Below are 57,671 nucleotides of genomic sequence, written 5' to 3'. Positions count from 1 at the left end.
GTACAGTCAGAGGACGCTAACAGAGCATTTGCAAATATGCGTAGGCAGATGGAAGCAGCCCAGAGAAGGGCAGCGGAAATTGACGCACAGTACGCAAGACAGTTCGGAAATCTGAGAAATCCAGAGACCGGACAGCCAATCAGAGGCGCACAGGACTACTTTGACGCACTGGCAGCACAGGAAAGAATGGCTGCTAGAGAACAGTTAAAGCAGAACAATGTGGATCCTTCTTTGATTGACAAAATGATTGCCAATTCGCCCGTTATGAGACAGGCACAGGCAGCAACAGCCGAGCTAAACAATATTAAATCACAGCAGCTAATTGAAGATGATGTTAAAGAGGTTATGAGGATAGATCCCACACTTTCCAGTAGGGAAGACTTCTTTAAGGATCCTTCAGTTATAGAAGCTGTGAATTACATTCAGGGGCACCCTGGAATGAGGCTTAGCGAGGCATACAAAATTGTTAATTTTGACCGGCTTTCAAGTTCCAAAACAGCTGCAGCTAAACAGGCCGTAATCAATCAGGTTAAAGGCCAGAGTCATTTAGCAAACGGCAACGGATTGAATGTTCAGGACACTTCAGAGGATATTCCAGCAAATATGTTGGATTCCTTCAAAGATATGTTCCCGGACAAGTCCATGAAGGAATTGAAAGTCCTCTATAACAAGACACTACAATCCAGGAGGTAAATAATTATGTCAGTTGTAATCAGAGCAAGCGAAGGCTTGAAGAATAACAGAATGTGGGATGAGTGGGCTACACTCCTTGATGCGTGCATTTATGATTCAGACGCGCAGCAGAATAACTACGATCAGATCGTAAAGGCTCTTGCACTTGAAAAGAAGTCTAAGAGATGGGGCGAGAAGTCAATCACAATGGGCGGCCTTGGAAACTTCCAGTCTAAGACTGAGGGCCAGGACGCTACACAGGATCAGTGGGAACAGGGCTTTGAGAAGTTCGTTCAGCACGCTTCATTCGGTCTTGAAGTTCAGATTTCTAAGGAGCTGAAGGACGATAATATGCTTGATGATGCAAAGTCAAAGGTTATCAACCTTGTTCAGGCATATAAGAGAACCAGAGCGCAGCTTGCTACAGACGCTATCACAAAGGCTGTAACAGGAACAACTTCCATTTCCTTTAATGGAGCTACAATCGACGTTACTTGCGGCGACGAAAAGCCACTCTTCAATGAGGAGCATCTTTTCAAGACAGCTTCCGGAAATACACAGTCTAACTACTACAGTGATGTATTTGATTCTCACGCAGTAGTTCTTAACAAGGCTGCTAACAAGATGAGAAACTTCAAGGATGATAGAGGTAACGTACTTGGCTTCACAGCCGACACAATCGTTATCCCTGGTAACGATCCTGAGTACGAAGATTACATCAAGAAGGTAATCGGATCTGACGGTGAAGTTGGAACAAACTACAACGATATCAATACACAGAGAGGCAGATGGAAACTGGTTGTAGATCCTCTTTGGACTCCTACAATTTCTGCATCTAACCACCCTGTAATCATCATGTCTTCTGAGGCTCTTAAGGCCCTTCAGGGAACAAAGTTCTACGACAGAACAAATCTCGATATCGAGACAGACGTAGACGTTCACAGCAGAAACCTTACATACAACGGCTTTGCTAGAATGTCTATCACATTCCCTAACTGGAGACACGTAATGATGATTGGTGCTTCTGCTTCAACAGCTACACTTGATCGTGCTGTTTCCTTCTAAAAGTTTTTAGGTTTCGGGGGCCGGGGGCAATACTCCGGTCCTCTTTTTAAAGGAGAGTTTATGGTAGTAGGAGAAAAAATCACACGCGACGGAAAAACTTATGTGATTACTGATGTTTGGGGAAACAATTTCGGTATGAGAGAAGTTAAAGAAGAGGAGAATGTCCCGGTATTTGAGGAAACCCCCGTTGAGGAAGTTAAAGAAGAGACTCCTAAAAAGAAAGTTGTAAGAAGAAAGAAGGCTTAAGATGGCTATTACCTGGAAGGATATAAAGTTCACAACATTACAGAAAATGTTTTCCATTACCGGATCAGCTACAACTATCCCTAATGATAGTGCCACAATGGAATACGTTAATGCTATGCCAGCAGCTTGTAATGAGGCACTTCAGCTTCTTTCTACTGCCGGAAAATTCATAATCAAAGAATATCAGTATGCTAATTATCCTTTCGATAATCTCTTAGGAAAAGATACTTTCAAGTTATATTCTGCAGTAAATGACTCCCTTTCATTTGCAGTGGAAGGGGCATTATCTTATTACTTCAAGATTCAGGGAAGACCAACATCATGCAAGTTGTATGTTGGCACACATGAAGTCAAAGACTTTTACCCTGAAGACAATGAGATCAATTCTAAACAGTTCACCACCTTTAAAGGGAATATCACTTATCCAACATTGGAAGAAGGCGAGGACGCTACTGTTAGTCTTCAGATTGAAGCATGGACTCCTATAAATGTTCAGAATGTATGCTTTTATGCTGCAGCTTTTGAAGAGGACAGTGACGTTCCACCTTTTGAAGAGTATATCCGTATAAAGATGGATGAAGTTGTAGAAGACTTTTACCAGCTTGCCCCGGCAGAGTTATACGATCTTGGCAAGACTGGAAATAATTATATAGTTGCGAATGACTATTTTCAGGAAGCAGATAAGACACTTGTTATTCCTAGAAATAAGCCTGGTATTTACATCATTCATTACCGGGCATATCCGCAGCAAATGACATTGGAAACAGAGGATGAAACAGAGCTTGCACTTGATCCTGAAGTTGCTGTTTTGATTCCTTTATATATGGCTTCTCAGATATATAAGGATGATGATTTGTCTATTGCGACTCAGCTGAGAAATGAGTTCGAGGTAGGAAGAGAAGCATTGTCACAAGAAGCGCTAGTACCTAAAAAGGAGAAGTTTGTTACTTCTAGTGGGTGGGCATAATGGCAGTTAATTTTAAGATTCCTAGTAGTCCTAAAAAGCTAGTATATGAGTCAAGCAACTTCCTTGGTGCGGACTTTACTTCTGAAGCTTCTACGGTTGATGATACAAAGTCACCTAACGTAGAAAACATGATAAGGTCCGTTCCTGGAAAGATCCGTAAGAGGATGGGCTATAAGCTGTTTGCTGATTACGGGGAGACAATTTACGGAGTACACCACCTTTCAACTACGGACGTATGGCTTATTCATGCCGGAAATAAACTGTATAACCTTACAGCTCCTAAAGGTTCAAAGTGGATAGATCATGTAAATAACTTCATTGTGGACCATGAGGCAGAGCCTAACAATATTCTGTTTCAGACAGGAGACGTAAGCATAACTCTTATTTATACCGGAATGGCGCGGCATAGATCAGTAAGCTTTCAGCTTAACCAGAAGCTTATTATCCTTGACGGTACAAAGCTGAGAGTATATGACGGTTCAACAGTACAGCCGGTAGAGAATATAGCTTATATTCCTACATTGTCTATTGCAAAGGATTATACCGGAGGCGGCACAGATTACGAGCCTTTAAATCTTTTACAGCCAGGATTCATTGAGCAGTTTTATGTAAAAGAGGATCAGGCAAGCGTTACAACCTTCCAGCTTACTTTTGGTAACTTGGACGCTACAACGGTTAAGGCGTGGCTGCTAAATAGCAGTGGTGCATGGATAGAAAAGACAGAAGGAACACACTTCACAGTCAATAGAAGTACCGGAGTGGTTACTTTCACATCAGCCCCCGGTCCTAGCCCTATAGCCGGTGAAGACAACGTAAAGATTCAGGCATATAGGACAGTTGCCGGATATGCTGACAGAATAAATCATTGTACTATTGGCGCTATGTTTGGTGTTAATGGTGCTGGTGATAGATTGTTTGTTTCAGGTAATCCGGATCAGGGCTATGACGGTGACGGCAATCTGTTCACATATATAAATTGTGACTGGTTTTCACAGCAGTATGACCCAACTTACTTTGCTGATACATGGTATTCAAAGCTTGGTTCTGATACTTCAGCAATCATGGGTTATTCAATCATCAATAACTACCTGGCAGCGCATAAGGATTATAACGAGTTGTCGCAGTCAATTCTTATCCGTGAAGGTGACTTGGTAGATGATGAGCCAGTATTCAAGCTGATAAACACTCTTCAGGGTGCCGGCGCTATTTCAAGATATTGCTTTAGTTATTTAGCAACAGAGCCGGTATTCTTAACACGTTTAGGAATATTTGCAGTTACAGCACAGGATATCACGGGTGAGAAGTACGCACAGGATCGTAGTTATTATCTTGAAGGTAAGCTCTTAAAAGAGGATCATTTGGAGAACGCTATAGCCTTTACCTGGAAGGATTATTACCTACTTGGTATTAACGATCATGTATATATTCTTGATGGCTTGCAGCCAATCAGGACTGATAGATCAAGGCCCTACGCTACTAGACAGTACGTGGGGTATTATTTTACGAACGTTCCGGCAACGGTCTTCTTTGAGATCAATGGTGAATTGTTCTTTGGATCCACGGACGGAAAAGTATTTAAGTGGTACACGGATGATAAAGCTTTGGAGTCCTATAACGACAATGGAGAAGCTATCAACGCTGTATGGGAGACAGCAGATATCTCAGAGAAGCTTTTCTACAAGAAGAAAACATACAGATATCTTGCTATTAGGTGTATGCCTGAAATTGCTTCATCTATCCAGGTATGGGCGCAGAAGCAAGGCCAGTGGGTAGAGCTTAAGGACGATACAAGTACACTTAAGTATTTCTCCTTTGAGAATTTCATCTACTCAAAAATGACCTACTCATGTAACAAGACACAGAGGATATCAGCCACAAAGATAAGGCTTAAGAAGTTGGATCATGTGAGATTCAAATTTGTGAATGATGATCTTAATGAGCCTCTTGGAATAAATGACTTTGCGGTTGAATACACTCAGGCCGGTAATGTTAAGTAAGGAGGAATTATGGCATTTAATAAAGTTACGCCACAAGACAGGGCGAATAAAGGAAATGTGGGTCTTCCGGACACTCCGAACATGACCGCGAATGAGCTACAAGAAAGAATGGATTCATTACCTAACCTTGGCATTGATAAGCTTAACGAGCTGATAGATGCACTCAACGCAATTACAGCAGCCGGAAATGTGGGTATGACTATTCCTAGTGGAGTTAGTACTACACAGGCTACAGTGCAAGGCGTAGTAAATGCTATGGTGCTGGATTGGTCTTTAAACACAACAAATAGACATAACCATTCTAATAAGGCTGTTCTGGATGGTATTACTCAGGACGCATTAAACAGTTACAGTGCATTGGTTACGCTTCTTACTGGAATAGCAAGCATATCCAATACAATTACAAATAACTCGGCGGCACTCCCTACTGATAAGGCAGTACATGACTATGTAGAAGGCTTTGATATTCGGTCTAAGGTTCTTGCAGCTGCTTATCCGGTAGGTTGTGTTTATTCCACTAAAGGAGCAGCGCCGACAGCTATTTTCGGAGGTACTTGGTCCCTGATCGACACAGACGCACAGGGCGTTAATAGATATCTCCGTACAGCATAAGGAGGTAGAAAATGGCTAATATTCCTATAAGTTCCTTGCCAGTGATTACAGCCGTTACAGATGGTATGTGGATCCCGGTAGATGATGGTTCTACTTCCAGTAAAATTACGGTAAAAAAGTTTAATGAAACCGGAACAGCTTCCGCACAGGCAGCGGCTACAGCGGCAGCTAATTCCGCTACAGCAGCAGCTACAAGCGCAAGTCAGGCCCTTACTTATAAGAATGCAGTAGACTCAGCACTTAATAATGCAGCAACGATAGTTTCAAACGCTCAGACCTATGCGAACAATGCACAGAATAGTGCTAATGCTGCTAGTGCTTCAGCAATTCAGGCCGCTAATAAAGCTTCTCAGGCTGCCAATAGTGCTACTCAGGCTTCAACCTATGTAAGTAGTACGCAGTCTTATGCAAATGAGGCTAGAACAGCAGCCAGCAATTCACAGGCTTATGCTAATACAGCACATAATTACTCAATCAATGCCGCTGATAGTGCTACACAGTCAGTAACCAAAGCGAATGAAGCTGCTAATCATGCAAAAACTTCTGAGTCGTGGGCGATTGGAAATACTGGAACAAGGACAGGAGAGAATACAGATAATTCAAAGTATTATGCTTCACAGTCAGGTAGTTTTGCTGCAAACGCAAGCGGCTATGCAGATAACGCAGAAGCTTCAGCGACAACAGCACAGTCGGCTGCTACAAGTGCTAGTAATTCAAGACAGGCAGCACAGGACGCGGCAACAGCAGCACAAAGCGCTGTAGGTGATGCACAGAATGCAGCTTCACAGGCTAGTGACGCTTTGGATGATATTAGAGCTTTAATAGCTGATCCCGAGTTTACAGTAGATTTCACAACAGGACTTCTAATGTATAGCTCAGATTCATACGCATTCCAGATAAACACATCAACAGGTAACTTAGAATGGGAGGTAGCTTAAGATGGTAAGTGCCGGAAGAGTTTTGATTATGCCTAAAGGGGCATGGAACAGCACAGATACATATTCTTTGCTTGATCTTGTGTCCTATAACGGCAGCTCTTATGTTGCAAAGACTTCTGTTCCAGCTAATACACTGCCAACGAATACATCATACTGGCAGTTATCCGCTTATGGTGGAAGTGCTTCTAATGTTGACGGAAACTTTGCATTAACAGAAACAACAGATTACGCTTCAAGAAATTATACAGTTGGGGATTTCCTGGTAACTAAGGACTCCGTATTTTGTAAGGTAAAAGCTCCTATTACAACAGGCGATCAGCTTGTAATGGACACCAACATTGAGGCTACTAGCGTAGCAGCTTTGTATGATGCAGCGATTGACTATGCTGACGAATTGGACGCAAAGAACGTTAAGCTTCAGGGCCAGACAGCTATTACAACGCAGACAGACTTAAATGATCTTACTACTGTAGGTAACTACTACAAGTCTAGTACAAGTGTATATGTAACTAATGCGCCTACTGGTATTGCTTCAGAGCTTACAGCAATCTTCAGACTGACAGTAGAGAACGGATCTGACACTACAGACAAAGTAGTTCAGACTTTGTTTACTAATGATGGTAAGACCTACAAGCGTGGTTACAATGGAAGTACATGGAGTACATGGGATGAGCTTGCGAGCGCCGCTTCAGTATCTACAGTTAGAGACGCAGTAACAGACGTTGAAGAGACAATCGCACCGGTTGAGGCTTCAACTACTTTTGCAGCTGCTCACTCTATTGGAGATCAGTTCTACCAGAGTGATGTTCTGTATGAAGCAATAGCGCCTATTGATATCGGTGATACTCTTACAGTCGGTACAAATGCTAAAGTAGCCGATACGGTTACAGAACAGATTGCGACGGTAAAGAGCGATTTAACGAATGAAGTAACAACAAGGGCAACACTTGGGGCGCATAACTTATTAGCATTGACAATAGCTAACTTGAAAACTCTTAATACTCATGGTAGTTGGGTAGGAAATGTTTTTACTCATGATGGAGTTGCCTACACTGTCGATGTAGCAGACAGTGGATATGTTAAGAGTATTACTGCAAGCGGAACAGCAGGAACATACTCTTATATGTATTTATCAAGAACTGCTATTCCGCTTTATTTCAATAAGGGTAACTATATTTTAACAGGTTGTCCTAGTGGTGGAAGTCCAACAACCTATATGATTGCTAATAGCTATTACTACAATGGTACTTATGTTGATGGTGATAGAGATACAGGAAACGGCGATTCGGCATCTATTGTTAATGATGGCAGTAATTTCACAGGCTCTATTTCAATTTACGCAGCAGCAGGAAATGTAAATCTTGTATTTAAGCCAATGATTCGTGATGCAAAAGACACCGACCCAACATATCAGCCATACGCTAAGACTAATAGGGAGTTGACGGATTTATTAACTGTTATAGACTATTCCGCTGATGTTACTGCTGTTGCAGAAGAAGTAACCTATAATCAGTGGTCAAGCCAAGTCCTCAAAATGGGGAATTTAGTACAAGTGAATTTAGTATTTTCTACTAGCGGTGCTATTGCGCAATATGATACGTTGTTTACACTGCCAAGCGCATTATTTTCATCAAGAAATAGCAGTTATAGAGTTTTAGCAACAACGGATTTTGGCAAGGGAGTAGCAGTTAATCCTATTACTGGAGTTGTTTCATTAAGTGAAGCAACAACAGCCGCTATTGCAAATGCAAGAATTTGTTGCACTTATATTATCTAATAACAATCGTACCGCAAGAGGTACAGTAAATTAAGAAAGCGAGGGAAATGTTATGTTTGCAGTAATTCAGTATGCTAATGGAGCGTTCACAGTAGTAGCAGAGGGATTCACAGATTTAGATTCAGCAAAAGTTAGTTTTTGGGGACAGTGCAGAGCACTTGTAAATGACAAGGCTACACTTCTTGCAAATGTGGCGATTGTCAATGACAAGATGCAGATTGTAGGTGGCTACACAGAGCAGATTATTCACACAGTAGAGCCGCAGGAACAGGGCGAGTAATCTATGAGCAATTACGAAGATTTGAGAGAGCGAGAGCACGAATATATTAGGATTGGAGATATTCTTGAAAGATTCAAGAGGATTGATGAAGAATATAAACATGAGCCTTGGACATTAGAGCAGATATTTTCAAATCTTAATATGCTCAGTTCAAAAGAATGATATAATCTTTATGCTTTTATGGGGAATAATTTGAAAGTGGCAACGTTCAGATTACACTCCCCATAAAGGCATATTTAAAACTATCTAATATAAGTTTTAAAGCCAAAATGTATAAAAAAATTTTGGATTTTAGTCTTAAAAACTCTTTTTTGAGGTTTTGAATGAGTAATGATTATTATGACGGAATGTTGAAATATGAGCAAATTTGCGAAGAAATTCTTGTATCTTTAAACATTTCAGAGGATGCAAAGACCTTTATTCAAATTAAACTCTTGGATGAAGCTCAGAGGAAATTTGAATCTACTTTGGAAAAGGAGTCATAAGGTAATCAATGAAAGAAATTGCATTTTTGATTTGTGAGTTATGTATATTCCTGACATTTCTTAGTGTGGCAGATATTACACATGGATTTAGAAATATAATTTAGTTCGTAAAAGAGAAATTTCACGCATGAGAAAAGCTTACGAGTCACGGATAATTAATCTGTGATAGGGGGTGGCTTTTCGGAGTCACCCATTTACTCGCCAAAAATTTTGACGAGCTTTATCGAGTTATTTTCGAGTTAGATACGAATTAAAAACGAATTAAACTTTTTAAGCCAAAAAAGTAGCATTCATTTTTAGTTAAACGTTTGAAACAGGGTCTAAGTAAAACGAATTTAACTTACCAAACGAACGCACAAAATGAATTTAGCGAATGTGGTGGCGATAAGCCTTAAATGACATTCATACTATAAATGTGAATGTCGGCCACGACCAAAAAGAGAAATTAAACAAATGATCTATGGGGCAATTACCTGAAAGATGGTAGTTGCCTTTTTCTATGGGAGATTTACTATGAGAAATTCAACGATATTTTCAGGCATTATTGGACTTGTTGGAGCAGTGTTTACGACCATATTTGGGGGATGGACAGCCGGTATGACTACTCTAGTGTTGTTTATGGGGATCGATTATATGTCTGGGCTTGTTGTTGCTGGTGTGTTCCAGAACAGTAAGAAGAGCGAAACAGGGGCTTTAGAGTCTAAGGCTGGATGGAAGGGCCTTGCTAGAAAGTGCATGACTCTGTTTTTTGTCCTTATAGCATATCGCTTGGATCTTCTCTTGAATACAAATTATATCCGTGATGCAGTTGTAATCGGATTCTGTATGAATGAGTTAATTTCCATAGTAGAGAATGCCGGACTTATGGGACTGCCTCTTCCGGCAGTAATGACTAAAGCATTGGAAGTATTGAAGAGTAAAGCTGAATTTGAGGAAGATGCCAATGAGTGAAGTTTTAGGAATTGATGTAAGTCATTATCAGAAAACAATTGACTGGGCTAAAGTTGCAGCCTCCGGAAAACGGTTTGCTATCTTGAAGGCTATGTATGAAGCGCAGTCACATAGGAAGGATGAAACCTTCGAGGCTAACTACAAGGGCGCTGGGAATTATGGGATAGACAGGGGTGTGTATATCTTTATTGCTTCTGCTTCTATAGCTGATCCGGTAAAGGACGCTAAAGCTCTTTTGCAGCACCTTGATGGTAGAAAGCTTGAATATGGTATCTGGTTAGATTTAGAGTCAGATGTACTCAGGGCAAAGGGAAAAGAGTTTATTCGTAACCTTTGCTATATTTATGCTTATCATTTTACTATGGCTGGTTACTTTGTTGGTATCTATTGTAACCGTGACTGGTATCTAAATGTGATACATGATGATCTTAAAGCAGACTTTGACTTTTGGATTGCCAGATATCCGGCTGGTGATAATGGATCCTATAACCCGGCGTCAACATTAAAACCTTCAGACTCCTATGCGGTAGCTTGGCAGTATTCCTCTAAAGGTAGTGTTCCAGGTATTCCAACAAAGTGTGACCTTGATGTGGACTATGACGGAATAACTAAGTTGGACTATAGGACTTCTTACAAGAAAAACATTAGTAAGATTGCCCTGGAAGTAATAGAGGATAAGTGGGGCGATAAGAACAGTGTACCAACAAGAAAAGAACGGCTAGAAGCTGCCGGATATGATTATTCAGAAGTACAAAACAAAGTAAACGAGATACTTGCCAACAATTAAATACAGGAGATCATAAGTGAAACATTACCTAGAAGATATATCGCGCTCAGAGATAGAGCAAGCTATTGACGAGTGGATATTGAACAAAAGGGATAGGGAAATGTTAAAAAGGCGTCTTGTAGATGGCATAACCTATGAGGCGCTTTCTTATGAATTTGATTTATCTGTAAGGCATACAAAAACAATAGTCTATAAATGTGAAGAAAGACTATTCACGAAAATTGCACATAAATAGCACCTTTGCATCATTTTAGTGTGTATTGGATATTGAGATAATTGTTATAAGGAGGACAGCTTATGTACCCTTATAACACCAATCAAAATCAACTATCTCAGTTATTACTCCAACAGGCAATACAACCACAGACAGCGCAGCAAATAATTGAAGTGACCGGAAGAAACGGAGCCAATGCTATAAGTTTGGGACCTAATTCCAGTGTGCTTGCATTAGACAATACAGCGCCGCTTGTGTGGCTTGTTAAGACGGATGGAGCCGGTTATAAAACGTTGGTGGCCTATGATATTAAGCCCCACGAAGAAGAGAAGCCGGTGGACCATTACAAAGACCTGGAAGATCGTATAAGCAAGTTGGAGGAAACAGTCAATGCTAAACAATCCAATACTACAAATGCTAGGCGGAAGTCAGAATCCGCAGAGTAACATAATGATGCAAGCTGTAGGAGCCATGTTAAGAGGTGAAACGCCTCAGTCCTTCTTACAGAATCTTGCAAAGTCAAATCCAGAGCTTCAGAGCTTGGATTTAAGTAACCCTAGTCAGGCAGCGGAAAAACTCTATGCCGACAAAGGACAGGACATAAACAGCGCTAAATCTTCCATTATGGATAGAGTAAGCGCATTTATGAAAAAGTAAATCATACTTGCAAGGTGATTAAATAAAAATCTAAAGAAGGAGGACAATACAATGTCAGAAGGCGGATCATTCATGAGTTCAGATTGGCTTGGTGCTTTTCTAATCATTGCTATTCTGTTTGGTGGTGGTTTTGGCGGTTTTGGCGGTGGTAATGCTGCCGCACTTGCTGGATATGCCACTGTTCAGGACGTAAACCAGGCAGTAGACAATCAGGCAACTCAGACAGGACTTAGAGACGTTCTTTTAAGTTCTGCTAATAACAACTATGAGACAGCAAGGCTTGTTAGCGAACAGACAATGGGCCTGATGAACCAGAACAACACAAATCTGATTAACGCTATTCAGGGATTTAATAGCGTATCTCAGCAGATAGCAAATCAGACTAATGTTCTTGGATCAAAACTCGATCAGCTTGGTTTCCAGATGGAGTCATGTTGCTGCAGTATTAAGACTCTCATTAAGGATAACCAGATTGCAGACCTTACGAACCAGCTTAACAATGCTAACAATGTTGCGGTTAATTCTGCACAGAGTCAGTACTTGCTTTCACAGATGGGTAAGTGGGTTGCAAATGCTCCGGCGGCTACAACCTGAAAGGGGATAGCTTATGGAAATCATAAAGCAAATATCAGAAAAGATCGACGAAGAATTACACGACGCTGAAAAGTATATCAAATGCGCTTATAAGGTTGACGAACAATACCCCCAATTAGCAGATGTGTACTACAAGCTTTCATTGGAAGAAATGAACCACGTAACAATGCTACATGATGCAGTTGTCAGGATCATAGATGAGTATAAGCAGCGTAACGAGGTCCCAAGAGAAATGCAAATCTTGTATGACTATCTGCATGATCGTCAAATCAAGTGGGCGGCAAAGATAAAAAGTAAGCAAGAACAATTCAAATAAGGTAACTAGGGCGGTACTTGAAGGTATCGTCCTTTTTATATGCAAAAAAGGAGGAAATGAAAATGCCTAACCCTAATATTATGTTTGAAAGCGCAGACACAGGAGGAAGAACAAGCGGAACGAAAGCTGCTGGCTCCAAGTCTAAAGGTGGAAAGAAAACAGTAGACCTTCAGAGACAGTATGCTGGAATAAACCTTTATCCGGAGTCAACCGGCAATTCTGGTGGCGGCTATAGTGATGATGGCGGCTATAGTGGTGGCTATGATGGTGGGGATGATGGAGATTATGGTGGAGATTCCGGATCTTCTTTTGACTGGGCTGCTTATTATGCAGAGCTTCAGAGACAGGCACAGGAAAGGGCTAATGCAGCGTATGAAAGAAATATGCAGCGTATTGCAGACGCTTATGGATCCGCTGCTGGTAGTCTAAGTGGTAACTACAATTCAACAGTAAGCCGTCTCAATGCCGCTAGAGATAAATCTATGGGTGACGTTAATACGGACGCTGAGAAATCTTTACAGCAAGCTTACATCAACAATATGCTGACAAGAAAGAACCTCAATCAGAGACTTTCTGCTATGGGATATAACGGTGGTGCTACTGAGACAACAATGGCGCAGCTTGAAAACAACTATGGCAATTCAAGGACCGGAATAAACGAGACCCTTAACAAGAACATTTCCGATCTAAATATGTCCTATGGTGATAACCTGGCTGCGGCAGAACAGAGTTATAACAATGCAAAGGCTAATCTGGATCTTCAGAGAATGCAGCTTGAAATGCAAGCAGAGAATCAGAGGAATAACGCTATTGATAGTGCAATTTCAGCAAACATGAGTATAGATAGTGGTTATGCTTCAGCTCTTCAGGCAGCATTAGCAAAACAGGCTAGTTATACGTATGATCCTACAGTGGCTACAAATGACTTTGTTCCAGGACAGGCACAACAGGCAGAAGGCGCAGCACAGGGCGGCAACTATGCTAAATGGCTTGCACAGGCTCAGTTACAGGCTTCACAGGGCGCTAGTGCTAGTACAATTCAAAACAATCTTTTCAATGCTGTAAGAAACGGACAGCTTGATATCGACTCACTTTACAATATTCTTTCACAGTTAAGGTCAGCTTAAACGCTGGCCTTTTCTTTTTAGGGGGTCAAAATGGCTAAACAGTCAATGAAACAGCAGATATACCAGTCAATAGCAAATAGTCAGGTAAAACAGGTAATGGCTCAGAAGCGTGAACAGGAGATTGCACAGCTTCAGGCTCAGTTTAATGCCTGGAATAAGCAACAGGACGAGAAGGCCGCTTTACAAGCAGCTTATGATGAGTGGAACGCTACTAATCCTATAGAACAGCCTACAGTAAATCAGATTAAAGCTGAGAACACAACTGCGCAGAGAATCCCTTCTTTAGCTGACTCACAGCCTAAGAAGCGTGAACAGACTGAAATGGAGAAGCATATTGCTGAAGTAACTAAACAGGCAAAGGAAAAGAGGCTCCGTGAAAGAGAGCAGAAGTTACAGCAACTTGAACAGATAGAGGCTTCTAAGAAGTCAGGAAAAACAGAAAAGAAGGCTGATCTTGAAGGTTACTTTAGACAGCAACAGGAAGAGAATATCCTTGCTAGTCCTAAGAAGGTTACTAACAATGCTGAGAAGTGGTTATCGCCAGACTATAAGCTTACTGACGAAGATAAGAAGGCCGCTAAAGCGTATGCACAGGCTGAACTACAGAAGCTTGATTATGACTCTAACAAGAAGCCTATCCTTAAGACTCCTGAAGAGAGACAGCATTATGCTGATATGGTAAATCTTCTGAATAAGACTAATGCTTTTACTAATGCTATGGAAGGGGTTATAAAACAGCCGGCAGCATTAGGAAGAGCAGTAAGGGACGCTGGAAGGAATGTCACAAATCAGATTACCGGACTTGGCGCTGCCCTTGGAGATAAGTTTGGTCTTACTGAAGGTGCTACAAAGAGGCACAATGATAAGGTTGCAGAGAGAGACGCATTCTACAAGCAGAATGATGAGGCTATGAGACAGGCCCTTGCTAATGCTAAGACTCAGAATCCGCTTGCTACAACAGCCGGTGAAATCGGGGGACAAGTTGGTATGTATATGCTGACTAATCCGGCATTTGACGCTTTAGGTGCTACTGCTGGACTTGGTAAGGCTGGAAGCTTTGCACTCAATCAGGTAGGACAGAACGCCCAGGATCTTGCACTTGATACCATCCCTATGTTGAATGACTATCTGGAAGGTGGTGTAACCAATGAAGAGCGCAAAGAGCTGTTAAAGAATATCGGACTTAACGCTGCTGGAAACCTTGCTATGGGTGCTGCTGGTGAAGGTATTAGCGCACTTGCAAAGAACCAGACTGCAAAGAAGGCCGCCAATGAAGCTTTCAGGGCTAATGCTTTGGAAGGTGCTGATAAGTTAGCTAAGCTTGCAAATATGGAAGACGTTGATAACGTTGTGAGAAATGCAACAAAACAGGCTGAAGAGGCAGCACAGAACATTGAAAATCTGTCTAAACAGTATCCAGTAAGTGAAATCGCTTCTTTCGAAAATGCGGATAATAACTTCTATAAGATACCAGATGATATAAAAAATATAGCTGCCAATAATATGTCTGATGTAAAAAACATGGACTCGGTAGCCACAGTAAAAGGACAACTCTTTAAAGGTGAAGGATCCTTAATAGATAAAGTATCTGCTTTCTTTAATTCAAGGGGTGGTAAAGCTCATAACGATTTACTGGGAGACGTTGATTTAACAAGAAGAGGAGTTAAAGACAGCATTAGTCACAATAAGCTGACTAGACGAAAAGTAGATGCGTTTGCGGCAGTTCCGGACGTAATTGAAAAAGGCAAGGTTGTGGCTTATGAGCCAAACTGGAAGGGGCGTAATTATGATACAGCATTGATTGTAGCGCCTACAAAAGTTGAAAATCCGGATGGAAGTGTAGAGGATTTTATCACAGGAGTAATTGTTCGTAGAGATAAAGGAACACAGAGATTTTATACACATGATGCGGTTTCCATAAATAGAAAAGAGCTATCATTGGAGACCGGTACTCCATCACAAGGACAGAACACTCGGGGCGATAGCTCTTTTTCTGTCTATAGCATACTACGGAAGTTAGCCGACGACAAGGCTTCTATCCCTGAAAATGCTAAAATTTCTGTTAATCCTTTGGAAAATATCTCGGAGGAGGCAGCAAAGACAATAGAAAATGCTGCAAAATCGCAGCCAAATTATGATCCAGAAGTACAAGAAAAGTTGTTATCTGACTTTGAAGAGATTTATAACGGCATGGATAATATGAATAGGGCTGCAATAAATTCCGGAGACGCAAAGGCTATAGAGAAGTTTGAAAAGCTTCAGAAGGCAGTATTTGATTATGAAAATACAATCTGGAAGAACGGAGATCCTAGCGATATAAACAAAGCTAAGAAGGCTGCAGATGCAGCTAGACAAGGCTTTATCCGCCAGATGAAAAAGATTGATCCTAGTTATACCGGAGATTTAACAGGCACAAAGCTTGGTAATGCTGAATATAGGATCCCTAAAGGCGTTTCAGATGCAGAAGCGGAAGAGTTGGTTAATGATTGGGTAAAACAGGATATTGATAACCCTAACCGTTTTGTCGAGGACGTAAGCAAGCGTAATAAGGGTAACACAAAGAAGGTAGAAGGTGCTAATCCTTTACAGTTTTTTGCTGAAGAAGCAAAGCCAGATATCAATGAGACTATTCGCCAGGCAAACAAAAACATTCTTAACGGTCAACTTCAGGCTAATGCTGAAATGCAGCGACTTCTTAAAGACGAAGATTTCTTAGCACAAGCTACAGAAAATGCAAGACAGTCTGGACAACGTTTAATGAATCCGGAAGACGATATAAGGCGATTGTCCGGAGAAAGAGCTTATTATGAAAAAAGGCTTGATGCAAACAAAACAGCCGGAGAAAAAGAAGACGAAGCTTTAGACGCACTTACTAATTATGTAAACAGCCAGCGTAACGGTGGTGGAAGCAATACTCCACCTAGAAGGCCAGTAAGTGAAACGCCTACTGAGGACATAACTCCTACGCAGCCTAGAAGTGGCGGACCTACTCCGCCAAGCGGTGGAAATGGTGAAATTCCTCCTGAAAGATGGGCAACTTCTAAGTTTAGAACGAACACTGCTGAAAAACTTGGCTATGCCGATAATATGCCTTTAAGGAATTATGCTTACAGAGTTTACAGTGAGGCAGAACAGAAAGCAGATGCAATAGCACGTTATCAGGACAGTTTGGACGTTGCACAGGATCTTCTTAATAAAGGCTATGATGATTTTGACGAAGTAGATATTAAAGCAGCCTTTAGTAAGATGCAAGAATTACAAGACGCTGGGGATAGAGCTTCACTAAGAATGCTTGATAGACTGGGACAGAAAACTGCTGCAGTACAGAGGCAGAGTGGACGAGTTGTTCAGGCTTCAGCTGAGTTTACAAGAAATACCCTTGGCGGCGCTTTAGAAGATGCACACAGGGCACAGGACGATCTTATACTTGAACCTTGGAGATCCAGAAATGTAAAGGCAAGGGAAGGTAATAGTCGTATTGCTAAAGCCTTGGCTGATATGGGACATAAACCAAACTCAAAAATCAGACCAGAGCTTACGCACGATCAAATTAAAAATGGTGTCATAGCAGAGCTTAACCGGGAAGTGGGAAGTGTAGAAAAATATTTCAATGATAATGACATTGAGTTTCTTACACAGCTTGCAGAAGATAAGTCTATCCCAGTCTGGCAGATTACAAGTGAGATTGAGCATAAGCTTAATACTGGTAATTGGTATACTTTGGATGAGAGTATTGACATTCCAAAACCAACTAACAGAAAGCTTCAGAATGCCTTAAATTCACTTGTTACTGAGCAGATAAGGGCAGAGAAGCCAGCGCCTACACTTAAGCAGATTATTGATGAAGTTAGGAGCACTTTAGGTAAAGAGTCTGCAGATTTTGACGGACAATTTGATGATAATGATATAGAGTATCTTGCTAATCTTATCAACAATGGTGCCACAAAGGAAGAACTTGCACAGGCCCTTGACCTTAAGATGGCTACTGGAAGTTTTGGAATATCTGACGAGACACTTCAAGAAGTTAATAATATTTTCAAGCAGATATCTAACTACGATTCTAACAGTAAGCAATTTGTAGAAGGACAGGCAGAGGCGTATAGGCTGTTGGCAAATGAGATTGTCCCAGACGCTACACCTTTAGAAAAGTTTGAAGCTTGGCGTTACCTGGCTATGCTTGGAAATCCTAAGACAATGCTACGCAACTTTGTTGGAAACCAGACTTTTGGTGCAGTCACAGGAATATCTAACAATGTGGCTGCTATAGCTGAAGCTGGAATAGACAAGGCAAGTAAAGCACTTGGCGGAAATGGCATACAGAGGACAAAGAGCGTACTTAATCCTATTAGTGATAGTGGCCTTATTAAAGCTGCTGCTGAAGATGCAGACGCAAGTAGATACAGACAGATTATAGGATCTAAGTATGAAAAGATGGATAAGGACGCACTGAGGCAATCTAGAAGTGTATTCAAATCTAAACTTGCACAGCTTTATGAAAAAGTTACTGACGCTGGAATTAGTGATTACCAGGCTGTTAAGAATAAGTTTTCAACTTCCCTTGCTGGATATTTGAAGGCTAATGGATATGATACAAATATCTTTAAAGCAGAGGAAGAGTTAGCAAGACTTAAAGGTTTGCGTGAGACAAGGCTGTTGTCAGATGCAGAAAACCAGGCAATCAAGGATCTTACTAAAGACGTAGAAGCACTGGAAAAGGCTAGAGATTATGCTTTGAAACAGGCTGAATATGCAACCTTCCATGAGGACAATGACGTTGCAAAGCTTCTTACAAAATGGTCCAGAGATGCAAGAAATAGTGATAATAAGGCTGCAAAAGCTTTAGGGTACATTATTGAAGGAACTGTACCATTCAAGAAGACACCGGCAAACGTACTTAAAAGTGGCTTAGAGTATTCGCCTTTAGGAGCTATTGACAGCATAAAACAGACAGGAAAGTTGATCTATGAGAATACCGGTAAAAGAGCTGGCAATCTTGCAGACACCTATCTGAATAGTAGGGGTAAAGAAGTAACTAAGACCTTGGCTTCTGATGTTATAGATAGCTGGGCTAAAACTCTTACTGGAACTGGACTTACAGCTTTAGGATTCTATCTGTATAACAAGGGCATACTTCATTCAAGTGATCCCGACACAAAATATCAAGACCAGTTAGAAGGACACCAGAATTATGCCATAGAAATTAACGGAAAGTCTTATACTATTGACTGGGCCGCACCTACTGTAATGCCTTTGATGGTCGGTGCTGAAATTGCTAAGTTGTGGGATTCTACCGGAAAGGGTGATGAAGACTTCTTAAATAATATTGATGATTACGTTGCGGCAGCTAATAGGATTGCTGATCCGTTAGTTGAAACTTCTATGTTGTCAGGCGTAAAAGATACGCTGGAAACAGCCGCTAACGCAGCACAGTATAACGAGAACCTAAATATCCCGGCCTTGGTAGCGTACAATGCCCTTACTGGATATGCAACACAGGGCGTACCCACAATAGCCGGACAAGTAGCTAGGACTATTGATCCTACAAGAAGATCTACATATACGGACAAGGAAGGCGTTGCCGGAGTGCTTGATAAGCAGCTCAAAAAGCAAATGAACAAGATCCCTGGATTGTCTATGCTTAATCAGCCTTATGTTGATACTTACGGTAGAGAGCAACAGAACAGTCCATTTAATAATGCTGCTGGCAATCTGGCTTATCAAATGTTTAGTCCCGGCTATTTATCAGATATCAATGAGACAGAGGCCGACAGGATAAGCCGTGAAGCTTATGAGATTGGAAAGTCTGAAAGTACACTTCCGGAATGGCAGTCAAAGTTTAAGGACGCTGAAGGAAATAGAGTATCACCAGAGGAATATACAAAAGCAGCTAGAGCTTATGGTGAGGCGGAATACTCTATTAGAGAAGCACTTGCTAATGACGAATGGTTTAATGGCCTTGAAGATCCAGCAAAGGAAGAGATAGTTAAAGAAATCAATACTATTTCTAAACACGTTGGTAATGCTGCCATTGATCCGGAATATAGTAAGGATTCAGCTGCTTATAACGCCTATAAAGATGGTGGCATTGATGGACTTCTAGATTACTACAAAGGCAAACAAGCCAAGTCAGTCGCAAAGGAAAGCGGTTTTAGTTCAACTTCTAATGCTTCAAAATCTATTCAAGCTGATGTTGAAGCCGGTAATATGGACGCTGCACAGGAGAAGATAGATGCAGCTACATACTTACAAAATAATGGATTAACTAAGCCGGGTCCTTCATACACTTACTACAATGCACAAGAGAAGATCCCAAGCCTTACACCTGAAGAGTTTACAAAAACCTACAAGGCTATTGATTCAAATGGCAATCAGGGTATAACTCAGGACGAGCTTATCAACTACTTGGATAAAAGTAAGGTAAGTGAGACAGAAGGTAAGAAGCTTTGGAGTGCTTATGGTAGTAGTAAATGGAAGGCAATTCCAAAACTTGAAAATGGCACTTGGAAAAAGGGCAAGTAACAAAGAAGAGGTAGGGGAGCAATCCTCTACCTCTATTTTCATTTCATGATTCATTTCATGAAAATGATATGGGGTAGCCGAAAAGGTGCATAAATAGGCATTTTACTTTTGTGCTTGAACACAATGGAAATATTGACAAACATAGATAAATACTGGGTTTGTATCAATTCTGCTACGGGTTCGACTCCCGCCTAATCCACTCTAGGTAACGGCTCAGATGAGCCGTTATTTTTATACTTATTTTAGAGAATTGTGTGACGAAAAATAGTATCATATTATATGGAGGATTATGCGTATGTATTATGCCAGCTTTGGAATATTTGCGGTCATACTGCATTTAATAATAAATCAGGAAATACTTAGAAAAGGCGGTGCAACCTCAAAGGATAGCCCTTATTATAAATACAGGCTGTTCATTATTGCTATTTTGATTTTTTACATAGCGGATATTTTGTGGGGATTTCTTGAAGAATCAAAGATATTTATTGCAGCCTATATAGATACGGTTCTGTTCTTTTCCATGATGGCAGTATCAGTTCTTTTGTGGACCATTTTTGTGGCAGCATTTCTTGGAAGGAAAAATGTTGGAACTACTATTATGTTGGTGGCAGGATGGGGAATCTTTGGTTTTGTAATCCTTCTTCTGATCATAAATGTTTTCAATCCAGTCATTTTTATGTTTACCGAAGAAATGGAATATATTCCTGGATCAGGCAGGCATTTTTTGCTGGGAGCCCAGCTGATCCTGTATCTGGCGATCTCGCTTTATTCGCTGTTTGTTTCCAGAACAGTTCCCGGAAGTGCAAAAATACGCTATAGAGTAATAGGTCTTTCAGGAGCAGTAATGGCGCTGTTTATTGTTCTACAGGTCAGAGATGCTTTTGCACCTTTTTACACAATCGGTTGTCTTATTGCCAACTGTCTTGTTCATGTATTTGTTGAGGAGTACGAGAAGGAGAGACTTGTAAGGATATCTAAGCAGGTGACAGAGAATAAGACTACATTTTCACAGATTGCAGAGAGTCTGGCATCTCACTATGATGTAATTTATTATGTCAATCTACAGAATGATAAATATGTTGGATATACATCTAAAAATATCTATGGAGACCTGAAGATTGAGGAGTCAGGAGATGACTTTTTTATAGCTGTAAGACAGGATGCTCCTCAGATTGTCCATCCTCAGGACTGCGAGATGATTGAAGATGCTCTGGATAAAGATGTTATACTGACAGCTCTTGAAGATAGGAAATATTATGTTTTGGAATATCGCCTTATTGTTGAGACAAAAGTGCAGTATACAAGATTAACTATAAGGAAGACCAGTGAAGGTTCCCATCTGATCATCTGTGTGGAGAACATTGATGATGAAGTGAAAAGAGAGCGTGAAATTGCCCAGGCTATCAATACAGAAAAAGAGATGGCAAGACGCGATGAACTCACTGGTGTCAAAAACAAGAATGCCTTTACAGAACTTGAACTGTCTATTCAAAAGAACATTGATAATGGAGTGGATTATCTGCCCTTTGCTTTTGTTGTCTGCGACATAAATTATCTTAAGCATGTAAATGATACCGAGGGACACAAGGCTGGTGACGAACTCATTAAAAATTCAGCTAAACTGCTTTGTGATATCTTTTCTCACAGTCCGGTATTCAGGATAGGTGGAGACGAATTTGCCATATTCCTTAGCGGCAATGACTTTGCGATAAAAGAACAACTTATGGATAAGCTTCAAAGTCAGGTCCTTCTAAATCAACAAAGAAAAGATGGCCCTGTCATTGCAGCAGGAATCTCCGAGTTTAATATCGGATCCGACCACAGTGCAACGGCTGTCTTTGAGAGAGCTGATAGCCAGATGTATGAGAATAAGCGCATTTTGAAACAGCAACAATAGAGGAATTATTATGCTGGGGCTTGAAAAGTACAAGAAATCATCTGTCATCATAGCCATATTAGTTGGGACTGTGACGGTTATCATGCTGGCACTGTGCTGTATTTATTCGGCTGTCTATGGTGCAAATATGCATATCTCCACTGGAGGAGTGGTGATCATCACTTTTTTTATTTTGCCGTATCTTATCCTTGGTGGCCTTTATGGTTATCTGATCTCTTTGATTGTCTTTTTTATTTCCTTTATCTGCGCACTGATCTTTAATGCGTCTGATGCGTATAAGATGTCAATTTACCTTGTGGCAACTTTGTCTTTTTCTCTGTTTGGTCAGTATTTCTGGTTTGCAACCAAAAAGAAAACCGCGATTGTTGCGCTTGTTACCTTGGTTGCAACTTCTTTTACAGAGCTTCTATGTATTTCTGTGATCGAGTCCAATGAATATGCTCTATATCAGATGAAGAATGTTGGTACGTACTTTGTTAGAGATGTATTGGTCATATTTATTGCTGCATTCCTGTTTCATATTTACTATACAAAAGCACCAGATTCCTGGAAGTATCCCTTTCCTATTGCAGTAGCATATACTGGTTATTACCAGAATGACAAAGAGCTTTCAAGACAACTGCGTAAAACAAAGGTAAGCTACAAGATCACAGCTATCATCATAGGGATGGAACTTCTTCTTGGTATATTTGTAGGAATATTCATGGTAGTTCTTTTCCCGGATATAAAGGATATTTTTGTTGCAGGAATAAATCCTCTAGCCAGCTCTGGATCAGAGGTGAGCGTAGAAGAAATGAGGCAGCATATCGAAAGGATGAATTACATCTTCAGTGGAAATGCCATAAGTTATGATATAAAAATGGTCCTTCTTATAATGTGCGTGGGTGTTCCCGTGGCAGCAATCGCGAATTTCTACACCAAAACAACCATTGGGGCGCCTCTGGGAAATATGTCTGACTTCATGCTTGAATATGCACAGGCGGATGATGAGAAAAAGCTTGAAGTGGGCAAAAAGGTAGATGATATCTGTATTAAGACCCATGACGAGATACAAGTGGTTCATGAGTCTATTCAGGCAACAGTACATGCCATAGAGGAATATATTGCTCATATAAACGAGGAGCACGAACTGGAAAAAGAGCTTGAGGTGGCTCAAAAGGCTTCTGAGGCAAAATCATCGTTTCTGTCGAATATGTCCCATGAGATCAGGACGCCTATAAATGCGGTTCTTGGTCTTAATGAGATGATCATAAGGGAAAGTCACGAAGAGCAGATATTGGAGTATGCAACTAGTGTTAAAAGCGCCGGCAATTCCCTTCTTGGTATAGTCAATGATATTTTGGATTTTTCCAAGATTGAAGCCGGCAAGATGGATATTCTGCCTGTGGAATATAATATCAGCTCAACTATCAATGATCTTTTAAACCTTGTGGCTGTAAAGGCTGAGGATAAGGGGCTTGCGCTGAATTTCAACATTGATGAGACTATTCCACAGAAGCTTATAGGCGATGAGGTAAGGATAAAACAGTGCGTGACCAATATCCTTACAAATGCAGTAAAGTACACGGAAAAAGGCGGCGTTGATCTTAATGTTTCCTGTAGAAAGGCTGATGAAGACAGTATTTATCTGAGGTTCGAAGTTATTGATACGGGAATTGGAATAAAGGAAGAAGATATTGAAAAGCTTTATTCCCCTTTTGAAAGGATTGAAGAAATCCGCAACCGTTCTATTGAAGGCACCGGCCTTGGAATGAGTATTGTAAAAAAACTTTTGGCCCTTATGGACACAAGGCTTGAGGTTAAGAGCGTTTACGGTGAAGGCTCCAATTTTTCTTTTGAAGTAAAACAGCAGGTTGCAAGTTGGGAAGAACTTGGGGACTTCAGGGAGAGGTATAAGGAATTTCTGGGAAGTCAAAAGAAATATTCCGAGAGTTTTGTTGCGCCTGACGCTCTGATACTTATTGTAGATGATACGCCAATTAACCTGACGGTGGTAAAAGGTCTTTTAAAGAAGACTAAGATCCAGGTTGATACTGCTGAGAGCGGTTTTGAAACTCTGGAGCTGGTCAAGAAAAAGAGATATGACGCGATTTTCATAGACCATAGGATGCCTGAAATGGATGGCATACAGACTCTGAAAGCCCTTAAGGAAATGGAGGATAATCTTTCCAAGGATGCTCCATGTATAGCACTTACGGCTAACGCAGGCGCAGGGGCTAGAGAAGAGTATATCGCTGAAGGCTTTAATGATTATCTGTCTAAACCGGTTAATGGAGAGCTTCTTGAACAGATGTTAAAAGAGTATCTTCCGAAGGAAAAGGTTCTTGAGGTTGATACAGCAGAGCTTGAGTCAGAGGTTGCAGATGGCGATGGAGTGGAAACACCTGATAATGGGCAGGAAGATGTTCTAAGGCACCTTCAAGGGATTGACCTTCATGAAGCAGAAAAGAACTGTGGAAGCCGGGAAGTTCTTAAAAATGTGGTAAAAGAGTTTTTGACTACAATTGACACTAAGGCCGATCAGATAGAAAAGTTTGTTTCGGAAGGAGACTGGCGAAACTATACAGTGACGGTGCATGCCCTTAAGAGCAGCGCAAGACTTATCGGAGCCATGGAATTGTCAGGAATGGCTGCTCATCTTGAGGACTGTGGCAATAAGGAAGACGAAAAGGAAATACGTGAGAAGACTCCTGAGCTCCTGGAACTCTTTAGAAGCTATAATGAAAAGCTCTCGGCAATAAATGGTAATGTGTGCGAAGATGAGCTTCCGGAAATAGGACCTGACGAGCTGGAGAGCGCTTTTGGCGATATGAAAGAGCTTCTTGAGGCTTACGATTTTGATACTGCAGATGGGATCATGGATATGTTATCTGGATATCGGATCCCGGAAGAGTATAAAGAGAAATATGAAAAAGTAAAGACCCTGATGTCTGCAGTAGACAGGGATGAACTGTTAAAGATACTTTGAAATGCATGCGAGGACGAAGATGGATAAGAGAGTACTTCTTATAGGCGGCGGAAAAAGCTTTATGGTCACATCTATTTCCAAGGAACTTAAGGAACAGGGCTTTGAAGTGGTTCAGGCTGCTCCTGATGTTACTGAGATTGAGCATATAGAGAACAGGCCAAATGTCTATCTTATTTACGTGGACGATGTTGATGAGATGATGGAGTTTTTTGTGTATCTCAGGGATAAGTCTGTGGAGACAGACATTTCAATAAGCGTCATAGGTTCTCCCGACGAGATAGAAAAGATCTATACAAAGACTTCCAAAGACAAGATAGCTGCGGCTTTTGAGCGCCCTGTTAATGTGAAAGAGCTTGGCAGAGCAATGCTAAAGGTCGTTGAAGCTGAGGAAGTAAGACTCCAGAAAAAGAGAATTCTTGTGGTTGATGATGATGGAACAATGCTCCGGACCATAAAAGAGTGGCTCTCTGAAAAATACCAGGTATTCATGGTCAACTCCGGAATGGCAGCCATAACCTTTTTGGCCAAAAACGAAGTAGACCTTATTCTCCTTGATTACGAAATGCCCGTAACCACCGGCCCCAAAGTCCTTGAAATGCTCAGAAGTGAGCCTGCCACCAGTGACATCCCCGTAATGTTCCTCACCGTAAAGAGCGACAAAGAGAGCGTCATGCAGGTGTTATCCTTAAAGCCTGAGAAATATCTTTTAAAGACCATGCCCCCGGCAGAGCTTATCGCCAACATCGATGAATTCTTCGAAAACCAGAAGATCAAGAAATACATGTGACAAATTTCGGACATCGCTAATGATAGAAGGAAGGTGCTGGGACATGATGCTACAGGATATTAATCCAAGAAAATTACACAATGAATATAGGCCGAACTACACACCACAGTCTGGGGACTATGTGCTTTCATTTAAGGATGGAGAGCTTTTGATGGGGATTTCTGAGGAGAAGGTGTGCTTTCCGAAGGTGGAGGAGCTGGACGGGGAGGCACGAAAAGAACTGGTATATCTCTTTTCAGTAGATGACGAAGTCTTTTTGCTGGCGAGAAATGGGTCTATTGAAGTAGCGGGATATGGCTACGAGAAATTAAAGGCTCTCAGGGACAAGTACTATCTGCCAAAAGAGTATGTCTTTGCTGCCTTTACGGCCTATCAGCTAGATGAATGGTACAGTGTTACAAAGTTCTGCGGTAAGTGCGGTAGTAAGAACGAAGATCACAGTAAGGAACGTGCAAGAATCTGTCCTGTGTGTGGCAATGTGATATACCCGAGGATCTATCCTGCAGTAATTATCGGTGTTACGGATAAGGAAACTAACAGAATTATCCTCGCCAAATATCGAACCGGCTTCGGACATAATGCTCTGGTTGCAGGCTTTACTGAGATTGGAGAGACGCTGGAAGAAACCGTAGAGCGTGAAGTGATGGAAGAAGTGGGGCTTAAAGTCACCAATATACGCTACTATAAATCTCAGCCCTGGGGCATTGCCAGCGATATCCTCGCAGGGTTCTTCTGCGACGTTGAGGGAGATCCAACAATTAAGATGGATGAATCTGAGCTTAAATATGCTGAATGGGTAAAGCCTGAAGATATAGTTCTTCAGCCTTTGGAATACAGTATGACCAATGAAATGATGAAGCTCTTTAAAGAAAAGGGCTATGAAGGAACGCTTAAATAAAAGAGATGTCTTGCTATATTTTTTATTTCGTCATATTATTTAATACATTAAAACTTTAAAGAATAAAGGCGATAGAAATGACACTCAGTAAGAAGAGAATTGTAGTTAAGGTAGGAACTTCCACAATCACCAATGACGAGGGAAACGTAGATATCAGATCACTGGATCATCTATGCAGAGCTCTGGCTGGAGTTGAGAATCTTGGATATGACCTGGTGCTGGTTTCATCAGGAGCCATTGCTGTTGGTGCAAACAAGATGAGGCTTGCTCAAAAGCCTAAAGAGATCAGGATGAAACAGGCTGCAGCTGCTGTAGGTCAGACAGAGCTCATGCACCTGTATGATAAGTTCTTTAGTGAATATGGGAGAATGGTAGGCCAGATCCTTCTTGACAACGGAGATATCACAGATCCTGTAAGAAGCGAAAACCTTAAGAATACATTTGATGCACTTTTGGAGAATCACATTATTCCAATCGTCAACGAGAATGACTCTGTCAGCCATGCAGAGATTGAATCAGAGAAAAAGCTCTTTTCTGATAATGATATGCTTTCAGCCGTGGTTGCAGTTTTCTGTAAGGCTAGCAAACTGATAATCTTCTCAGACATCGATGGCCTTTACGACGGAAACCCCAAGACTGATCCAAATGCCAAGGTCATAAGCAGGGTAGAAGAGATCACAGAAGAACTCAAGAACGTAGCATCCGGCTCTGGCTCAAACCGAGGAACCGGCGGAATGATCACCAAACTTGAAGCCGCAGAACTTGCAACCTCTCATGGAATTGACGTCCTTGTTACTAACGGCAAGAACCCTGAGATGTTGTATGACATAATTGAAAAGAAGAAGGTTGGCACCTTGTTCGTTGCCAAGAAGAATAAGTAAACAAAAAAGCTGTCACATTAAGTGACAGCTTTTTAAAATATCATGGATTCTCGTGGTACTTGTCGTAGATCTCGGTAAGGTAGGTCTTCACAATCTGGATGTTGGACATCTTGCGAAGATCTGCATTGCCCATAAGTACTGCAATCTCGTCTGCAAGAAGCAGCATATTGAAGATCTGGAGCTTGAACTGATCTCTGGTGAGCTGGTCGATGTTGACCTCCATAAGAGGTGAACCAAGCTTCATGGTTACGTTGTCATCTGCGATACCGGTCTGAACAAGCCTTGTATCAGGATCAAAGTTAACGTAGAGGATGAGCTGTTCTTTCTCGTGCTTCTTTAAAGTAGTAGGGTTCTGGTGTGAAATCTCCATCCACTCGTAAAGATCAGCCTCGTCGGGATTCATAAGATACTTAGTAAGCTCTTCCTTGTGCTTCTCTACATACTGCATGTACTTGCTGGCATTTGGGCCTGTGTAAGCAAGCTCAACCTTGACGCCGTTATCTGTCTTAACAAGACGGCATTTCTCAGCAACTTCTTTTATCTTGAGAGATGTTTCTGTGTTACCGATCATCTTAAAGGTGCCGGTTTCTAATTCCTGTCTAAATTCCATCCTTGTCTCCTTTGTATTATATCGAACACAACTTAAATCAGTTGTTAGTATAGCATAAAGGGTTGAAAAATGATATACTATCTAGAGTCTGTTTTTGGGAAAGACAGACCACTATTTATAGAAGAAAGTTTTGTACGGGTAAGAAATGGCAACTAATCAAAGGGGAAATAGAACCGGGAAGAGTTCTGGAAACAGATCTTCCAGGTCTAAAAGTGCATCAGCAGGTAACAGGAGGATCCAGGAAGAGGAGTTTGACTATTCTCTAAGGAGTGAACTTGTGGTCATCGGAATGGTGGCCCTGACTGTGTTTCTGTTCCTTTGTAATTTTGGCATATGCGGAGCATTTGGAAATGCTGTGAGCAGCATTTTATTTGGTCTGTTTGGAATTACTGCCTATATTGCACCTTTGGTTGCTTTGGGTGCAGTTGCTATTGGCGTCGCCAACTTCGGCTCCAGCGCATCTAAGCGCAAGATCGTGGCCGGTATTGTTCTTTTCTTTATCATTGGTATGGTGGCTGACCTTCTTGTGGGCAGACCACAGTCTTTGAATTCCTACGACATTAAGACAATATATACGGAAAGTTCCGGAGGCAGGAACGGAGGCGGGTTCTTTGCCGGTTCTCTTGCATATCTTTCCTATAAGTATCTGTCCCTGGCTGGGACAGCTCTTTTGCTGCTGCTAGTGGGCATTGCGGCTGTTGTGGTATTTACTCAGCATTCCTTCGTTGGAGGTCTTAAAAAGGGCGGTAGAAAGCTTATTGATAAGACCAGGGAAGAGGCTGACAACTACCGTGATTACGCTGAAAAGCGCCGTGTTAAGATGGAACAGCGCCGGGCTGAAATCGAAGAGGAGAAGCGCCTTGCCATAGAGCAGAAGGAGGATGAAAAGATCCTTCGCATGGAGAAAAAAGCTATTGGCGTTACCATCGACACCGACCTGACCAAAGGGGAGGATGGCGACGATCTTGGCGAGATAAGCCTTCACAATGAATCTACTGATAAGCCCAAGAACTTGTTCATCCCTGATGAAGATGAGTTCCACGATGATATTCATGAGATTATTCTCAATCACGATAAGCATGAGATAGAGACTGATATAGAGCCTGATGGCCAGCGTGTAATGCGCATGGAACCGGCTATTCACGGTATGGGCTATGATGACCCCACAGATGATGCTGAGGAAGCCATCGAAGAGATCACTGCCGCAGCAAAAGAGCCATTGGAGGCCCCAAAGAAACTGGTTGCAAGGGCGAGTGCTGAGCCCGATGAGGATGAGGATATCCTTCCTGATGTTCCGGTACATGCTGAGCACCTTGGAAATGGCATGAATGGAGACTATGTGATCCACGCTCAGGATCATATATCCAGAAATCCTAAGGCAGACAGCAGTATAAATGGAGCAGCGCCTTCTTCGGCTGCTAATCTTGGCCCGGGACCACATACCACAAGTCCTGGCCTTGAGCAGGAAATCGAGAAGAAAAAGCGCGAGATTCCAAAGAAATATGTATTCCCTCCTTTGAATCTTTTGGAGAAGGGCGTTAAGAACAAGAATACAGATTCTGCTAGGCAGCTTAAGGAGACAGCAGTTAAACTTCAGGAGACCCTTAAGACCTTCGGAGTTAACGTTACAGTTACAGATATCAGCCAGGGACCGGCAGTTACCAGATTTGAGCTTCAGCCGGAAGCAGGAGTAAGAGTCAATAAGATCGTTGGACTTGCTGATGATATCAAGATGAATCTGGCTGCCAGTGACATCAGAATTGAAGCGCCTATCCCCGGAAAGGCTGCTGTAGGTATCGAGGTTCCCAATAAGGAGAATCAGGCTGTTGCACTTAGAGACCTGTTTGAATCTCCGGAGTTCAAGAACTTCTCATCCAAACTTGCCTTTGCAGTAGGTAAGGATATTGCAGGTCAGACAGTAGTAACTGATATTGCCAAGATGCCACATCTTCTTATTGCTGGAGCAACAGGTTCCGGTAAGTCGGTGTGTATCAATACCATCATCATGAGCCTTATTTACAAGGCTAAGCCTGAAGAGGTCCAGATGATCATGATCGACCCTAAGATCGTTGAGCTTTCTGTTTATAATGGAATCCCTCATCTTATGATCCCTGTTGTGACAGATCCTAAGAAGGCTGCAGCAGCGCTTAACTGGGCTGTTGCTGAGATGACCAACAGATATAAGAAGTTTGCTGATGCAGGAGTAAGGGACCTTAAGGGCTACAATAAACTGGCCCAGGACAGCGATGATCCTGATATGACAGTACTTCCTCAGCTGGTTGTTATTGTCGACGAGCTTGCAGACCTTATGATGGTATCAGCCAATGAGGTTGAGGATGCCATCTGCAGACTGACACAGCTAGCAAGAGCTGCAGGAATTCACCTTATTATTGCAACTCAGAGACCTTCAGTAGATGTCATCACAGGACTTATCAAAGCGAACATGCCAAGCCGTGTTGCTTTTGCCGTGTCCAGTGGTGTTGATTCCAGGACAATCCTTGATATCAACGGCGCGGAGAAACTCCTTGGAAAGGGCGACATGCTCTTTTACCCACAAGGTTATACCAAACCCGCCAGAGTTCAGGGGGCCTTTGTATCAGATAAAGAAGTTCAGGCAGTCACTGATTTCCTTAGAAATCAAAAGATTGATTCCTCTTACAGCGAGGAGATAGAGCAGCAGATCCAGAACATGCAGATGTCAGGTGGTGGAGGCCAGGGGGCTTCCGGTGGCATGGGCGATTCCGGATCGGGACGAGATGAGTACTTTGTTCAGGCAGGGAACATTATCATAGAAAAAGAAAAAGCGTCAATCGGTATGCTCCAGCGTGTGTTCAAGATCGGCTTTAACAGAGCGGCGAGAATCATGGACCAGCTTTGCGAGGCCGGTGTGGTAGGTGATGAAGAAGGTACCAAGCCAAGAAAAGTACTTATGACTAAGCAGGAATTTGAGGCTTACGTCAACGAGGGTCCAAACTAAGGCTCAGCCCGAATCACTTGCTGATGAGGGCGTGCGAAAATGATGCAGATGTGAGCATGCCCTTCACCGAAGGTGACTTTAATGGCATGCGAATTGTTTTGCATCGAAGATGCAAAAAAAGGAGGAGTAGAGTAATGGCAGTAAAGAGTGACATTGAGATCGCACAGGAAGCAAAGATGCTTCATATCAGAGATGTAGCGCAGAAGCTTCAGATCACTGAGGACGACCTTGAGTATTATGGCAAATACAAGGCTAAGCTGTCCGAAGATTATCTGAAGAAGGTTCAGGGAAACAAGAAGGGCAAGCTTATTCTTGTTACCGCCATCAACCCCACACCGGCAGGTGAAGGAAAAACCACAACCAGCGTAGGCCTTGGAGATGCACTTAACAGACTTGGATATAAGACTGTTATAGCACTTCGTGAACCATCCCTTGGTCCCTGCTTTGGAATTAAGGGTGGAGCAGCAGGAGGTGGATACGCACAGGTTGTACCTATGGAGGATCTTAACCTTCATTTCACCGGCGACTTCCATGCTATTACTTCTGCTAACAACCTCCTTGCAGCACTTTTAGATAATCATATCCAGCAGGGCAACGAGCTGGGTATCGATACCAGACAGGTAATATGGAAAAGAGCTGAGGACATGAATGACAGAGCCCTCAGAAATATCGTAGTTGGTCTTGGAGCCAAGGCAGACGGTGTTCCAAGAGAAGATCACTTCGTTATCACAGTTGCATCAGAGATCATGGCTATCCTTTGCCTTGCAAGCGACATGGATGACCTTAAGGCAAGACTTTCAAGAATCATCGTTGCTTATACAAGAGACGGACAGCCTGTAACAGCAAAGGATCTTAATGCTGTTGGCGCAATGGCAGCTCTTTTGAAGGATGCCATCAAGCCTAACCTGGTTCAGACCTTAGAGCATACACCTGTAATTGTCCACGGCGGACCATTCGCTAATATCGCTCATGGCTGTAACTCAGTAAGAGCAACAAAGACAGCTCTTTCAATTTCTGATTACACAGTTACTGAGGCAGGCTTTGGTGCTGACCTTGGTGCAGAGAAGTTCCTTGATATCAAGTGTCGTATCGCAGGTCTAAAGCCTGATGCAGTAGTATTAGTAGCTACTATCAGAGCTCTTAAGTACAACGGCGGAGTAGCAAAGGCTGATCTTGGAACTGAGAACCTTGAGGCTCTTAAGAAGGGTATCGTAAACCTTGAGAAGCACATTGAAAATATACAGAAATATGGCGTTCCTGTAGTAGTTACACTGAACGCATTCCTTACAGATACTCAGGCAGAGATGGACTATGTAAAGCAGTTCTGCGAAGAGAGAGACTGCAAATTTGCCCTTTCTGAGGTTTGGGCAAAGGGCGGCGAAGGCGGAGAAGCCCTTGCTAAAGAGGTTATCAATACTATTGAAACTAAGCCTTCAAACTATGCACCTATCTACACCGACGACCTTTCTCTTACAGAGAAGATAAATAAGGTGGCTACTGAGATCTACGGAGCAGACGGAGCAAACATTCTTCCTGCAGCAGCTAAGCAGCTGGCTAAGCTTGAAGAGCTGGGCTTTGGTAAGCTTCCTGTATGTATGGCTAAGACCCAGTACTCACTGTCTGATGATCCTGCAATGCTTGGCAGACCAAGAGATTATCAGATCACAGTACGTGAAGCTTATGTTTCAGCCGGCGCAGGCTTTGTAGTTGCTCTGACAGGTGCTATCGTAACTATGCCAGGCCTTCCTAAGAGACCTGCTGCCTTTGATATCGACGTTAACAGCGAAGGCAAGATTGTAGGTTTGTTCTAAGGAGATACTTAATGAGTGCAAAGTTGATTGATGGAAAGGCCATCTCAGCCCAGATAAAGGATGAGCTTAAGGAGAAGACAGCTGCCCTTAAGGAAAAGGGCATTACTGTAACTTTGGCAGTTATCCTTGTGGGCGAGGATCCGGCCTCCCAGGTCTATGTTCGTAACAAGAAAAAGGCCTGTGAATATATTGGTTATAACTCTCTTTCCTACGAGCTTCCTGCTGATACTTCAGAGGATAAGCTCTTGGAACTAGTACAGGAGCTTAACGACAGAAGCGATGTGGATGGTATTCTTGTCCAGATGCCGCTACCAAAGCACATTGATGAGAAGAAGGTCATAAATGCCATTGACCCTTCCAAGGATGTGGATGGTTTCCACCCTGTCAATGTGGGAGCTCTTGTGATCGGAGAAGAGGGATTTGTATCCTGCACACCGGCAGGTGTTATACAGCTTTTGAAAAGAGGTGTTCCTGATTTTGACATTTCCGGCAAGGAGTGTGTGATCATCGGAAGGTCAAACATTGTAGGAAAGCCAATGTCTCTTTTGATGCTAAGGGAGAATGCTACAGTTACGGTAGCTCATTCCAGGACCAAAGATCTTGAGGCAGTTTGTAAAAGAGCTGATATAATAATTGCAGCAGTTGGTAAGGCTAAGGTTATTACAGCAGACCACGTCAAGGAAGGTGCAGTAGTCATTGATGTTGGTATTAACCGAAATGTCGATGGCAAGCTTTGCGGAGATGTTGATTTTGAGGCTGTAAGTCAGATAGCATCAGCTATTACTCCGGTTCCCGGAGGTGTTGGTCCTATGACCATCGCAATGCTTATGAATAACTGTTATGAAGCTGCGTTAAGACATCACAGATAATAATTTACGAAGGGCGTTCTATGAAGTGTCCTAATTGCGGACTTGAAATTCCTGAGGGACATATGTACTGTGACAGTTGTGGCACAGAGATAAACTTTGTCCCGGATTTTGAGCCAGAGGTTGAAAACCAGATAAATGCCACTCTTTCAGGGCTGGCAGATGAACTTAATAAGGAAGAACGGCTCAAACAGGAGAGAGCGAAGAAAAGAAAAGACATCCTTAATGCCATTGTTTCCAGATGGAAGCTGATCCTTATAGGTGTTGTTACGGTTGCCTTACTTATAGTTTGCATTTTTACATTCTTTGTTTACAGCAACAAAACATCACTTTATTACCTGAGCAAGGCAGAAAGGGCCAGATCTTCAGGCAATCTTGAGACTGCTATAGAGATTTTGGAGGAAGGTCATAAAGAGCATCCTTCAAATTCAGACATCATTTTCAGACTTTCAGACTGCTACCTGGAGAACAACGAGAAAGAAAAGGCTATACAGGCTCTTACAAGGATCGTCGATTCAGCTCTTTTTGAAGAGGATAAGATCATTACGGCCTATGAAGGCATTATTTCCATCTATAAACAGGGTGGGGATTATGATAAGCTTTCTGAGCTTCTTCTGGGGACGGATGATGCTATTTTGGCAGACCTTAGGAGCAGATATATTCCCAATATGCCGGTTATGTCACCTTCTTCAGGAACCTTTGATGTGGTAAATGTTAACCTGAAGATGATTGATGGTTCTGCAGATAATATCTACTACACGGTTAATGACGGAGATCCAACAAATGGCAGTATCCTTTACCAGGGGGAGATAGTTCTTGATACGGAAGGAACCTACGATATAAAAGCAGTTGCCATCAATGAGATGGGGATTTCAAGTGCTGTGGCGGAAGGTACTTACGTTATTGAAAAGGGTGCACCTTTAGCTCCTGAGATAATGGAGCCAAGCGGCGAGTATAATCAGAACACCATGATCGTTGCCGTGGCAGAGGCCGGGAATACCATTTTCTACACCACCGACGGCTCAGATCCTACGGAGGAATCAAAACAGTATGTTTCTCCGATTACCATGCCTGTAGGTACCAGCCATTATAAGTTTATCGCCTATGATCCTGATGGAAATGCCAGTGAGATAGTTGAAAGAGATTATCACCTTATTTATTCAAGACTGGTTTCTGCAGAGCAGGCAGTAAACACACTGGTTGCAACTTTGGTCCGTCTGGATATTCTTTTGGACTCTTCAGGAAAGGTTCGTGGAATTGACGGTCATTACGAGTATATATATAATTCAATCATTGAAATAGAAGGTGCCGGTGAGTATTACGTGGTTGTTGAGAATCATGTATTTAACGATGGTACGACAGCTCCCACAGGGCTTATGTACGCAGTTAATACCCATGATGGCACAGTTAACAGATTAGGTTACGATTCAAGTGGCAAATATACACTGATAACAATATCAAACAGATAGGAGGAGAGGTATGTTCAAAATTTTGGAGGCAAATGAGCTCACTACGAACATTTTTCAGATGATCGTTGAGGCTCCACGTGTAGCTAGTGCCTGTTTACCGGGACAGTTTCTTATTATTCGTGTAAATGAGGATGGAGAGAGAATTCCTTTAACAATCTGTGACTATGACAGAGAAAAGGGAACTGTAGAAATAGTTGTCCAGGCTATAGGTGCTGAAACATATAAGCTTTCTCATCTTAAGGCGGGAGATGAGCTTGCAGATGTAGTAGGACCTTTAGGAAAAGCTTCTGACCTTGTTTATGAGGACGTTGAGGAGCTTAAGAAAAAGAAGATTGTCTTTATTGCAGGCGGTGTTGGTACAGCTCCTGTTTATCCTCAGGCTAAATGGCTTAAGGAGCACGGTGTTGACTGTGATGTTATTATCGGTGCAAAGAATAAGGATCTTGTTATCCTTGAGGACAGATTTAAAGAGGTTTGTAACCTTCATATCACAACAGATGACGGTTCTTATGGAAGAAGCGGAATGGTTACAGTTGCTCTTCAGGATCTTTGGAATGAAGGAAATAAGTATGATCACTGCGTAGCAATCGGACCAATGATCATGATGAAATTCGTATGTAAGCTCACCAAGGAGCTCGGTATTCCTACTGTTGTCAGCATGAATCCTATTATGGTTGACGGAACAGGCATGTGTGGAGCATGCAGACTTACCGTTGGTGGTAAGGTTCAGTTTGCCTGTGTTGATGGACCTGAGTTTGATGGACACCTGGTTGACTTTGATCAGGCTATGAATCGAATGAAGCTCTACAAGACTGAGGAGGGAAGGCTTTTCCTCAAGGCACAGGAAGGTGATACACACCACGGCGGATGCGGAAACTGCGATTAAGATAGGGATTCAAAGTCATAGATAGGAGAAAAAGTATGGATGGATTTGTAAGAGTTCCTGTTCGTGAGCAGGACGCAAAAGAAAGAGCTAAGAACTTCAAGGAAGTTTGTCTTGGATACAATAAAGAAGAAGCAGAAACAGAGGCAAAAAGATGCCTTGGCTGTCCTAACCCTAAGTGTGTAGAGGGATGCCCTGTTTCTATTGATATTCCTGGCTTTATTAAAGAGGTTAAAGAAGGAAACGTTGAGGCTGCTTATCAGGTTATCAGTAAGTCCAGCGCACTTCCAGCTGTATGTGGACGTGTATGTCCTCAGGAGAGCCAGTGTGAGGGTAAATGTGTAAGAGGCATCAAGGGCGATGCTGTATCTATCGGTAAGCTTGAGAGATACGTTGCAGATTCTGCACGTGAGCTTGGAATTAAGCCTGAAGGTGCTAAGGAGAAGAAGGGCAAAAAGGTTGCTGTAATCGGTTCAGGTCCTTCAGGACTTACCTGCGCCGGAGACCTTGCAAAGATGGGCTATGATGTTACTATCTTTGAAGCACTTCATGAGGCTGGCGGAGTACTTGTTTATGGCATTCCTGAGTTCCGTCTTCCTAAGGATGCAGTAGTTAAGAAGGAAATTGAGAACGTTAAGGCTCTTGGCGTTAAGCTTGAAACTGACGTAGTTATCGGAAAGAGCGTTACTATCGACGAGCTTATGGAGAAGGAAGGCTTTGAGGCTGTATTTGTAGGTTCAGGTGCCGGACTTCCAAGATTCATGAATATCCCAGGTGAGCAGGCTATGGGTGTATTCTCAGCTAATGAGTACCTCACAAGAAGCAACCTGATGAAGGCTTTTGATGAGAACTCAACAACACCTATCATGAAGGCTAAAAAGTGCGTAGTAGTTGGTGGCGGAAACGTTGCTATGGATGCTGCTAGAACAGCACTTCGTCTTGGTGCAGAGGTTCATGTTGTATACAGACGTGGTGAGGAAGAACTTCCTGCACGTAAGGAAGAGGTTCATCACGCTAAGGAAGAGGGCATCATTTTTGACCTTCTCACAAACCCTGTTGAGATCCATGAGGATGAGAATGGATGGGTAAAGAGCATTACCTGCATCCGTATGGAGCTTGGCGAGCCTGATGAGTCAGGAAGAAGAAGCCCTGTTGAGATTCCGGGATCAGAGTTCGAGATCGAGTGTGATGCAGTTATCATGTCACTTGGAACTTCTCCTAACCCTCTTATTTCTTCAACTACAGAGGGTCTTGAGATCAACAGAAGAAAATGTATCGTTGCTGACGAAGCAAACGGGCAGACATCAAAGAAGGGTGTATTTGCCGGTGGAGATGCTGTTACCGGAGCTGCTACTGTAATTCTTGCAATGGGTGCAGGAAGAGCAGCTGCAAAGGGCATCGACGAATATCTTTCAAAGTAAGTGGGGGAGTTATGGGCTATAGTTTTGTAGTGTTTGCAGATGGATGCGCAAACCTTCCTAAGGAAATGCTTGATGGCATAAGTCTCATTCCAAACGATTATCTGCTTGATGATGTGCCACAGGTGTATCTTGGGGATATTGATCATTTCGATGGCCATTCATTTTATGAGGACCTGAGAAATGGCAAGGTTGCTAAGACATCTTTGCTTAATACGCATTTGTTTGAGACACATTTCCGTCCGGTTCTGGAACAGGGACAGGATATTATTTATATTTCCATGAGTTCAGGCATCAGTGGAACTTATAATGCTGCAAGAATAGCAGCAGAGGAACTTTTAGAGGAGTTCCCCGAACGCTTTATCCATATTGTGGATTCCCACGGATGCGGATTTGGAAATGGTATTTTAGCAGAAAGAGCAGCTTCTTTAGCAAGGAAGGGTGTTGATGTTAAGGAAGCAGCTAAGATTTTGGATGAGGACGTTCCTCACATGTGTCAATACTTTACGGTAGATGATCTTAACTTCCTTAGAAGAACCGGCCGTGTAAGTGGTGTTGCTTCAACCATTGGAACTGTCTTGAGCATTAAGCCTATCCTTTATGGTGACAGCACAGGACACATTGTTTCCTGCGCTAAGGTTAGAGGCCGTAGCCAGGCTATAAAAGCTCTGGTTAGTAAATTTCAGGAAAAGGTAATGGATGTGCCAGATCAGCATATCTGCATTTCCCATGGTGACTGCCTTGAGGATGCAAATACTCTGGTTAAGATGATCCGTGAGATCGCTCCGAACACACCCATCACTCTTGCACAGCACGAACCATTTTCCGGTGCCCATGTAGGTCCCGGAATGCTTGGACTTTTCTTCTATGGCAAGGAAAGATGATCAGTTATAAGGAGCTTACATTTGGATAAACAGGAAAAAATCAAATTAGCCATTACAGCAGGTATTGCAGCAGTAATTCTTTTGATACTTGTACTGTTCCTTGCTCTTTCAGGCAAGAAGAACAATGATGGCGAGATGCTTGAAGAAAACATTGCTAAGTATTCCAGTGGTCAGGAGGAGTCTACAGAAGGTCTTTCTGTGATCACAGCAAGCGAAGAAAAATCTGATGAAAGCGATTTGGCAGCTACAGGGGATTCTGGTTCTACAGGATCCTCTGTGCTCACATATTCGGAGACTAAAAATACTGCTAAGGCAGCTATTTCCGGAAACAGCTTCTACGCTACAAGTGCTGCTGTATTAAAGAACGTATACAGGGGCATGAAGTATGACGTAAATGCTCAGCTTAAGGATATGTACACCTATTGGGCCGACGGAAATATGGATGCAGTAAGGGATCTGGCACATTTGGAAAGATATGAGACCATGTCTCTTTCTCTTAATGGCAGTAAGGATTTCTACTATTACGGAGATAAGAATAGTGAGGGTAAGCCTGATGGTATGGGCCTTGCTGTTTATGCCAATGACCAGTATTATTTCGGAAAATGGTCTAATGGACTTAGAAACGGTGATGGAACATGGGTATCCTTCTACCCGAATTACAGTACCTATGTGGTAAAAGAGCACATGTATACAGGACAGTGGGCTAATGACCTTCCTGATGGTAAGGGACAGGAGCACTATGATTATGATCCTGAATATATGAACCAGGAGGATCTTTATCTTCAAAATGCCATAGGAGGTTTTTCTTCCGGTAAATACAATGGAGATATGTATATCATCACCATTGACAAGGATGGCAACACTATTGAGTGGCTTGGAAGCTGCGAGGGTGGAGACTGGAAACAGGTCAACTATGCTGCCATTGACGATAAAGGGAAAATCCCTGTTCTTAGTGAAAGGGAAAATTCTGACAATCATATTTTCATGTCTGTTGATGGTGCCAAGAGCAATGGAGTAACAGGTATCATTACAGGTGGACAAGAGAAGCAGTAAGGTATTTTTGTGAGCAGGATCAGTATTATTTGTGTTGGCAAAATAAAGGAAAAGTACTGGAATGAGGCTATAGCTGAGTATTCCAAGAGGCTTTCCAGATATTGTAAGCTTGATATCATCGAGGTGGCAGATGAAAAGACCCTGGATGATGCTCCTGAGGCTCTTTGCGAGCAGATAAAAAAGAAGGAAGCTGACAGGATACTGGAAGCCCTCGATGATAAGGCTAAAATCTGTACTTTGGAGATAAAAGGGAAAAAGCTTTCCTCCGAAGGACTTTCAGAGTTTATAGGCAAGCAGGGAGTGAATGGAATAAACCACATCCAGTTTATTATTGGTGGGTCACTTGGGCTTCACGAAAGTGTACTTAAGAAATCTCAGATGGCCATCAGTTTTTCGGACATGACATTTCCTCATCAGATGATGAGGGTCATTCTTCTTGAGCAGATCTACAGATCATACAGGATCCTAAACGGAGAACCTTATCATAAATAACGATCAGGATTTATTATATGAGTGAGATTACGGAACTAACGCTGAATCTTACTGCAGATGATGAGAGAAACATCTTTGGTGGTAATGACAGCTATATAAGAAAAATAGAAAAGAGCTTCCAGGTGGAGATCATTGATCGAAACGGACAGCTCCACATAATAGGCGAAAAGGAAGGCGCCCAGAGGGCATCTCAGATAATCAGAGAACTTGTTCAGTTATCAAGGCGCGGATCCATGGTGGAGGAGCAGAGCGTTGATTATGCAATCTCCCTCAAACAGGATGCTGAAAGAGAGCCTGGTGTTAAGGAAAGTGACAACGTTCTTGTGGATATAGACAGGGACGTTATCTGCCACACTATTTCCGGAAAGCCTATCAAGCCTAAGACTCTTGGGCAAAAGAAATATATCGATGCAATACGTAATAAGATGATAGTTTTTGGCCTTGGTCCTGCCGGTACAGGTAAGACCTATCTTGCCATGGCTATGGCCATCACAGCCTTTCAGAGAGAGGAAGTGTCCCGTATCATCCTGACAAGACCTGCCATTGAAGCAGGAGAGAAACTGGGATTTTTGCCGGGAGATATGCAGAGCAAGGTAGACCCGTATTTAAGGCCTCTTTATGATGCTCTATATCAGATCATTGGCACAGAGAACTTCATCAAGAATATGGAGAAGGGGCTCATTGAAGTGGCACCCCTGGCCTATATGAGAGGAAGAACACTGGATAATGCTTTTATTATTCTGGATGAGGCTCAAAATACCACACCTGCCCAGATGAAAATGTTCCTTACCAGAATTGGTTTTGGTTCTAAGGTTATAATTACCGGTGATGCTACTCAGAAGGATCTTTCACCGGATACAAAGTCAGGACTTGATGTGGCAAGCGCAGTCCTTAAGAATATTGATGACATTGCCTTCTGTAATCTGACAAGTGCTGATGTTGTAAGGCATCCACTGGTTCAGAAGATAGTTAAGGCATATGAGGATTACGAGAAAAAGGCCGCAAACAAAGAAGTAAGAAAAAATGTTCAGAAGCTGGAGAAGAAAAGGGTAAATGGAAGGTGAGAAGTCTTCGGATATTAAAATAAAACTGTTGTATGCCGCTATGTTTTTGTTTACAGGCATAATGGTTTTCTTAACATCTTTTTTATCTGATAAAAGTTATGAAGCTATTTTAAGGAATACTATTGTTTCCTTTATCTGTGCAGGAGTCGTGGATTTTATGCTCCTTGATGCTGCCGGAAGAGGGAAAGAAGGCTTTTCCTACGATAACTATTACAAAAGGAACAGGTTCTTTATTGTGTACATGCTGATGGTAGTTCTGTCATGTCTCTTTTCCTTTGTTCCTAATGTATTCTGGCCTTACATGTCGCTTATTGTAATTCTGGGGCTTTTTTCTAATGCAGAGATCGGAATTATTTCAGGAATAAGCTTTGTCACTATTTCTGTTATGCTTGAGCAAAATGGTTCCTTTGGGGAACTGTTTATGTATGTTCTTGCCGGAGCTGTTGCAATAGCTCTTTTCAGGGATCTTAAGGAAAATACATCCATTGGTCTGCCTACATTTGTGGCGCTTTTGATGCAGGGAGTTCTGCTCATTGCCTTTAATGTGCTTTTCCAAAACAGGACCCTTTCCTTTAATCTTTTGCTGCTTCCAATCCTTAATCTGATGGTGAATCTGATCATTCTTTTGATCTTCCTGAATATGTTTGGTGTGTATATCATCAGAAAGTCTAATGATATGTACATGGAGATAAATGACGCTGAGTATCACCTTCTTGCAGAGCTTAAGGAGAAGGATAAAGATGAGTTTTTCAGGGCTATCCACACTGGATATCTTTCTGAGAGGATTTCCCTAGGACTGGGCTTTAATGACAGAGCAGTAAAGGCCTGTGCTTATTATCACAGGATCGGTGTTCTGGATGGCAAGACGAAATGGGCGGATGTAGAGCATTATTACACAGATAACAACTTTCCTATTGAGGCTATCGAGTACCTTCATGAGTATATTGAGCCCGTAAAAGGAAAGATTAAGTCTAAAGAGGCGCTTACAGTTCAGCTTTGTGAGACTGTTATTGTTTCCATCATGTATCTCATAAAGCAGAATAAGGATGCTAAGATAGATTATGATAAACTGATAGATGATCTCTTTGATAAGAAAGAGAAAGCTGGAGAATTAAAGGCATTTGATATCACCTATAACGAGTATGATCAGATGCGGAAGATCCTAAAGAAAGAGAAGCTTTACTATGACTTTTTACGTTGAGAATGAAGTTCAGGCAGATTTTGGATTTGATATTGAAGAGCTATCAAAGCTTGTGGCGGAAAAGGTTCTTGAAATGGAAGGATGCGATTATCCTGTAGAGATAGGCCTTACCATCACTGATGATGAGGGTATTAAGGAAATGAACAGTCAGTTCAGGGGAATAGATTCTCCCACTGATGTTCTTTCTTTTCCGAATGTCAGCTATGAGACAGCCGGAGACTTTTCTGTGATGGATTCAGAGCAAAAGGTTGATCTCCTAAATCCTGATACAGGTGGCCTTATGTTTGGGGACATTGTGATAAACGAGGCCAGAGTAAGATCACAGGCTGCTGATTATGGACACAGCCTTAAGAGGGAGTTTGCTTTTCTTGTGGCACATTCAATGCTTCATCTTTGTGGTTATGATCACATGGAGGAAGATGAGGCCAAAGTGATGGAAGAGAAGCAGGAAAAAGTATTGGGAGAACTTGGTATTACCAGAGACTAGTTTTGATTGGGAGTGCGCCTCATGAAGACGTATACAGAGGAGAAAAGAATCAGGCCGGATGTACTTACGGCTTCAGTATATATTGCTATAGCTGCAATGATGCTTTATGCAGTTATCTGTCAGAAAATATATGGAGATAAGGGAGCTTTTTTCAGTGCAGCTCCTTTATCATTGTATCTGCTTTTTTACTGCCTGTTTGTGTTTGCAACTCAAAAGGCAGTTTATATTATGGTGAGGCTTCGGGCCAGGAGATCCCAGTATCTAAATGCCCAGGCCAATATGGAAAGGTCCGTCAGGGTTTTCGGAATAGCTTCAGTTCTAATCGGTGTTCTTACAATCTTAGGAAGTTATTCTCTTTCTGGTAAAGCTTTTGGAGCTGAGAGAGGTTTTTTCCAGCTGATGATTGCCGGCGCCTCCATCATACTTCTTGGAGGTCAGGGAGTTCTAAGGGGCTACCTTCAGGGAGTGGGCTACACGAAGCCTATTGCTGTAGCTGATATAATCATTGCGATTTTTTCCATGGTTTCCGGAATAATTATTGTGGAATTCCTGTACCATTATGGCCTTAGGGTAAACGATCTTCTTCATGTGGATGAGTTCAGTGCTGTTTATGGATCAGCAGGCATGATGGCAGGAATTTTTATCGGTTCGCTGGTGGGCTGTATTCTTACCGTTATCAGCTACAATCTCAGAAAGAGCGAGATTGCAAGCTTTGTGAAGAGCGGAGCTCCAAGATATCTGGACAATAAGAATGATGTTTTTACCGGAATCAGACATATCATGGCTTTGTACTGTACACCTGCTCTTATGGTACTGGTGGATCAGTGTGCTTACGTTATCTTTACAAGAAGATTCCATGAGGATGTGGACTACGTTTCCCTGTTTGGAGTTTACGCAGGCAGGATAGTTACCAGTGTAGGGCTTATTTCAATCCTTTGCTGCATTCCTTTTATCAAGAAATGGAACAGGGTTATGGCAAGGATAGAAAGAGATGAGCTTGAGGGTGCAAGAGACAGATATAAGGGTCTGATGCGCTTTTTCAACGTTCTTTTGATTCCGGTTTCTGTGTTTGTTTTTGCTTTATCAGGCACAGTACAGACGGTTATCTTTGGAAAGGCTTCTGAAACTGCTAACAATCTGATGCTGCCTTCTTCGATAGCCATTTTCCTTTTCAGCTTTGCGATTATGTTTTCCTGGCTCTTAAGTCACATGGGAAAATCTGTGATCATACTGCTTAACGTTGGAATAGGCTGGGCAGTACATGTAGGCGGTCTTATTCTTTTTATGATGATATTTAATTTAGGCATTATGGGAGTAGTAATAGCAGCCCTTCTTACATTTTTGGTGTATGATGTGCTTTGCTTTTTGATGATCGGAAAGATGCTCAGATACAGGCAGGATCATTTTAAGTGTGTTCTGCTTCCCGGTATCAGTGCTGCAACTTCCGGTTTTATGGCATTTCTTTTGAATATGCTTCTGGTAAATAACATTGGAGAAGCGCTCACCTTTATTATCTGCCTTGTAGTTTTCTATGCCGTATACATGCTGATAATGATCGTGACCAGGGGAATAATGGCCCATGAGCTTAGAAAAATCCCCCTTGGATTTATCTTTGAGGGCCTTGCCAGAACGATAACCCACGACAGGTATTATGAGGGATAATTTTGAGTAAGAGGATCATTGTAGCCGGAGGGGGAGCTTCCGGTATGTGTGCTGCTATATATGCAGCAAGAAATGGTGCAAAAGTCACTATTATAGAGAAGAATACTGTCCTTGGTAAAAAACTCTCCATGACGGGTAACGGAAGGTGCAATCTGACCAACCTGGATATGAGAGAGGAATGTTATAACACTGCTGCCCGTGGAAGAATGAAGGAGTGGCTTTCTACCTATGGAGTTGAAGATGTTATAAGCTTTTTCAAGTCCTTGGGAGTGGTAGTTAAGAGCGAGGACGGATATATCTATCCGGTTTCAGGTCAGGCTTCTACAGTGGTCAGGGCTTTGGAAAATGAAATTTCCCGCCTTGGAATTGAGGTGGTTTACGGACAGCAGCTTAAAGGTGTTAATGCAGAGGATGAGGGAGTTTACGAGGTAAAAACAGATAAGGACTCTTTTACCTGTGACGCAGTTATTCTTGCTGTGGGTTCCCTGTCCGGAGCTAAAAGTACCATGTCCACAGGCGACGGGTATTATATCTGCAAGAAGCTTGGTATGAATGTTAAGGATACTTATCCGGCTCTTGTTGGATTTAAATGTGACCCTCAGGAACAGATGCCAAAGGCAGGTGTCCGGATCACCGCCGATATTTCTTTTGTCCTGGGAAAAGAGACTTTGGCAAGGGAGCAGGGTGAATTACAGCTGACAGCTGATGGAATCTCGGGAATACCTGTTATGCAGGCCTCAAGGGATGTTATCAGGTTTGTAGAAGAGAAGAAGCCTGTATACGCTGTGATAGATTTCTTCCCGGACTATGATGATAAAGATTTTGAGTCCCTTAAGGCTGACATGTTAAAGCTTAAGGATGACAGGACTTTGGAGGAGTTTTTGCAGGGCTTTTCCAACAGCAATATAACTGAGATGGTCCTTTCAAGGATGAAGCTCTCTAAATCCATGAAGATGAAGAATATTTCCTCCAGTATGGCAGAGTGTATTCTGGATAATTACAGGGCTCTGCGACTTAAGATTGATGAAAGCTATGGATATATGGCTTCTCAGGTTACCACAGGTGGAGTGAGTCTGGGTGATATAGGCAGTGATTTTGCTTATAAAAAATCCCCCGGCATTTTCTGCATCGGGGAGCTTGTGGATGTTGATGGAAGATGTGGAGGCTATAACCTGCAATGGGCTTTTACAAGTGGCAGCATTGCAGGCACAGCAGCTTCACTATGATCATTTATAGGACTTTAGTGTTTCGTGGATGCGGTCCTCAGGTTTAGTCAGTTTTTGCATTGAACCATGGTTGTGGAGGGTATCGATTATGGCTGCTATATAGCGGTTCATGCTAACGCCCATATAGTATTCCTTTTCCAATAGCTCAGGTTTCTGGTAAACAAGGTTGGTGGTAAATATCCTGTCAAACAGGCCCTGTTCATAGGCTTTATCAAGCTTTTCAAAGCCGCTGGAGAAAAGGCCGAAGGTTGCAAAGATAAAGACTCTTTTTGCACCACGATCCTTGATCTGCTTACATACATCGATGATGCTTCCACCTGAAGCGATCATATCATCTACTACGATGGCATCCATTCCATCAAGGCTTCCGCCACAGAAGTCATGGGCTATGATGGGATTGGTGCCATCAACTATGTTGGTATAATCCCTTCTCTTGTAGAACATACCTATATTGACGCCAAATACAGAGGCGAAGAATACTACACGCTCTGTGGCGCCTTCGTCAGGTGCTATGAACATCAGGTGATCTGAGTCTACCTTGATATCTTCATATTCTGTTAGAAGGGCCTGGGTAAACTGCAGGGCAGGAGACACGTTCTCGATTCCCTTTAAAGGAAGAACGTTCTGCATTCTAGGGTCATGGGCATCAAAAGTAACTATGTTATCCACGCCCATATATTCAAGCTCCTTCAGCATTACTGCGCAGTCTAAGGATTCACGCTGGGTTTTACGATGTTGCCTTCCTTCATACAAAAAGGGCATTATTACCGTAATCCTTTTTGCTTTTCCGCTGCAGGCTGCGATAATGCGCTTCAGGTCCTGAAAATGATCGTCGGGAGACATACGGTTCAGTTCCCCGTCCATTTTATATTTAAGGGAATTGTTACATACATCCGCAAGAATATAGATATCCTTGTGCCTGACGGATTCTTTGATGATAGCCTTGGCTTCGCCACTGGCGAATCTTGGACACTGGGATTCGATGAGAAGATTGTCGCATTGCTTCCACTCACACAGGATCTGATTTATCCTTTGAGCTCTTTGGGAGTATGACTCAAGTGCAATTATTCCTAAATTCTTTGTAGCATTCATAGGGATACCTGACCTTTCTATCTATATTTTAACATATCATGAACTGTAAAACGTACTATAATACTATGTATATAATCTATTATTTAATGATCTGGGAGATGTGAAATGGTTTCGTTGGGATTATGTTTTTTGGCTTTATTACTTGGCTTCATGTTTTATGGCAAACTTGTTGAAAAGATCTTTTCGCCGGATGACAGGACTACACCTGCCTATACTAAACAGGATGGAGTAGACTTCATTCCTATGAAGACCTGGAAGGCCTTTCTGGTTCAGCTTCTTAATATTGCAGGTACAGGACCAATATTCGGAGCTATCATGGGAGCCTGCTTTGGACCAGTTGTTTTTCTTTGGATCATCTTTGGTGCGATCCTGGGCGGAGGAGTCCATGATTACATGTGCGGAATGATCTCAGAAAGGCATGATGGATACTCTATAGCTGAGCTTAGCGGCATTTATTTGGGAAAAGCTGCAAAGTGGGGGATGCGTGTTTTTTCAATTGTGCTTTTGATCCTGACAGGAACAGTTTTTGTCACATCGCCAGCAGCTCTTTTGGCAAGGCTTACACCGGACTTTATGGGGGTTCCATTTTGGACATTTGTGATCCTTATTTACTATATTCTTGCAACACTTCTTCCCATTGATAAGATCATTGGCCGTTTTTATCCGATTTTTGGAGCCGTTCTTATAGCAATGGCAGTTGGTATACTTTTTGGTATCTTTAAAGGTGGTTACACTATTCCTGAGATAAGCCTTCAGAATCTCCATCCGGAGGGGCTTCCTGTCTGGCCATATATGTTCGTGACTGTGGCCTGTGGTGCTATTTCCGGATTCCATGCAACCCAGTCCCCGATGATATCCAAGTGCATTACATCTGAGAAACAGGGACGTGTAGTTTTTTACGGCGCTATGATTTCGGAATCTGTTATAGCTCTTATCTGGGCCGCCGGCGGAGTAGCATTTTATGGCGCAACAGGAGCTCTTTCCGCAGCGATAACACAAAACGGACAGTCCGGAGTTGTCTATGATATCTCTACAGGAATGCTGGGGCCAGTTGGAGCAGTCCTTGCAATTGTCGGAGTTATCGCTTGTCCCATCACTTCAGGTGATACGGCATTCCGTTCAGCAAGACTGATCCTTTCTGAAATAACAGGCCTTGATCAGAAGAAGATCAAGAATCGTCTTTTGATCACATTGCCACTACTGGGAATCGGTGCGCTTTTGACCCATCTTGATTTCAATGTGCTTTGGAGATATTTCTCCTGGAGTAACCAGACCCTGGCTATGATATCCCTTTGGATTTCCACTGTTTTCCTTATCCGTAACAGGGGAAAAAAATATAGCCTCCTCACAGCTCTTCCTGCCACCTTCATGACAGGGGTTAGTGTGACCTATATTCTGATGGCTAAAGAGGGCTTCCGCCTTGATAGAAGTATCAGCTACCCAATAGGTGTGGCTGCAGCTGCTGTTCTTTTTGCGATTTATGTTTTAAAATGTCGTAATATGACTCAGAAGCAGGAGTAAAAATGATCAGAGTAAGTCAGATAAAGATTCCAATTGATATAAATGACGCCAGCTGGTATCAGGATCAGGAAAAGATATATGGGCGCCTTAGAAAGAAGGTTGCAAAGACCCTAAGAATTGGCGAAGAGCAGATTGAAAGCATAAGTATTTCCAAGCATTCAATCGACGCCAGGAAAAAGCCTGAACTTTTTGATATCTATACGGTCGATGCTGTCATAAAGGCAGGAAGTGCTAACGGTAAGGGTTCCGGTAAGAATGGACTTGAAGAGAGTCTGGTAAAAAAGTGCCGCGATAAGAATGTAAGCGTTATTAAGGAAAAGAGCTATGACTTCTTTGAGAAGGTTTCAGCCAGGAAAGAATCAGAAGCAAAAGATAGTTCCACTGTGCCTGACTTGGCTTTAAATAAGCGGATTTGTATAATCGGTGCTGGGCCTGCTGGCTTGTTTTGTGGATATGAGCTGGCTATGGCGGGATTTAAGCCTATAATTTTTGAACGTGGTGCTGACGTTGAAAAGAGATGTGAGATAGTAGATAGGTTCTGGACTTCCGGAAAACTGGATGTAAAGACCAACGTTCAGTTTGGTGAGGGAGGAGCAGGAACTTTTTCCGATGGAAAGCTTAACACCATGGTTAAGGACAAGGAAGGGAGAGGCGCTGAAGCTCTTGATATCTTTGTTAAACATGGTGCTCCCGAGAGGATTAAGTATGAGTCTAAACCACATATCGGCACTGATATATTAAAGGATGTAGTAAAGAATATAAGACAGAGTATTATAGATGCCGGTGGAGAGGTGTATTTCGAGAATCAGGTGTCGGAGCTGATATTGGATGACACTAATGCGCTTAAAGGGCTTAAGGTGTCTGAGAGTATTGTAGAGTGCGACGCAGCAGTTCTTGCAATCGGCCACAGTGCCAGAGATACCTTCAAAATGCTTTATGAGAGCAAGGTGGAAATGCAGCCAAAGCCCTTTGCTGTAGGCTTTAGAGTTGAGCATCCACAAAGCCTTATTAATAAGTCCCAGTATGGAGTGGCAGATTCCAAGGCGCTTCCGGCGGCTCCATATAAGCTGACAACTACAACCAAAGAGGGCAGAGGAGTTTATTCCTTCTGTATGTGCCCCGGAGGATATGTTGTCAATGCATCTTCTGAAGAGGGGATGCTTGCTGTAAACGGAATGAGCTACAGTAAGCGAGATGGCAAAAATGCAAACTCAGCCATTATTATTACTGTAGATCCTAAGGATTTTGGCTCAGACCATGTGCTGGCAGGTGTTGAATTTCAGAGAAAGCTTGAGAAGAAAGCCTTTGAGCTTGCTGGGGGCAAGATTCCTGTTGAGCGTTACGGGGATTTCAGAAAGGCTGTGAATGCCGATAACACTGCCGTCAGGGAGCAGGGAATTTCCGGAGTGGATAACGACATGAATGATAGTGGGATTTCCGGTGTAGAATCTTTTGATTCTGAGTTTAATGATCCACAGATGAAGGGCTCTTATGAGTTTGCTGCTGTTCATGAAATACTTCCGGAGGAGCTTAACACGGCCTTTGTGGAAGGTATGGAGAAATTTGGCAGGATCATAAAGGGCTATAACGACGAAAGGGCTCTTGTTTCTGGCGTGGAGAGCAGGACCTCATCACCTGTACGTATTAACAGAGACGAAAATGGTGAATCCGTTAACATAAAGGGGCTTTTCCCTTGCGGCGAAGGAGCTGGCTATGCTGGAGGAATCATGTCAGCTGCCATGGACGGGATTCGTACAGCTGAACTTGTAGCAAAGAAGCTGCTTGATTAAGAAATGGATACGTAATTACTGATTAGATGTTGAACAATCGCACAAAGAGAAAGGTAGCATGGATAAAAAACACATAAGAAAGGCATCTCTTGCAAAGAGAGATGCCTTGACGAGAGAACAGATAGAAGAAAAGAGTAGACAGATTTTTGAAAAGCTGATGGAGCTTAATGAGTACCGGGATGCTGAGAATATCCTTGTTTATGCATCCATGCGCAGTGAAGTTTTAACTGATGACATCATTTTGGATGCGTTGGCAAACGGGAAAAAGGTCTTTTGCCCAAAGGTTACGGATAAGCCTAACGGAATCATGGAGTTTGTCAGGATCATGTCTTTGGAGGAACTGAAGGAAGGTTACTTTGGAATAAGTGAACCTGAACTTACGGATGATTCAGAAATTGCCGGAAGAGCAGGCTTTGAAGAGGGTACCGGCTGTTCAGATAAAACTTTGGTTATAATGCCTGGGGCGGCTTTTGACAGACAGTGTAATCGTATCGGCTATGGCGGGGGATTCTATGACAGGTATCTGAAAAGACATCCTGAATTTCAGACTGTTGCGCTGTCATTTGAATGTCAGATTTTGGATGAGCTGATACCGGTGGATGAATTTGATGTAAAGCCGACAGCTCTTTTAACAGAAGAAACAGCGACCTTACGGGAGATTTAATGGGAAGAAAAAAACGAGATACAATTGAATTCAGATTCTATGAGATTCCCCAGGGACAGAGCTGTCTGGCACTTCTGGGTGAAAAGTGGATCATGGTATATGGCAAGGATGATAAGTACCTTCATTTCCACAATCTCTTTGAGGTAGGCTATTGCAGGCACGGCGAGGGAGACCTGGTGTTTGATGAGAAGGTCTGCAAGTATGAGAGTGGTATGCTCTCTATTATTCCGGCCAATTATCCGCACACTACTTACAGCTCTGAAGAGAATTTCTGGGAATATATCTTTTTTGATATAGACCTGATCCTTGAACAGATATATCCGGATAATCCATCTAAGCAAAGGGAGGCCAGGGAAATAGCCAATAAGAGGGCAGATCTTCTCTATGAGTACCAGCATCCGGAGATGGGAGAGATCATCAAAAGGATTATGGAGGAGATGAGGGATAAAAAGCCCTATTATACTGAGACTACTAACAGCCTTTTGAGGGCTTTTGTTATGCTTCTTATCAGATATCAGAATACCAAAGAAGCTGATAGTGGCAGATTTAATGACGTTGAGAATCAGGGTGCCGTTATGGGTATAAGGCCTGCTCTTGAGTATATGGACAGGGAATTTGCTGAAGAGATAAAGGTGGCTAAGCTTGCGGAAATGTGTAACATGAGTGAGGCACACTTCAGGAGGATTTTCCAGGATGGAATTAACATGACTCCTATGGATTATTTGAATCTTGTCAGGATACAGAAGGCCTGCATGATAATGAATAAAACTGATCATTCTATGGAAGTTGTTGCGGCGGAATGCGGCTTTTCAACTTTTTCTACATTTAACAGGAATTTCAGAAAGTTCCTCAATACTTCGCCCTATCAGTGGAAGAAGAATAAGGACAATTATAACAACAAGCTTTTGGATTATAAGATAAATGCACTAAAGGGTTGGTGATTTAGTAACATTTCTTAAACGTTTTCGTTCACAATTTAGACATATATGATTGAAAATGCACATTTTAGATAATAAAATGTGTATTTTTTTTGAACGCTGTTGTTATAATGTACATATAACCGAAACGGAAAGGTAATGTTTCCGTCAAATTGTATAAGTCGATGTTCATCAAACTCATCTGACATTGATTTTAACAGAAATCGGTTAAACTTATCATTTTTCTAATTTCATTTTAGGGAGGGTAATAAAAATGAAAAGAAAAGCATTATCAATTTTCCTTGCATCAGCTATGTCTCTTTCAATGTTAGCTGGATGCGGAAGCGCAGCAGACAACGGATCAGCTCCTGCTGACACAACAGCTTCAGAGCCTGCAGCTACTGAGACAGCAGCTACAGAGACTGCAGCAGCTTCAGCAGATGTTGCATCTGAGGGTGAGCATGAGCTTTCAGTTTACGCTTGGGATAAGAACTTCAACATTCCTGCTCTTGAGGCAGCTGAGAAGGCTTACCAGACAGTAGATCCTGATTTCAAGCTTAACATCGTTGAGCAGTCTGCTTCATCTGACGTTGAGAACGCAATCACACTTGCTGCTTCATCAGGTGACTACTCACAGCTTCCTGACATAGTTCTTTTCCAGGATCACTACATCCAGAACTATGTAACAAACTATCCTGATGCTTGGATGGATCTTGAGGATGCTGGCATTGACTGGTCTGATTTCGGAGCTGAGAAGCTTTCATACTCAACAGTTAATGGCAAGCACTACGGAGCTCCTGTTGATAACGGAACATCTGTATTTGCTTATCGTACAGACATTCTTGAAGAGTGCGGATACACAATTGATGATGTAACTGGAATCACATGGGATCGTTGGCTTGAGATTGGCCGTGATGTAAAGGCTAAGACAGGCAAGTACCTCGTTTCTATGGATCACAACGGAGACGATCTTCCTTACATGATGATGCAGGCTGAAGGAAAGTCACAGTGGAAGGACGGCGTTCCTTACTTTGTAGGAAACGAAGACCTCAAGGCAATCCTTAACGTAATCATCACAGGTGCTAAGGACGGCGTTATCTACCTCTGCAATGACTGGTCAGAGTACACAGATACATCAATCATTGGCGATCAGGTTGCTGGTGTATTCAACGGTAACTGGATCATTCCTACAATGGAGCAGGTAGCAGAGAACAGCGGTAAGTGGGCAATCACAACAGCTCCTACACTTTCAGGTAAGGAAGGATATGCTGCTAACGGTGGTTCTTCACTCTACGTAACAGGCAACTGCTCAAAGCCTGAGCTTGCAAAGGCATTCCTTGCATACACATTCGGTGGCGGAGAAGGTGCTACCGCTACATATGATGACGCTCTTCGTAACGGTGGTGTTATCACATGCTGCATCTCAGCTTCTAAGTCTGCTGTTTACCAGGAAGGCGTTGACTTCTTCAATGGTCAGGCTATCTACACAGACATCGTTGCTATGGGTGCTAACGTTCCTGTTGTTGAGCAGAACGACTACCACTACACAGCACGTACACAGATCCAGGCTGCTATCACAAACGTAATCAACGGTGCAGACCTTGATGCAGAGCTTCAGCAGGCTGAGGATCAGGTTAAGTTCGAGATGGGCCTTTGATCACCAGGTTCGAAAGGACCTCGCCAAGTGATCTTTAGGGTTCGGCGAGAATTCATATGGGGAATCGGACTTCCGGTTCCCCATTTTTAAAGGGAAACAGTTTTTTCATAAAGGGGTATTTAAAATGGAAAAGAAGAATAAAATGGGCCTTTTGGCTAAACAGAAGGCTGCCGGATGGCTCTTTTTGGTTCTTGCATCCGCAATGATCATAGTAATGAGCTTTTATCCAATGGTTCAGGCTCTCATAACTTCATTTAAGACAGGCTCTTCAGCTAACATGCAGTGGGCATCACCACTTATTTACAACTATAAGAGAATGTTCCAGGATAAGATGTTCATGAAATCCGTGGGCAACACATTCCTGTATCTGATCGTTCAGGTACCGATCATGCTTATCCTTGCTATTTTGCTTGCACAGCTCTTAAATAATAAGGATCTTAAATTCCGCGGTCTTTTCCGTACATTCATTTTCCTTCCCTGTGCAGTTTCACTGGTTTCATATGCTCTGATCTTCAGGACTATATTTGCAACACAGGGACTTATAAACATTATTCTTACAAATCTGGGCATTATCAACGAGGGTATCAACTGGCTTGGTACAACATCAACTGCAAGAATTGTTATTATCATAGCCCTCATCTGGAGATGGACAGGCTATAACATGGTATTCTACCTTGCAGGCTTACAGAACATCGAATATTCAGTGTATGAGGCAGCCAAGATCGATGGCGCTAACGGTTGGAAGACCTTCTGGTATGTAACAGTACCTCTTCTTAGACCTGTCATCATCATGACCTTTATCATGTCAATCAACGGAACACTTCAGCTCTTTGATGAGTCCGTGAACCTGACAAACGGTGGACCGGCTAATACAACCATCACAATGTCTCATTACATTTACAATAACTCTTTTGGTCAGGGTGTAGCTAACTTTGGTTATGCATCAGCGATGTCGTTCTTTGTATTCATCCTGGTTGCTATACTGGCGATCATCAATCTGAAAGTAGGTGATACACGTGACTAATACTAAAGCACTTGATAAAGAAATAAGAAACAAAAGCGCTATTCAGAAGAGACTTATTCCTACCTATATCTTCCTGACAATAGCTTCAATATTCTCAGTATTTCCTCTGTTCTGGATGATCACAGCAGCAACAAACCAGACAGTAGATGTATCAAGAGGAAAGATTTGGTTTGGTACACACATGGTAGAGAATTTCCAGAACCTGGTTGCGAGCACAAACCTTTGGAAGTCCTTTGGAAATTCCTGCCTGTACTCAACAGCACAGACAATTCTTTGTATCCTTGTTTGCTCACTGGCTGGTTATGGCTTTGAGCTTTACCATGACAAGGGAAAAGACATACTGTTTGCAATCCTTCTTATGGCCATGATGATCCCTGGTGTTGCAACTATGATTCCTCTTTTCACCATGATGAGTAAGATGCACTTTTTGAACACGGTATGGGGCTTTGCACTTCCCGGTATTTCAACACCTTTCATGATCATGATGTTCAGACAGAATTCAAGGAACTTCCCACCGGATATAATGGAAGCAGCAAGAATTGATGGCCTTTCTGAGTTTATGATCTTCTTCAGGATGTATATGCCTGTTATGAAGTCCACATATGCTGCAGCTGCAGTTATCGTTTTCATGAATTCCTGGAACGCTTACATGTGGCCAAGAGTCGTAATGACAGATAACAGGGCTCAGACAATGCCTATGCTCATTGCTAACCTGGCAGGTGGATACACAATTGATTACGGAATGCTTATGATGGGCGTATTATTCTGCTCATTACCTACAATGATTGTATTCTTCGTACTTCAGAAGCAGTTTGCAGAAGGTATTACCGGATCTGTTAAGTAAAGTATTTGGTGCAGGAAAGGTTATCCTTTCCTGCATAAATTTAGGGGTGAATTATGAAAGAGTTTGTTTACGATATAGTTAAAGATCCTAAAACTTTTGAGCAGAACAGATTACCTGCCCATTCTGATCACGTGCCTTTTAAGTCACTTGCAGAGGCTATGACAGGGAATAGTTCTTATAGGATCAGTCTTGATGGGGTATGGCATTTTCACTATTCCAAGAATGTGGCAGATGCCCCAGCGAATTTCTATGAGATGGACTTTGATACTTCTTCCTGGGATAGGATAAGAGTTCCTGCCCATATTCAGATGGAAGGCTATGATAAGCCACAGTATGTAAATGTTCAGTATCCATGGGATGGAAGAGAAATGCTTACTCCTCCCCAGATACCTGAAAAGTTCAATCCTGTAGCAGATTATGTAAAGCTCTTTACTCTGCCTAAGGGATTTAAAGAAGAGAAGGTCTGCATTTCTTTTCAGGGTGTTGAGAGTGGCTTTGCTCTTTGGCTCAATGGAAAATATGTAGGTTACAGCGAGAATACCTTTGATCCTGCTGAATTTGACCTGACTGACAAACTTGTAAAGGGAGAGAATAAGCTGGCTGTAAGAGTGTTCAAGTGGACAAGCGGCAGCTGGTGCGAAGATCAGGATTTCTTCAGATTCTCTGGAATTTTCAGAAGTGTTTATTTATTTAGTGTACCAAAAGTTCATGTATATGACCTGTCTGTAACACCTGTAGTTTCGGCTGATCTTAAGAGTGCGTCTCTTGAGTTCAAGGCTGTAACGGAGGGCGCAGGTGTTATGGAACTAAAACTCACCAAGGATGGAGAGAAGGTTATCGAGGGTAAGATCCCTCTTTCTTCTTCAGGTGAGACCACAGGAAGCTGCACGGTTGACAAGCCACTTCTTTGGAGTGCCGAGGAGCCAAACCTTTATGAACTTCTTCTTGTTATCAAGGACAGCGCGGGATTAGTACATGAGGTTATCAGACAGAACGTTGGCTTCAGACGTTTTGAGATGAAGAATGGTCTTATGCTCCTTAACGGCAAGAGAATTGTCTTCAAGGGAGTTAACAGACACGAGTTCTCTAACAAGAATGGAAGAGTTCCTAATAAAGAGGAGCTTCTTACAGATATAATCACAATGAAGAGGAACAACATCAATGCCATCAGAACTAGTCATTATCCTGATGATTCTGCATTGTATGATCTTTGCGATAAGTATGGACTTTACCTTATTGCAGAGAATAACATGGAGACCCATGGTACCTGGGAGCCTTATCTTAGAGGTGCAAAGGGACTGGATCATGTTGTTCCAAAGGACAACCCGATTTGGGAGCCACTTCTTCTTGACAGGATCAATTCCTGCTACCAGAGGGATAAAAACCATCCGGCTATTTTGATATGGTCTGTTGGTAATGAGGCCTTTGGCGGAACAGTTATAGAGAAGATGGCAGCTCTTTTCCGTGAGCTTGATCCACACAGACTTGTTCACTACGAGGGAATTTTCAATGACAGAAGCTGCCCTGACACATCTGATATGGAAAGCCAGATGTATCCTTCCGTTGCTTCTATCAAGGAGTTCCTTAAGAATAATAAGGAAAAGCCTTTCATCTGCTGTGAGTACACCCATGCAATGGGCAACTCCTGTGGAGGAATGCATCTCTACACAGATCTGACAGATACTGAGGAGAGATACCAGGGAGGCTTTATCTGGGACTACATCGATCAGTCCATTACCAAGAAGGATCGCTATGGAAATGATTTTGAGGCCTATGGCGGTGACTTTGGTGACAGGCCAAACGACGGTAACTTCAGCGGAAACGGAATCACCTATGGTGACAGAACTCCATCTCCAAAGATGCAGGAGGTTAAGTTCAACTACCAGAATATTTCTGTTGAGTTTGATAAGAGTGGCAAGAAGTTTAAGGTAATAAATAAGAATCTCTTTGTTAACACTGATACTTTTGATGCAGTAGTTATTTTGCTGGCAAATGGAAAAGAGATAAACCGTGCTGCCATGGATATCAGCGTAGCACCTTTATCACAAAAGAGCTTTAGCGTTCCTAGGGAGCTTTTGGACGTTATTTCAGATTATGAGTCCGCTGAGTCATCTAAGGGAGCAGAGTTTGAATTTGTATTTACAGTTTCCTTCATGCTTAAAGAGGATACTCTCTGGGCTAAGAAGGGACATGAGGTTGCTTTTGGACAGACTGTATACAACAAGGTTAACTGCAAGCACAAGACAGATGAGCCTCTAAAGATAGTAATGGGCAATAATAACCTTGGAATATATGGTGATAACTTCTCAGCAATGTTCACTTATCCTACAGCTACTCTGGTTTCCTATATTTATGGTGGAAGAGAGCTGATTGAAAAAGCTCCAGCGCCTAACTTCTGGAGAGCGCCTGTAGATAATGACAATG

48 protein-coding genes (2 of these 48 only partly in view) are annotated in these 57,671 nt (G+C 42.3%); 46 read left to right on the top strand and 2 right to left on the bottom strand.

The genetic code is table 11. The features are described 5' to 3' along the window. The 24 genes from BO18_RS30070 to proB form a co-directional block, all read left to right on the top strand. Positions 1 to 693, top strand: partial view of a hypothetical protein gene (locus tag BO18_RS30070; RefSeq protein ID WP_034452445.1) — the 3' portion only. The gene continues 174 nt to the left of window position 1, outside the view; the window shows 693 of its 867 coding nt (coding positions 175-867); its start codon lies beyond the left edge, outside the window; it ends in the stop codon at positions 691 to 693. A gap of 6 nt (positions 694 to 699) precedes the next feature. Further along, positions 700 to 1,737: a phage major capsid protein gene (locus BO18_RS30065; RefSeq protein ID WP_034452443.1), complete on the top strand. Its 1,038-nt coding sequence runs from the start codon at positions 700 to 702 to the stop codon at positions 1,735 to 1,737. Between the two features lie 60 nt (positions 1,738 to 1,797). Beyond that, positions 1,798 to 1,983, top strand: a complete 186-nt coding sequence (locus BO18_RS30060) for a hypothetical protein (RefSeq protein ID WP_034452442.1) — start codon at positions 1,798 to 1,800, stop codon at positions 1,981 to 1,983. A gap of 1 nt (position 1,984) precedes the next feature. After that, positions 1,985 to 2,950 carry a hypothetical protein gene (locus BO18_RS30055; RefSeq protein ID WP_034452441.1) on the top strand — a complete coding sequence of 322 codons (966 nt, stop codon included), beginning with the start codon at positions 1,985 to 1,987 and terminating at the stop codon, positions 2,948 to 2,950. Continuing rightward, positions 2,950 to 4,947, top strand: coding sequence for a hypothetical protein (locus BO18_RS30050; protein WP_034452440.1), 1,998 nt, complete (start codon positions 2,950 to 2,952; stop codon positions 4,945 to 4,947). Before BO18_RS30055 ends, BO18_RS30050 begins: the two co-directional genes overlap by 1 nt. Before the next feature lie 108 nt (positions 4,948 to 5,055). Further along, the gene (locus BO18_RS30045) at positions 5,056 to 5,559 is read left to right on the top strand and encodes a hypothetical protein (protein WP_185752634.1); all 504 of its coding nucleotides are present in this window, start codon (positions 5,056 to 5,058) and stop codon (positions 5,557 to 5,559) included. Positions 5,560 to 5,570: 11 nt separating this feature from the next. After that, complete coding sequence (locus tag BO18_RS30040; RefSeq protein ID WP_034452437.1) at positions 5,571 to 6,497, top strand: hypothetical protein; 927 nt, start codon at positions 5,571 to 5,573, stop codon at positions 6,495 to 6,497. Between the two features lies 1 nt (position 6,498). Beyond that, a complete protein-coding gene (locus BO18_RS30035) occupies positions 6,499 to 8,274 on the top strand; it encodes a pyocin knob domain-containing protein (protein ID WP_034452436.1) in 1,776 nt (591 codons plus the stop codon). Positions 8,275 to 8,326: 52 nt separating this feature from the next. Further along, positions 8,327 to 8,554, top strand: coding sequence for a hypothetical protein (locus BO18_RS30030; protein WP_034452435.1), 228 nt, complete (start codon positions 8,327 to 8,329; stop codon positions 8,552 to 8,554). Positions 8,555 to 8,557: 3 nt separating this feature from the next. Continuing rightward, complete coding sequence (locus BO18_RS35240; protein WP_185752633.1) at positions 8,558 to 8,716, top strand: hypothetical protein; 159 nt, start codon at positions 8,558 to 8,560, stop codon at positions 8,714 to 8,716. A gap of 161 nt (positions 8,717 to 8,877) precedes the next feature. Further along, positions 8,878 to 9,039, top strand: a complete 162-nt coding sequence (locus BO18_RS35235) for a hypothetical protein (protein WP_185752632.1) — start codon at positions 8,878 to 8,880, stop codon at positions 9,037 to 9,039. Positions 9,040 to 9,552: 513 nt separating this feature from the next. After that, positions 9,553 to 9,990 (top strand): phage holin family protein, encoded by a 438-nt coding sequence (locus BO18_RS30025; protein WP_034452433.1) that lies wholly within the window; start codon positions 9,553 to 9,555, stop codon positions 9,988 to 9,990. Then, positions 9,983 to 10,777, top strand: a complete 795-nt coding sequence (locus BO18_RS30020) for a GH25 family lysozyme (protein ID WP_051689313.1) — start codon at positions 9,983 to 9,985, stop codon at positions 10,775 to 10,777. The genes BO18_RS30025 and BO18_RS30020 overlap by 8 nt, the downstream gene beginning before the upstream one ends. 16 nt (positions 10,778 to 10,793) lie before the next feature. After that, complete coding sequence (locus BO18_RS30015; protein ID WP_034452431.1) at positions 10,794 to 11,012, top strand: hypothetical protein; 219 nt, start codon at positions 10,794 to 10,796, stop codon at positions 11,010 to 11,012. A 62-nt stretch (positions 11,013 to 11,074) separates the two neighbouring features. Continuing rightward, positions 11,075 to 11,437 (top strand): hypothetical protein, encoded by a 363-nt coding sequence (locus BO18_RS30010; protein ID WP_034452429.1) that lies wholly within the window; start codon positions 11,075 to 11,077, stop codon positions 11,435 to 11,437. Positions 11,438 to 11,699: 262 nt separating this feature from the next. Further along, a complete protein-coding gene (locus BO18_RS30000) occupies positions 11,700 to 12,242 on the top strand; it encodes a hypothetical protein (RefSeq protein WP_034452426.1) in 543 nt (180 codons plus the stop codon). A gap of 13 nt (positions 12,243 to 12,255) precedes the next feature. Further along, a complete protein-coding gene (locus tag BO18_RS29995; protein ID WP_034452425.1) occupies positions 12,256 to 12,558 on the top strand; it encodes a hypothetical protein in 303 nt (100 codons plus the stop codon). A 62-nt stretch (positions 12,559 to 12,620) separates the two neighbouring features. After that, complete coding sequence (locus BO18_RS29990; protein ID WP_034452424.1) at positions 12,621 to 13,685, top strand: hypothetical protein; 1,065 nt, start codon at positions 12,621 to 12,623, stop codon at positions 13,683 to 13,685. Between the two features lie 30 nt (positions 13,686 to 13,715). Continuing rightward, a complete protein-coding gene (locus tag BO18_RS29985) occupies positions 13,716 to 20,204 on the top strand; it encodes a hypothetical protein (protein ID WP_034452423.1) in 6,489 nt (2,162 codons plus the stop codon). A gap of 295 nt (positions 20,205 to 20,499) precedes the next feature. After that, positions 20,500 to 22,101, top strand: coding sequence for a diguanylate cyclase domain-containing protein (locus BO18_RS33830; protein ID WP_051689312.1), 1,602 nt, complete (start codon positions 20,500 to 20,502; stop codon positions 22,099 to 22,101). A 10-nt stretch (positions 22,102 to 22,111) separates the two neighbouring features. Beyond that, positions 22,112 to 25,069, top strand: a complete 2,958-nt coding sequence (locus tag BO18_RS29975) for a response regulator (RefSeq protein ID WP_034452422.1) — start codon at positions 22,112 to 22,114, stop codon at positions 25,067 to 25,069. A 19-nt stretch (positions 25,070 to 25,088) separates the two neighbouring features. After that, entirely contained in the window at positions 25,089 to 25,856 is a 768-nt protein-coding gene (locus BO18_RS29970; RefSeq protein WP_034452421.1) for a response regulator, read from the top strand. A 43-nt stretch (positions 25,857 to 25,899) separates the two neighbouring features. Further along, entirely contained in the window at positions 25,900 to 26,754 is an 855-nt protein-coding gene (nudC, locus tag BO18_RS29965; RefSeq protein ID WP_242856625.1) for an NAD(+) diphosphatase, read from the top strand. A gap of 77 nt (positions 26,755 to 26,831) precedes the next feature. Then, positions 26,832 to 27,635: a glutamate 5-kinase gene (proB, locus tag BO18_RS29960; protein WP_034452420.1), complete on the top strand. Its 804-nt coding sequence runs from the start codon at positions 26,832 to 26,834 to the stop codon at positions 27,633 to 27,635. A 40-nt stretch (positions 27,636 to 27,675) separates the two neighbouring features. Here the strand turns inward: proB and BO18_RS29955 are convergent, their stop codons facing one another. Then, on the bottom strand, positions 27,676 to 28,245 hold the full coding sequence (locus tag BO18_RS29955) for a hypothetical protein (RefSeq protein ID WP_034452419.1): 570 nt from the start codon (positions 28,243 to 28,245) through the stop codon (positions 27,676 to 27,678). A gap of 145 nt (positions 28,246 to 28,390) precedes the next feature. On the opposite strand from BO18_RS29955, the gene BO18_RS29950 reads away from it, so the two are divergent. The 14 genes from BO18_RS29950 to BO18_RS29885 all read left to right on the top strand — a co-directional run bounded on the left by BO18_RS29950 (position 28,391) and on the right by BO18_RS29885 (position 45,738). Beyond that, complete coding sequence (locus tag BO18_RS29950) at positions 28,391 to 31,222, top strand: DNA translocase FtsK (protein ID WP_034452418.1); 2,832 nt, start codon at positions 28,391 to 28,393, stop codon at positions 31,220 to 31,222. A gap of 134 nt (positions 31,223 to 31,356) precedes the next feature. Next, the gene (locus BO18_RS29945; RefSeq protein ID WP_034452417.1) at positions 31,357 to 33,033 is read left to right on the top strand and encodes a formate--tetrahydrofolate ligase; all 1,677 of its coding nucleotides are present in this window, start codon (positions 31,357 to 31,359) and stop codon (positions 33,031 to 33,033) included. A gap of 11 nt (positions 33,034 to 33,044) precedes the next feature. Next, complete coding sequence (gene folD / locus BO18_RS29940; protein ID WP_034452415.1) at positions 33,045 to 33,902, top strand: bifunctional methylenetetrahydrofolate dehydrogenase/methenyltetrahydrofolate cyclohydrolase FolD; 858 nt, start codon at positions 33,045 to 33,047, stop codon at positions 33,900 to 33,902. A gap of 20 nt (positions 33,903 to 33,922) precedes the next feature. Next, complete coding sequence (locus tag BO18_RS29935; protein ID WP_034452414.1) at positions 33,923 to 35,368, top strand: FN3 associated domain-containing protein; 1,446 nt, start codon at positions 33,923 to 33,925, stop codon at positions 35,366 to 35,368. Positions 35,369 to 35,378: 10 nt separating this feature from the next. Continuing rightward, positions 35,379 to 36,254, top strand: coding sequence for a sulfide/dihydroorotate dehydrogenase-like FAD/NAD-binding protein (locus tag BO18_RS29930; RefSeq protein WP_034452411.1), 876 nt, complete (start codon positions 35,379 to 35,381; stop codon positions 36,252 to 36,254). Positions 36,255 to 36,289: 35 nt separating this feature from the next. Further along, positions 36,290 to 37,672 carry an NADPH-dependent glutamate synthase gene (gltA, locus tag BO18_RS29925; protein WP_034452409.1) on the top strand — a complete coding sequence of 461 codons (1,383 nt, stop codon included), beginning with the start codon at positions 36,290 to 36,292 and terminating at the stop codon, positions 37,670 to 37,672. Between the two features lie 11 nt (positions 37,673 to 37,683). Further along, positions 37,684 to 38,553 carry a DegV family protein gene (locus tag BO18_RS29920; protein ID WP_034452407.1) on the top strand — a complete coding sequence of 290 codons (870 nt, stop codon included), beginning with the start codon at positions 37,684 to 37,686 and terminating at the stop codon, positions 38,551 to 38,553. Positions 38,554 to 38,574: 21 nt separating this feature from the next. After that, on the top strand, positions 38,575 to 39,606 hold the full coding sequence (locus BO18_RS29915; RefSeq protein WP_034452405.1) for a hypothetical protein: 1,032 nt from the start codon (positions 38,575 to 38,577) through the stop codon (positions 39,604 to 39,606). 9 nt (positions 39,607 to 39,615) lie between these two features. After that, the gene (rlmH, locus tag BO18_RS29910) at positions 39,616 to 40,098 is read left to right on the top strand and encodes a 23S rRNA (pseudouridine(1915)-N(3))-methyltransferase RlmH (protein WP_034452403.1); all 483 of its coding nucleotides are present in this window, start codon (positions 39,616 to 39,618) and stop codon (positions 40,096 to 40,098) included. 17 nt (positions 40,099 to 40,115) lie between these two features. After that, entirely contained in the window at positions 40,116 to 41,162 is a 1,047-nt protein-coding gene (locus tag BO18_RS29905) for a PhoH family protein (protein ID WP_034452402.1), read from the top strand. Continuing rightward, entirely contained in the window at positions 41,152 to 42,363 is a 1,212-nt protein-coding gene (locus tag BO18_RS29900; protein WP_034452400.1) for an MFS transporter, read from the top strand. Before BO18_RS29905 ends, BO18_RS29900 begins: the two co-directional genes overlap by 11 nt. Further along, a complete protein-coding gene (gene ybeY / locus BO18_RS29895; RefSeq protein ID WP_034452399.1) occupies positions 42,347 to 42,850 on the top strand; it encodes an rRNA maturation RNase YbeY in 504 nt (167 codons plus the stop codon). Before BO18_RS29900 ends, ybeY begins: the two co-directional genes overlap by 17 nt. Positions 42,851 to 42,871: 21 nt before the next feature. Then, positions 42,872 to 44,512, top strand: a complete 1,641-nt coding sequence (locus BO18_RS29890) for a polysaccharide biosynthesis C-terminal domain-containing protein (protein WP_034452398.1) — start codon at positions 42,872 to 42,874, stop codon at positions 44,510 to 44,512. A 2-nt stretch (positions 44,513 to 44,514) separates the two neighbouring features. Further along, positions 44,515 to 45,738 carry an NAD(P)/FAD-dependent oxidoreductase gene (locus BO18_RS29885; RefSeq protein ID WP_051689311.1) on the top strand — a complete coding sequence of 408 codons (1,224 nt, stop codon included), beginning with the start codon at positions 44,515 to 44,517 and terminating at the stop codon, positions 45,736 to 45,738. Here the strand turns inward: BO18_RS29885 and BO18_RS29880 are convergent, their stop codons facing one another. Further along, a complete protein-coding gene (locus BO18_RS29880; protein ID WP_051689310.1) occupies positions 45,739 to 46,830 on the bottom strand; it encodes a ribose-phosphate pyrophosphokinase in 1,092 nt (363 codons plus the stop codon). Between the two features lie 105 nt (positions 46,831 to 46,935). Here BO18_RS29880 and BO18_RS29875 point away from each other — a divergent pair, with 105 nt between their 5' ends. The 8 genes from BO18_RS29875 to BO18_RS29840 all read left to right on the top strand — a co-directional run. Next, a complete protein-coding gene (locus BO18_RS29875; protein ID WP_034452395.1) occupies positions 46,936 to 48,351 on the top strand; it encodes a carbon starvation CstA family protein in 1,416 nt (471 codons plus the stop codon). A 2-nt stretch (positions 48,352 to 48,353) separates the two neighbouring features. Next, positions 48,354 to 50,141 (top strand): NAD(P)/FAD-dependent oxidoreductase, encoded by a 1,788-nt coding sequence (locus BO18_RS29870; protein WP_034452394.1) that lies wholly within the window; start codon positions 48,354 to 48,356, stop codon positions 50,139 to 50,141. Positions 50,142 to 50,199: 58 nt separating this feature from the next. Beyond that, complete coding sequence (locus BO18_RS29865; protein WP_034452393.1) at positions 50,200 to 50,805, top strand: 5-formyltetrahydrofolate cyclo-ligase; 606 nt, start codon at positions 50,200 to 50,202, stop codon at positions 50,803 to 50,805. Then, positions 50,805 to 51,746: a helix-turn-helix domain-containing protein gene (locus BO18_RS29860; protein WP_034452392.1), complete on the top strand. Its 942-nt coding sequence runs from the start codon at positions 50,805 to 50,807 to the stop codon at positions 51,744 to 51,746. The genes BO18_RS29865 and BO18_RS29860 overlap by 1 nt, the downstream gene beginning before the upstream one ends. 250 nt (positions 51,747 to 51,996) lie before the next feature. Then, the gene (locus BO18_RS29855; RefSeq protein WP_034452390.1) at positions 51,997 to 53,379 is read left to right on the top strand and encodes an ABC transporter substrate-binding protein; all 1,383 of its coding nucleotides are present in this window, start codon (positions 51,997 to 51,999) and stop codon (positions 53,377 to 53,379) included. Positions 53,380 to 53,503: 124 nt separating this feature from the next. Next, on the top strand, positions 53,504 to 54,403 hold the full coding sequence (locus BO18_RS29850; protein ID WP_034452388.1) for a carbohydrate ABC transporter permease: 900 nt from the start codon (positions 53,504 to 53,506) through the stop codon (positions 54,401 to 54,403). Continuing rightward, on the top strand, positions 54,396 to 55,247 hold the full coding sequence (locus BO18_RS29845) for a carbohydrate ABC transporter permease (protein WP_330379694.1): 852 nt from the start codon (positions 54,396 to 54,398) through the stop codon (positions 55,245 to 55,247). The genes BO18_RS29850 and BO18_RS29845 overlap by 8 nt, the downstream gene beginning before the upstream one ends. A gap of 53 nt (positions 55,248 to 55,300) precedes the next feature. Beyond that, a protein-coding gene (locus BO18_RS29840) for a glycoside hydrolase family 2 TIM barrel-domain containing protein (protein ID WP_034452386.1) crosses the window boundary here: on the top strand, positions 55,301 to 57,671 show its 5' portion. Its footprint extends 695 nt past the window's final position; the window shows 2,371 of its 3,066 coding nt (coding positions 1-2,371); it begins with the start codon at positions 55,301 to 55,303; the stop codon falls past the right edge of the window.

This window comes from Butyrivibrio sp. AE2032 (assembly GCF_000702965.1).
The sequence above is the reverse complement of the archived record's forward strand: the minus strand, read 5'-3'. Positions and strand labels throughout refer to the sequence as shown.

Excerpts from the sequence above, each read along its gene's own strand:
- BO18_RS29850 (WP_034452388.1), top strand. The coding sequence starts at position 53,504 with ATGGAAAAGAAGAATAAAATGGGCCTTTTGGCTAAACAGAAGGCTGCC.
- BO18_RS30010 (WP_034452429.1), top strand. The coding sequence starts at position 11,075 with ATGTACCCTTATAACACCAATCAAAATCAACTATCTCAGTTATTACTC.
- BO18_RS29875 (WP_034452395.1), top strand. The coding sequence starts at position 46,936 with ATGGTTTCGTTGGGATTATGTTTTTTGGCTTTATTACTTGGCTTCATG.
- BO18_RS29985 (WP_034452423.1), top strand. The coding sequence starts at position 13,716 with ATGGCTAAACAGTCAATGAAACAGCAGATATACCAGTCAATAGCAAAT.
- BO18_RS29860 (WP_034452392.1), top strand. The coding sequence starts at position 50,805 with ATGGGAAGAAAAAAACGAGATACAATTGAATTCAGATTCTATGAGATT.
- BO18_RS29900 (WP_034452400.1), top strand. The coding sequence starts at position 41,152 with ATGGAAGGTGAGAAGTCTTCGGATATTAAAATAAAACTGTTGTATGCC.
- BO18_RS29975 (WP_034452422.1), top strand. The coding sequence starts at position 22,112 with ATGCTGGGGCTTGAAAAGTACAAGAAATCATCTGTCATCATAGCCATA.
- BO18_RS35235 (WP_185752632.1), top strand. The coding sequence starts at position 8,878 with ATGAGTAATGATTATTATGACGGAATGTTGAAATATGAGCAAATTTGC.
- BO18_RS29905 (WP_034452402.1), top strand. The coding sequence starts at position 40,116 with ATGAGTGAGATTACGGAACTAACGCTGAATCTTACTGCAGATGATGAG.
- BO18_RS29970 (WP_034452421.1), top strand. The coding sequence starts at position 25,089 with ATGGATAAGAGAGTACTTCTTATAGGCGGCGGAAAAAGCTTTATGGTC.
- BO18_RS33830 (WP_051689312.1), top strand. The coding sequence starts at position 20,500 with ATGTATTATGCCAGCTTTGGAATATTTGCGGTCATACTGCATTTAATA.
- BO18_RS29880 (WP_051689310.1), bottom strand. The coding sequence starts at position 46,830 with ATGAATGCTACAAAGAATTTAGGAATAATTGCACTTGAGTCATACTCC.
- folD (WP_034452415.1), top strand. The coding sequence starts at position 33,045 with ATGAGTGCAAAGTTGATTGATGGAAAGGCCATCTCAGCCCAGATAAAG.
- BO18_RS30000 (WP_034452426.1), top strand. The coding sequence starts at position 11,700 with ATGTCAGAAGGCGGATCATTCATGAGTTCAGATTGGCTTGGTGCTTTT.
- BO18_RS29955 (WP_034452419.1), bottom strand. The coding sequence starts at position 28,245 with ATGGAATTTAGACAGGAATTAGAAACCGGCACCTTTAAGATGATCGGT.
- gltA (WP_034452409.1), top strand. The coding sequence starts at position 36,290 with ATGGATGGATTTGTAAGAGTTCCTGTTCGTGAGCAGGACGCAAAAGAA.
- BO18_RS29920 (WP_034452407.1), top strand. The coding sequence starts at position 37,684 with ATGGGCTATAGTTTTGTAGTGTTTGCAGATGGATGCGCAAACCTTCCT.
- BO18_RS30020 (WP_051689313.1), top strand. The coding sequence starts at position 9,983 with ATGAGTGAAGTTTTAGGAATTGATGTAAGTCATTATCAGAAAACAATT.
- BO18_RS30050 (WP_034452440.1), top strand. The coding sequence starts at position 2,950 with ATGGCAGTTAATTTTAAGATTCCTAGTAGTCCTAAAAAGCTAGTATAT.
- proB (WP_034452420.1), top strand. The coding sequence starts at position 26,832 with ATGACACTCAGTAAGAAGAGAATTGTAGTTAAGGTAGGAACTTCCACA.
- BO18_RS30040 (WP_034452437.1), top strand. The coding sequence starts at position 5,571 with ATGGCTAATATTCCTATAAGTTCCTTGCCAGTGATTACAGCCGTTACA.
- BO18_RS29935 (WP_034452414.1), top strand. The coding sequence starts at position 33,923 with ATGAAGTGTCCTAATTGCGGACTTGAAATTCCTGAGGGACATATGTAC.
- BO18_RS30060 (WP_034452442.1), top strand. The coding sequence starts at position 1,798 with ATGGTAGTAGGAGAAAAAATCACACGCGACGGAAAAACTTATGTGATT.
- BO18_RS29990 (WP_034452424.1), top strand. The coding sequence starts at position 12,621 with ATGCCTAACCCTAATATTATGTTTGAAAGCGCAGACACAGGAGGAAGA.
- BO18_RS29855 (WP_034452390.1), top strand. The coding sequence starts at position 51,997 with ATGAAAAGAAAAGCATTATCAATTTTCCTTGCATCAGCTATGTCTCTT.
- BO18_RS29945 (WP_034452417.1), top strand. The coding sequence starts at position 31,357 with ATGGCAGTAAAGAGTGACATTGAGATCGCACAGGAAGCAAAGATGCTT.
- BO18_RS29870 (WP_034452394.1), top strand. The coding sequence starts at position 48,354 with ATGATCAGAGTAAGTCAGATAAAGATTCCAATTGATATAAATGACGCC.
- BO18_RS30055 (WP_034452441.1), top strand. The coding sequence starts at position 1,985 with ATGGCTATTACCTGGAAGGATATAAAGTTCACAACATTACAGAAAATG.
- BO18_RS29950 (WP_034452418.1), top strand. The coding sequence starts at position 28,391 with ATGGCAACTAATCAAAGGGGAAATAGAACCGGGAAGAGTTCTGGAAAC.
- BO18_RS30065 (WP_034452443.1), top strand. The coding sequence starts at position 700 with ATGTCAGTTGTAATCAGAGCAAGCGAAGGCTTGAAGAATAACAGAATG.
- BO18_RS30025 (WP_034452433.1), top strand. The coding sequence starts at position 9,553 with ATGAGAAATTCAACGATATTTTCAGGCATTATTGGACTTGTTGGAGCA.
- BO18_RS29865 (WP_034452393.1), top strand. The coding sequence starts at position 50,200 with ATGGATAAAAAACACATAAGAAAGGCATCTCTTGCAAAGAGAGATGCC.
- BO18_RS30045 (WP_185752634.1), top strand. The coding sequence starts at position 5,056 with ATGGATTCATTACCTAACCTTGGCATTGATAAGCTTAACGAGCTGATA.
- BO18_RS29995 (WP_034452425.1), top strand. The coding sequence starts at position 12,256 with ATGGAAATCATAAAGCAAATATCAGAAAAGATCGACGAAGAATTACAC.
- BO18_RS35240 (WP_185752633.1), top strand. The coding sequence starts at position 8,558 with ATGAGCAATTACGAAGATTTGAGAGAGCGAGAGCACGAATATATTAGG.
- BO18_RS30035 (WP_034452436.1), top strand. The coding sequence starts at position 6,499 with ATGGTAAGTGCCGGAAGAGTTTTGATTATGCCTAAAGGGGCATGGAAC.
- BO18_RS29930 (WP_034452411.1), top strand. The coding sequence starts at position 35,379 with ATGTTCAAAATTTTGGAGGCAAATGAGCTCACTACGAACATTTTTCAG.
- BO18_RS30030 (WP_034452435.1), top strand. The coding sequence starts at position 8,327 with ATGTTTGCAGTAATTCAGTATGCTAATGGAGCGTTCACAGTAGTAGCA.
- nudC (WP_242856625.1), top strand. The coding sequence starts at position 25,900 with ATGATGCTACAGGATATTAATCCAAGAAAATTACACAATGAATATAGG.
- BO18_RS29890 (WP_034452398.1), top strand. The coding sequence starts at position 42,872 with ATGAAGACGTATACAGAGGAGAAAAGAATCAGGCCGGATGTACTTACG.
- ybeY (WP_034452399.1), top strand. The coding sequence starts at position 42,347 with ATGACTTTTTACGTTGAGAATGAAGTTCAGGCAGATTTTGGATTTGAT.